Genomic DNA, 57671 nt, shown 5'->3' with positions numbered 1-57671 from the left:
TTGGCCAACAGGGCCGTGTCCAGCGGCAGCCGCTCGGCCGGCACATGACGCTCGACCGTCGTGATGCTGGTGTACATCGCGCCCTGGTCGAGCCCCGTGTCGTCCGAGGTGATGGCCGCGACCCTCAGCTCGGCCGTGCGGCCCCCGGTGAAAGCGACGGTCAGTGTGTCGCCGACCTTCACGCCCGCCTTCTCGGCGAACTCGGAGCCGACGGACATCGCGTTGTCGCCGTACGCGGCCGACAGGTCACCGGAGAGCGTCTCGCGGCGCAGGTCCTCGGCGTAGGTGGACTCGGCGGCGAGCATCTGACCCGACTGGGACGTGCCGTCCGGCGCGGTCACCTCGGCCGGTGTCTCCTTCAGACGGGTGACGTGGCCGAGGCCCGGGACTCCTTCCACCGCCTTGACCGTGGCGGGATTGATCGGCTTGCCGCCGTCGCCCGCCATGATGATGAAGTCGGCGCCGACCGACCTGTCCAGCTCGTCGGTGGCGGAGGTCACCATGGACGAGCCGACCACGGAGAGGCAGGCGACCAGGGCCAGGCCGATCATCAGGGCCGCTCCGGTGGCGCCCGTGCGGCGCGGGTTGCGCAGCGCGTTGCGCTCGGCCATGCGGCCGACCGGGCCGAAGGCCCGCAGCAGCACGGCGCTGAGCACGCGGACGACACCGCCCGCGAGGAGCGGGCCGATCACCACGAAGCCGATGAGGCTGAGGACGATGCCCGCGCCCAGAACCAGCGAGCCCTCGCTCGCCTTGTCCGCGGTGGCGGCCAGATAGAGCGCGAAGGCACCGGCGCCGGCGAGGACCAGGCCCACCAGGCCCCGTACGAGTCCGGCCCTGCCGTCCGCCGGAGTGCCGGCGTCGCGCAGTGCGGCCATCGGGGAGATCTTGCCGGCACGGCGGGCGGGCAGATAGGACGCGAGGACCGTGACGACGATGCCCAGCAGCAGGCCGATGGCCGGGGTCGTCCACCGCACCGTCAGGTCGCGGGTGGACAGTTCCATGCCCACGGCCGACATGAGTTTCATCAGTCCGACCGCGAGGCCGACGCCCGCGCCGACACCCACCGCCGAGCCCAGGACGCCGAGCAGGGTCGCCTCGACGAGCACCGACCGGTTGACCTGGCCGCGGGAGGAGCCGACGGCGCGCATCAGACCGATCTCGCGGGTGCGCTGGGCGACCAGCATCGAGAACGTGTTGATGATCAGGAAGACGCCGACGAGGAACGCGATCCCGGCGAAGCCGAGCATCCCGTACTTGATCACGTTCATGAACTCGTCGACGTCGCTGCGGTTGGCGTCCGCGGTCTCCGCTTGCGTCCGGACCTTGTACGACGCCTCCTGCGCCGCCAGAACCGAGCTGACGTTCCGCTTCAGCTGAGTGTCGCTGACGCCGGCCGCGGCGGCGACGTTGATCTGGGTGAACCGGCCGGTGGCGCCGAGGAGTTCGCGCTGCGCGGTGGCGGTGTCGTAGAAGACGACGGCTGCACCGGGATTGGTCACCTTGAAGGAGGCGACGCCGACGATCCGGGCGGTGATGTCACCACTGGCGGTGATGGTGCGCAGCTCGTCGCCGAGCTTCAGGCCGTGCTTGTCGGCGGTGTCGGCGTCGACCATCACCTCGGTCGGGCCGCGCGGGGCGTGGCCGGAGGTGATCTCCATCGAACGCAGGTCGTTCTTCGTCCAGTTGCCAGCGATGGTCGGGGCGCCGGTCGAGGACCCCATGTTCTCGTTCTCGCTGTTCACTACGGTCACGTCCATCGAACCGACCACGCCCTCGGCGGACTCGACGCCCTCCGCCGAGGCCACCCGCTTCACCAGAGAGGCGGGCAGCGACTCGGGCCTGCCGGTCCGCGAGACCTCGTCGTCCTTCTCACCGCTGTCCACGGAGACCGTGACGTCGGAGGCGGTGGCAGCGAACAGCTTGTCGAACGTCGTCCCCATCGTGTCGGTGAAGACGAGGGTGCCCGTCACGAACGCCACCGACAGCATGACCGCGATGGCCGACAGCGCCATCCGTCCCTTGTGCGCGAAGAAGTTGCGCATCGAGGTCTTCATGACGGTCATGACGTACGCCCCCGGGCGTCGAAGTCCTTCATACGGTCGAGGACGGCTTCGGCGGTCGGCTTGAACATCTCGTCGACGATCCGGCCGTCGGCCAGGTAGAGCACGCGGTCCGCGTACGAGGCGGCCACCGGGTCGTGGGTGACCATGACGATGGTCTGGCCCAGCTCGTCGACCGACCTGCGCAGGAAGCCGAGCACCTCGGCGCCGGCCCGCGAGTCCAGGTTGCCGGTCGGCTCGTCACCGAAGATGATCTCCGGCCGGGCGGCCAGCGCCCGGGCGACGGCGACACGCTGCTGCTGGCCGCCGGAGAGCTGGGTGGGCCGGTGCTTGAGCCGGTCGGAGAGCCCGACGGTGTCGACGACCCTCCCCAGCCACTCCTTGTCCGGCTTCCGCCCGGCGATGTCCATGGGCAGGGTGATGTTCTCTATCGCGTTCAGCGTCGGCAGCAGGTTGAACGCCTGGAAGATGAACCCGATCCGGTCCCGGCGGAGCTGGGTGAGCTTCTTGTCCTTCAGCCCGGTGATCTCGGTGTCGTCGAGGTGGATCTGACCGCTCGTCACGGTGTCGAGTCCGGCGAGGCAGTGCATGAGGGTGGACTTGCCGGATCCCGAGGGACCCATGATCGCGGTGAACTGGCCCCGCGCGATGTCCACGTCCACATGGTCGAGGGCGACGACACGGGTCTCACCGGACCCGTACGCCTTGATGACCTGCCGCGCCCGCGCGGCAACGGCCGTAGTCCCTCCAGTACCCCCGTGCCTGGTGATGGTTACAGCCGATGTCACGGTATGTCTCCTAAGTCGGTCAGCGAATGAGCCGTACGAAGCGACGTGCCAGATCGTGCGACGTGCCAGATCGTGCGAGGTGCCGAGTCGTACGAGGTGCTGTGTCGATGAGTCTGGTGCCCGCAGGGGGTCCGGCGCGCTGGTGCCCAGCGCAGTCTTCTGCTGGGGAAAACCCCACCCCCACCGCTCCGGTGCGCCGCCCCCCAGCGGCGTAAAGCCAGACTAAGGACGGGAGGCATCCCCTCTCGTCCTCCGGCGGTACCAGCCCTCCCCCAGCCGTAGTACGGAGGTACCCCTAGGGGATCTCGCCCGCCGGGAGGAGACGGCCTCGGGGTTCGCCTCCTCCCTCGTGCGACCAGACTGCACCCTGCCGTGGCGTGAGGGTCAATGGCATGGTGGTCGGCGGCAGATAGGTGCAAGGGGAAGGAATCCGGTGGGCGACACGCGACCCGCGATACGCGACTCTGCGGAGCACACCGGAACCGGCCGTCGAGGAGCCGTCACGGCCGCCCTCATGCTGGCCATGGGGCTGGCCGCGCTGGACTCCACGATCGTCTCGACCGCCGTACCGCAGATCGTCGCCGACCTCGGTGGCTTCTCCGTCTTCTCCTGGCTGTTCTCGGGCTATCTGCTGGCCGTCACCGTCACCCTCCCCGTCTACGGCAAGCTCTCGGACACCTTCGGCCGCAAACCGGTCCTGATCGTCGGGGCGGTCCTGTTCCTGCTGGGCTCGCTGCTGTGCGCGCTGGCCTGGAACATGGCATCCCTGATCGCCTTCCGGATCGTCCAGGGCCTCGGCGGAGGGGCGCTCCAGGGCACGGTGCAGACGCTGGCGGCGGATCTGTATCCGCTCGAAGAACGCCCGAAGATCCAGTCCAAGCTGTCGACGGTGTGGGCGGTGTCGGCGGTGGCGGGCCCCGGGGTGGGCGGGGTGATCGCCGCCTACGCGGACTGGCGCTGGATCTTCCTCATCAACCTCCCGCTCGGGGCGGTGGCGCTGTGGCTGCTGGTCCGTCATCTGCACGAGCCCCGGCGGGAGTCGGGCAGCCGGCCGCGTATCGACTGGGCCGGCGCACTGACGATCTTCGCCTGTGGGGGTGCCCTGCTGACCGCGCTGGTGCAGGGCGGGGTCGCGTGGGACTGGCTCTCCTGGCCCTCGACAACCCTGCTGGGCACGGGAGTCGCCCTCATCGCGGCGCTGATGCTGATCGAGCGCCGCGCCGCCGAACCGATCATCCCCGGCTGGGTGTGGCGCCGCCGCACGATCGCGGCGGTGAACCTGGCCCTCGGCGCGCTGGGCCTGCTGATGGTCGCGCCCACCGTCTTCCTCGCCACCTACGCCCAGTCGGTGCTGGGCCTGGCGCCGGTGGCCGCCGGTTTCGTCGTCTCGATCTGGACCCTGAGCTGGCCGGTGTCGGCGGCCCTGAGCCAGCACGTCTACCGCCGTATCGGCTTCCGCGACACGGCCTTGCTGGGCATGGCGGCGGCAGCGGCCCTCCTCTTCACGTTCCCCCTCCTCCCCTACCCCGGGGAGGCATGGCAACCGACCCTGCTCATGCTGCTCCTCGGAGCCGCGCTGGGCCTCTTCCAACTGCCCTTGATCATCGGCGTCCAGTCCACGGTGGAGTGGGAGGAGCGGGGCACCGCCACCGCCTCCATCCTCTTCTGCCGCCAGACGGGCCAGACCCTGGGCGCGGCGGCCTTCGGCGCGGTCGCCAACGGGGTGCTGGCGTCCCGGCTGGGGGGCGGCGCGGGCGACCTGGACGCCGTCACCCACTCCCTCGACGCCGGTGTCGCCGCCGAGCCGGTCCGCCGAGCCGTGGCGGACGCGGTCGACGCCGTGTACCTGGGCGCGGCGTGCGCGGCGACGGTGGCGTTCGCGGTACTGCTGGTGGTGGCGCCGCGACGGTTTCCGGTACTCAAGTGAGGCCCCTCTCACAGCCACTCACCGCTGACACACACTCACCACGCCACGTCGCTACTCCGGCGCGTGACCGGTCAACGCGGAGAGACTGCTGCGTACGTGGTCCATCTGCGCCCGCAGCTCGTCCCACCGCTCCCCGTGCTCCCGCAACACCCGTTCGGTCTCCCGTACCGCCCACTCCTCGCGCCGCCGGGCGTCCGCGAGTGCCTCGGCGGCACGGTCCTCGGCCTCGGCCTCCATCTGGGCCGCGACCTCCTCCGCCTCGGCGAGGGCCCGCTCCGCGTCGGCGAGCTCTGCCTCCGCGCGGGCGAGGCGTTCGGCGTGCACGGCGTCGAAGGCGGCCTCGCGCTCGGCGACGCCCCGCTCGATGTCGGCCACCCGGTCGTCGAACTCCTTGTCGAGTTCGGCGAGCATCCCGTCGGCCCGCTCCCGCATCTCCCGCAGGGCACCCAGGGCCTCGCCACGCCTCTCCTTCACAAAGCGCCGGGCCGCGATCCGCAGGTCGTCGGCCTCGGCCTGCGCGGCCAGCAACCGCTGCTGTGCCCGCTCCTCGGCCTCGCCGCGCACCTCGTCCGCGTACGCCTGCGCGGCACCCCGCAGCCGCTGCCCGGCCTCCTCCGCGTCGGCGACGATCCGCCGGGCGTCCTCGCGCCCGCCCTCACGGACGGCCTCGGCCACCTCCTCGCCGAGTTCGAACAGTTCCCGGGCCCGGCCACCGAGCGCCTCGTAGGTCTGCGGGACCAGACCGTCGACCGTCTCCCGCAGCCGGGCGAGTTCCGCGCCCATCTCCCGGGCCAGCACGGTCAACCGGGCGGCCCGCTCCCACGCCGCGTCCCGGTCCCGCCAGAGCGTCGCCGCGCAGGCGTCGACCTGGTCGATGCGGTAGCCACGCCGTACGACGTCGAACTCGAAGCCATGGGGTGCCGTCGGTGCGCTGCTCATGCTGGGCCCTCTCCGCCGGACGCACACGAAATGATGATTTCGCGCATATCTTGATGTATCGGGCAGAAGTGTTCATAACGCGACACTCCGCGCAGAGGGCACGGGACGAGAAGGCAGGGCGCACGAAAAAGGGCCCGGACCGGTCGTACGAGACCGGGCCGAGCCCTTGCGCCAAGCCGGCGGCGCGGCGGCCGTCAGCCGCGACGGATCACAGCAACCCGTCCCACATCTGCTCCAGCAGCACCGACCACCAGCTCTCCGGCGAGGCCAGCGCCGCCGGGTCGAGCGCCGCCAGCTGCGCCTGGAAGTCGACGGTCCAGCGACCTGCCTGCTCCTGGTTCAGACCGAAACGAAGCCGCCACATCCGGCCGAGCAGAGCGAGGCAGCGCGCGAACTCGGGCAGGCCCGTGTTCACGAACTGCGGCGGCACGGGCGCACCGCCCGGCCCCGCCTCCACCGGCACCGCCACGATGTTCGCCGTGCCGTACTGCACACACAGCGCCTTGCCGAAGTCGCTGCCCATCACCAGGTACGAGCCCGCGTCCGCCGCCGGCTGCACACCGCGCTCCTGCGCCAGCTCCGCCAGCGTCGGCACCGGGCGGCCCGGCTGCGCCTGCGCCCAGAAGAACGGGCCCATGTCGACGGGCAGTCCGGCCACAACGAGCGTGTGCGCCACGATCGGCGGCACACCCTGCCGCGACACCGCCTGCTGGTCGAACCGGAACACGCCCGGCCCGAACACCGCCGCCAGCTCCTGCCCGATCCCCTCCGGCGGGATCGGCGGCGCCGGCTGCACCGGCGGCAACGGCGCCCGCACCGGAGCGAGCCGCGCCGGACCGTCCGCTACCTGGTGCAACTCACCCTGGTGCGCGATGAGCTGGGCCATACCCTGCTGCCTGCTCGCATGGTCCTTGCCGTACGGGGCGATGGAGGTGATGCGCGCGTTCGGCCACTGCTCGCGGATCATCCGCGCGCAGTACGCCCCCGGCAGCTCACACGACTCCAGCTCCGTGTGCAGCTCCAGCACCGCCTCCGGCGGGATGTTCATCCCCCGCAGCTCGTGGAAGATCTGCCACTCCGGGTGCGGCGTCCCCGGCGCCGAACGCCGGATCACCTGCTGCTCGGAACCGTCCGGCGCCCGGAACCGCAGCACGGCCTGGTAGCCGGGGCCCACGGTCGGCTGCCCGGTCGGCTGCTGCGGGTAGCCGTACGCCGACGGGGCACCCACCGGCTGCCCCTGCGGGCCGGGGACCGGCCCCGGCTGACCCGGCTGACCGTGCATCCCCTGCGGGGCCCCCGGCGGCATCCCGGGCGGGCCGGGCGGCTGCGGGGCACCAGGGCCACCGGGACCACCGACCGCGGGCCCGGCCAGCATCGTCTCGGCGTGGTGCACGGGGCCGGGGGCACCCGGCGGCTGCCCCGGAGCCCCGGGCGCGCCAGGACCACCCACCGCAGGCCCGGCCAGCATCGTCGCCGCATGGTGCACTCCACCGGCGGGCGTTCCCCCGGGCGGCTGGGGCACACCAGGAGCACCGGGAGCACCGGGCCCACCCGGCTGACCGGGAGCAGGCATACCGGGAGCGCCGGGAGCGCCCGGCTGACCCGGAGCGCCGGGAGGCCCCGGCGGCTGCGGCGCGCCAGGACCGCCCACCGCGGGCCCGGCCAGCATCGTCGCCGCGTGATGCATGCCCCCCGGCGGCGTGCTCCCCGGCGCGTGCGGCACACCGGGGGCGCCGGGACCGCCCGGCTGACCGGGAGCACCGGCACCAGCGGGCCGGCCCGGAGCACCGAGGCCCTCCGGCCCGTCCGGGCCCAGGGAGGAGACCATCTGGGTCGGCACGTATCCACCCGCCGGAGTGCCCGGAGCGCCGGGCCCGGACTGCGGCGCGGGAGCGCCACCCGGACGGGCGCCCGGCGTCCCCGGAGTACCGGGCGGAGCCGGAGGCGGAGGCGTACCGGGCCCCGCACCCCGGCCGCCCCTACGCGGAGGCGGCGCCGCCTTGCTCGTGGCGGCGTCGGCGATGTCACCGGCGTGCGGCGCAAGCGGACGGCCAGGCGGCGGCGTACCGGGACCACCGGACCCCTGCGGATAGCCATAGGACGACGCACCCGGCGGCGGAGTGCCCGGGCCACCGGGGCCCTGCGGGTACCCGTACGACGGCGCACCCGGCGGCGGAGTCCCCGGACCCGTCGGCGGCTGCTGTCCCGGCTGCGAAGTGCCGCCCGGCACGCCCGAATCGGAACCCGGCACGCCCAGCGCCGGCGCCACCGTCGTACGCGGGAGCTGACTGCCCCCGGAGATCAACGCGGTCTTGGCGTCCGGCGCCGCACCGGACGGCGCCGGGGTGTCGTCCTCGTCGTTCACCTCGGACAACTGCGGCGCGAACACCGTCTCCGGCAACGGCACCGAACGGTCGTCCTCGGCCTCGGCGTTGGTGTCCGTCCCGGCCCACGGCGTCGCCCCGGCCGGCACCACGTCCTGCGGCTCGGCATCCCTCGGAGGCACCGCGTCCCGCACCTCGTCCTCCACCGACGCGGCGTCCGGCCACGGAGTGGCGTCGGCCGGTGCGACGGGCACTCCGCGGCCGGCCGAGGGCGACTGCCCCACCGGCCCCGGCAGCGTCTCGGGCATCGAACCACCCCGCCCGGACAGCCCCCCTGCACCCGAGGAACCACCCAAGGAACCACCCAAGGAGCCGGAACCGTCCGCACCCGCGGAGGCAGCCGCCGGACGGGACCCCGCACCATCGGCCCCACCCGCACCCGCACCCGCACCCGCACGGTGGTCCGGAATCCCCAGCTTGTCCGCCGCGTCCTGCAACCACTCCGGCGGAGTCAACAGGAACGACGTCTGATTCAGATCCACCCGCGCCGGAGGCACCGGCGCGGGAGCCGGAGCCGCCTCCGTACGGCCGTACTCCTCCTCGAACCGGCGAATCACCTCACCCACCGGCAACGACGGCCACAACGTGGCCTCCCCGCTGTCCCGGGCGATCACCAACCGCTGCCCGCCACCATCGGAACGCGGGCCGTCCGCCCGGTCCTCCGCCCACACCACGAACCCGAGGTCGAACTCCCGCACCCGCACCTCACGGTGCTGATAGCCCGGCACATCCCCGTTGATCCACTCCTCGGCGCGCTCCTGCGCCTGAGCGAACGTCACCATCGAAAACTCACTCCCCCACCGAAGACGCCGCAGCGCCCGCGGCGACCGGCACGGCACGTGCGAAGCCACCGTCCACCATCAGGTTCGCCACCGTCTCCAACTCCGGCGGATTACCCGCCAGCCGGGACAGGAACACGTCGAAATCCTCACCGGCCGGGAGCAGCAACCGCCCCACCCGCTCAGCCGGCGACCACGACGGATCGACATCACGGGCATCGTCGTACGCGCAGAACCAGACCGACCCCACCCGGTCACCCTTCACCTTCACCGCGAGCAACCCGCCCTGCGCGAACGCGACCGCCAAATAGTCCTTCGTCAGATGATCCCGCAGACACTTGTTCACATAGACCAGATCATTGACGGCGGCCTCGTCACGCACCGTGAAGAACGGCTGATCCACCAACAGCCCCAACTCCGCGTCCAACGCCGCCCCCACCGGAGCACAACCACCCGCCGCCTTCAAAAACGACCGGTACGCACCCGGCAACCGATACCCGAGATCCTCCTCGACCCCCTGCACCTGCGCCTCGGTCACCGCCACCGCCGACGACTTCGGCAACCCGAAATGCGCCGGCCGCGTCTCCTGCAACGGCCGCGTCCCCCGCTTGTGCTGGTCCACACGCGCCGTCGCGACCCCACCGTGATGCCGCAACAACGCCTTCACCTCGACCGGCACCAACTCCAGCCGACGGCCACCCGGCACGTGATGCCACGTCCAGCCGTGCGGCGTCGCCACCGACGGAATCGTGTCCCACAACTCATGCCCCGTCGCCGCCAGCGCCGCGTTCGCCGACACGTAATCCGTCAACCGAAGCTCATCGACCCCGAACCCCTCCGGAGGATCGGCGATCTCCGCCGCAGCACGCGCATAGGGCGAGAAATCCGGAAAACCGTGCGCGTCAACACGAACACCCCTCGGATGACGCGCAGCCCGGACCGGGTCCGGAAACTGCACGACCTGCCCGGCATAGGCCGCGTTCGGCGGCGCGGCTTGTCCCCCAGCCTGGCGGCCGGGAGGTGCCCCCAGCCCGAGCCGACCTGTCGTCATGGCGGTAGCCCCCTGCGGCGTTCTGTGTGACCTGTTCTGGCTGGCTGCGAAAAAGGCCCTCCACAGGCCCCCTCCGATCCCCCGACCCGTCCTACGCCCCCGCCCGATCGGCCCTCGACCAGCCCTCGATCCACTCGCGGCCAGCTCTCGATCCACCTTCGAACACGGGACCCGTACGGGTCGCGGTTGTCAACAGCCTATGCGGTACCACGACCCCGGTCACCGGGCCACCACTTCCGTGACCAGCCGTCACACCACCCTCACCCAGCGCCGAAGAACGGGCGTGTCGCACCGCCCCAGCTTCCGCACCCGCCACGCCGTTTGGCACTCTGTGTCCGCTGACGGGGGATGCAACAGGAGGGGACGACGACAATGAGCGCGACACAGGCAGGACCTTCGGGCGACCCCCGCATCGGCTGGAGCACCACCGAACAACCACACACCCCCACCCTCCTCCACCGCCGCGACGGCATCCTGCCCACCGTGGCCGCCGCCCTCTCCGTACGCGGCGAAACCCTCACCGGCACCGCCGCCCGCGGCGATCAAGCCCCACCCCTACACCCCCTGGTCCAGGAGTTCCTCGACTCCCTCGCCACCGACCGACGCGACCGCTTCACCGGCCGCTGCGCCGAGGCCATCCTCATCTCCCGCCACATCACCACCGCCGACGCCGCCCGCAGCAAGCGCGCCGCCCGCAGACCCATGACCAACGGTGAAGCCCGCAAAGCCCTCAAGCAGGCCAAACTCACCACCCGCCACATCCGCGAGGACGGCGACCCCCTCCACGGCGGCTTCGCCACCCCCTGCCGCTCCTGCGCCGCCCTCAGCGCCCACTTCGGCGTCCGCATCGTGGACCCGACACAGGGCAACTGAACCGAGCCCGAAAGCGTGAACCGAGCCCGGACCCCGCGAAGCCCCCGGCACAGGAACCCGCCTCCCGGAGATCGCGTCACAACACACGAAACGGCCCCGGGAACACAGGACCGCCTGATACGCCAATGTCCCGGCCACCGTCCAAACCACCGACGAACCCCGACGAACCCTCAACGAACCCCGACGAACCCCGACGAACAAAGGGCAGATGCACACCGACCGCACCTCCTCCACCCGCTTCTCCGTCCCCGTCGACGCCGCCCTGCGTACCGCCGGATGGCAGCCAGGCCGCTGGGACATAAAGCAGGCGGAAATCTGGGCCGACACCCTCCGCGAACACACCTCCCCCGCCGGCCACCGCCACGCCGTCTTCCCCGCCGCCGTCGAGGCCTGGGCCGAATTCGGCGGCCTCCACCTCACCGCCCAGGGACCCGGCCGCCGACTCGCCCCCGCCGACCTCCACCTCGACCCACTGCACGGCCTCCACATGGCCCGCACCCTCGGGGACCTCGGCCGCGCCCTCGACACCGAGGTCTGCCCCCTCGGCCACGAGACCGCCACCCGAGCCCTCATCGCCATCGACACCCAAGGCCGCACCTACGCGCTCGACCACACCGGCGACTGGTACCTCGGCCCCACCATCGACGCCGCCCTCACCACACTCCTCACAGGCACCGCCCCGGTACGCCTGACCATCGGCTGACGACACCCGCGGAGGCGTCGACCGAAAGGCTCACCGCACCATCCCACGCCGATGCACGAAACCCACCCCCGGCCACCCGCACCACCGGACACCCCACCAACAAAACGCGGCCCTACACCGCCGGAATCACCGCCGACACCCGAAACCCCCCAGCCTCCGTCGGCCCCGACACAAACACGCCCCCCAACTCGGCCACCCGCTCCTTCATCCCGAGCAACCCGTTCCCCCCACTCGGCAACCGCGCCGCCCCCGCCGCCCCCGGCTCCGGCGGCGGCCCGTTCTCCACCTGCATCGCGATCTCCGCCGACCGGTGCGCGAGCCGCACATGCGTCTTCGCCCCCGCCGCATGCTTGTGCACGTTCGTCAACGCCTCCTGCACCACCCGGTACGCCGTCTGCTCCACCTCCGCCGCATACACCCGCACCTCCCCCTCCACCGACAAATCGACCACCATCCCCGCAGCAGCCGACTGCCCCACCAACACCTCCAACTCCGCCAGACAAGGCCCCTCACCCACCTCGTCCTCCGCCCGCGAAGCCGCAGCCGCAGCCGCCACCCCCACCGCCGCCAAAGGCACCGAAACCGGCCCCGACACCGCGTCCACCCGCGCCATCGACGAAAAACCCTCCCCCGACCGCAACACCCCGAGCATCTCCCGCAACTCGGTCAACGCCTGCCGCCCCATATCCCCCACCAACGCCGCGTTCCTGACGGCCTTCTCCGGATCCTTCCGAGCCACCGCCTGCAACGCCGCCGCATGCACCACCATCAACGACACCCGATGCGCCACCACGTCATGCATCTCCCGCGCAATCCGCGTCCGCTCCTCACCCCGAGCCCACTCCGCACGCTCCTCCGCCCGCTCCGCGAGCAACTGCAACTCCCGCTCCAGCGAATCCGCACGCTCCCGCAGACTCTCCATCAACCGCCGCCGCGCCCCCACATACAACCCCAACAGCACCGGCGGCGCCGTCAACCCGATCGCCACCGTCGACGCCAGGAACGGCGCGAACGCGTCCCCGCCCCCAACCGCCCCGTCCCCCTGCAGATTGCTCCGCGCCGCCTGCACGAACCACACGATGAACACACCCGCGAACGCCATCCCCGACAACGCCCCGATGATCCGCCTCGGCGCCTCCGACGCCGCCAGCGTGTACAGCCCGACGAGCCCCATCAGATACCCCATCTGAGCAGGCGCGACCGCGATGAACACCAACACGACGACAACGGGCCACATCCGCCGCACCAACAACACGGAACCGGCCAACGCCCCGAACACGACCCCCACGGCCTCCGGCAGCCCGGCGTTGTCCGCGAAGGCAACCCCCTCCACCGAACACTCCACCGCCGACACCAACGCCAGCCCACCGTCGAGCAACGCCCCCCGCCGCCGCTCCCACCACCACGGCCCGGCCCTCTCCCCCGCCCCGGACCCGGCCCCGGTGTGCTCTTCCCCCGTCGTGGTCATGACCCAAGCCTACGTTCGAGCGCCCCCGCTTTTCCGGCGAGTTTCCCGTACTGGCCTACACCACGCCCCACATTCGAACAGAAGCGAAACCGCCCGGTATCCCTCGAACTGCCGAATCGCCCACCGTTCGACTCCGGAACCCCTCATTCCGCCCGGACGGTATGCCCATGGCACATCCACACAACAAGTACGCCGACTTCGAGGCCCTACGCGACCAGGCGATCACCCTGCGTCGAGCAGGCCTCAGCCGCCGTCAGATCCGCGACCGCCTCCACGTCGACAACAACGACATCCTCAACCGCCTCCTGGAGGGCGAGCCCCCACCGGAGTGGACCAAGCGCCCCAACGCCAAGGACGACCTGAAGGCACGGGCCCGAGACCTACGCCTCCAGGGCTGGACGTACGACCAGATCCAAGTCGAGCTGGGCTGCTCGAAGAGCTCGATCTCGCTCTGGGTACGAGACCTGCCGAAGCCGGAGCGCAAGCGTTCGACTGAGGATTCGGCGGCAATCGCCCGCCGGGGCTGGGAGGCGAAGCTCCGCATCCGTGACGAGGAACGGCAGCAGACCAAGGAGGTCGCCAAGCAGGCGATCGGCAACCTCTCACCCCGCGAACTGTCTTTGGTGGGCGTAGGCCTCTACTGGGCCGAGGGCAGCAAGGACAAGCCGTACGACCGTCGAGAGAACGTCACCTTCGTCAACAGCGACCCGGGCATGATCCAGGTCTTCCTCGCATGGCTCGCCCTCCTCGGGGTCGAACGCGAGCGCCTTCGCTTCAACGTGATGATCCACGAGAGCGCTGACGTGACAGGCGCGGAAAAGTACTGGGCCGAACTCGTCGACGCCGATCACTCCACGTTCAACAAGACGACCCTCAAGAAGCACAACCCCAAGACGGTTCGCAAGAACGTGGGCGACTCCTATCGAGGCTGCCTCGTGATCAAAGTCCTGCAGGGTGCCGACTTGTACCGTCGCATCGAAGGGTCTTGGTACGGCATAGTGGTGGGAGCCACTCGACAGCCTGACGAAATGTCCGGTTAGTCGGCTTTAGTCCCCCGTGGTGTAATTGGCAACACACGTCACTTTGGATGATGTATTTCAGGTTCGAGTCCTGGCGGGGGAGCCACGGCACACAAGACCTCAGTTCGGGTCCTGACCCCAAGAAAGACGGGTCAGGACCCGCTCACATTTCCCCCTCACAACGCCCCGGTATCCTGCGGATGTCCACACCCCACACATCCACAGCCGAAGGGCATCCCCGTGAGCGCAACCCGCCCGGCAGCCGTCGTCGTACTCGCAGCGGGTGAGGGCACCCGTATGAAGTCGGCCACACCCAAGGTTCTGCACAGCATCTGTGGCCGCTCCCTGGTGGGCCACGTCCTCGCCGCCGCACGCGAGTTGGACCCGGAGAACCTGGTCGTGGTCGTCGGGCACGCCCGCGAGAAGGTGACGGCGCATCTCGCCGAGGTCGACCCCGGCGTACGGACGGCCGTCCAGGCGGAGCAGAACGGCACGGGGCACGCCGTGCGGATGGGGCTCGAAGAGCTCGGCGGGGTCGTCGACGGGACCGTGGTCGTCGTCTGCGGTGACACGCCGCTGCTCACCGGCGCCACCCTGCAGGCCCTCGCCGCCACCCACTCCGCCGACGGCAACGCCGTCACCGTGCTGACCGCCGAGGTCCCGGATGCCACCGGTTACGGCCGGATCGTCCGCGACGGAGCCTCCGGTGCCGTGACCACGATCGTCGAGCACAAGGACGCCACCGAGTCGCAGCGCGCGATCCGTGAGATCAACTCCGGGGTGTTCGCGTTCGACGGTCAGCTGCTCGCGGACGCGCTCGGGAAGGTCAGGACGGACAACAGTCAGGGCGAGGAGTACCTCACCGACGTTCTGGGGATCCTGCGTGAGGCCGGGCACCGGGTCGGCGCCTCCGTGGCCGGCGACCATCGTGAGATCGCCGGTATCAACAACCGTGTGCAGCTCTCCGAGGCCCGTCGCATCCTGAACGACCGGCTGCTGACCGGGGCCATGCTGGCGGGGGTGACCGTCGTCGATCCGGCGACCACCTGGGTCGACGTCACCGTCACGTTCGAGCAGGACGCCCTGGTCCACCCGGGCACGCAGCTCCTCGGGGCGACGCACCTCGCGGAGGGCGCGGAGGTCGGGCCGAACTGCCGGCTGAAGGACACGAGGGTCGGGGCGGGGGCGCGGGTGGACAACACCGTGGCGGACGGTGCCGAGGTGGGCCCGCGGGCGACCGTGGGGCCGTACGCGTACTTGCGTCCCGGTACCCGTCTGGGTCTCAAGGCCAAGATCGGTACGTATGTCGAGACGAAGAACGCGAAGATCGGTGAGGGGACGAAGGTCCCGCATCTGTCGTATGTGGGTGACGCGACGATCGGTGAGTACACGAACATCGGGGCGGCGAGCGTGTTCGTGAACTACGACGGTGAGGAGAAGCATCACACCACCGTCGGCTCGCATTGCAAGACGGGTTCGGACAACATGTTTGTGGCGCCTGTCACGATCGGGGACGGTGCGTACACCGCTGCCGGGTCGGTGATCACGAAGGATGTGCCGCCCGGTTCGTTGGCCGTGGCCCGTGGCCAGCAGCGGAATATCGAGGGCTGGGTGGCCCGTAAGCGTCCGGGGAGTGCGGCGGCGAAGGCGGCCGAGACGGCTTCCCGGGAGGGCGAGAGCGAAGGCTGACCGGAAACAGGTGCGCCAAGGACGTCGTACCGTGATAAGTGCACACCCGCACCCCAGCTGAGTCTGCGATTTTCGCGTGCCCGGCTGAGACACCTCTGAGGAGACAGTGCTGTGACCGGGATCAAGACGACCGGCGAGAAGAAGATGATGTTCTTCTCCGGCCGCGCCCACCCCGAGCTTGCGGAGGAGATCGCCCAGCAGTTGGGTGTCGGGGTTGTCCCGACGAAGGCCTTCGACTTCGCCAACGGTGAGATCTATGTCCGTTACCAGGAGTCGGCGCGTGGTGCGGACTGCTTTTTGATCCAGAGCCACACGGCTCCGATCAACAAGTGGGTCATGGAGCAGTTGATCATGATCGACGCGTTGAAGCGTGCGTCGGCCCGGTCCATCACCGTGATCGTGCCGTTCTACGGTTACGCGCGGCAGGACAAGAAGCACCGTGGGCGTGAACCGATCTCGGCGCGTCTGATCGCGGATCTGATGAAGACGGCGGGTGCGGACCGGATTCTGGCGGTGGACCTGCACACGGACCAGATTCAGGGTTTCTTCGACGGGCCTGTGGATCACCTGTTCGCGTTGCCGTTGTTGGCGGATTATGTGGGCGCGAAGGTGGACCGGAGCAAGTTGACGGTGGTGTCTCCGGACGCGGGGCGTGTGCGGGTGGCGGACCGCTGGTGTGACCGTCTCGGTGCGCCGCTGGCGATCGTGCACAAGCGGCGTGACAAGGACGTGGCGAACCAGGTGACCGTCCACGAGGTGGTGGGTGAGGTCAAGGGTCGGGTGTGTGTCCTGGTGGACGACATGATCGACACGGGTGGCACGATCTGCGCGGCGGCGGACGCGTTGTTCGCGCATGGTGCGGAGGATGTCATTGTGACGGCGACGCACGGTGTGCTGTCGGGTCCGGCGGCCGATCGGTTGAAGAACTCGAAGGTGAGTGAGTTCGTGTTCACCAACTCGCTGCCGACGCCGAGTGAGTTGGAGCTGGACAAGATCACGGTGTTGTCGATCGCTCCGACGATCGCGAGTGCGGTGCGTGAGGTGTTCGAGGACGGTTCGGTGACGAGTCTGTTCGACGAGCAGTAGGGACGTTGTAGATCGTTTTGGGTACGGCCTTCCTCTCCGAGTAGACTGCTGCAGTTGCTCGGCGAGGGAGGCCGTACGTGTTTCCGTCTCAGGACGGTGGTGCGGCTGTCCGTTATCGACGCGCTCTTCGTAGCAGGCCGTTCGTGGCCGGGTGACCACGTCCGTTCCTGTTTCTACGAGGAGTGATCATGTCCGAGGTGAAGCTCGTCGCGTCGACGCGTACCGAGTTCGGCAAGGGTGCCGCCCGTCGTATCCGTCGTGACGCCAAGGTTCCCGGTGTTCTGTACGGTCACGGTTCCGACCCGATCCACCTGACGCTTCCGGGCCACGACCTGCTGCTGGCGCTGCGTACGCCGAACGTCCTGATCTCTTTGGACATCGACGGCAAGAGCAACGAGCTGGCGATTCCGAAGTCGGTGCAGCGTGACCCGATCAAGGGTTTCCTGGAGCACGTCGACCTGCAGCTGGTTCAGCGTGGCGAGAAGGTCACGGTGGAGATCCCGGTGCACACCGAGGGTGAGCTGGCGCCGGGTGGGAACCTGCTGGAGCACGTGCTGAACGCGCTGCCGGTGGAGGCCGAGGCCACACACATCCCGGAGTCCGTGACGGTCTCCGTCGAGGGTCTGGAGGCCGGTGCCTCCGTCCTGGCGAAGGACATCACGCTGCCGAAGGGTACGACGCTGGCCGTCGAGTCCGACGCCGTGGTGCTGCAGGTTCTGGCCGCGCAGGCGGAGGAGCCGTCGGAGGAGTCGACCGAGGGTGCCGAGGCCGCCGAGGCCTGATCCTCAGCTCTGTTTTCGGTTCGTCAGCCGCTGTTCCCTTGGGGGGCAGCGGCTGGCGCGTATCAAGGAGACATGCACGTGACGACCGATCCGAGTGCGCCCTGGCTCATCGCGGGCCTCGGTAACCCGGGGCCGGAGTACGCGGCGAACCGGCACAACGTGGGGTTCATGGTGGTCGATCTGCTGGCTGAGCGGATCGGGGGGAGGTTCAAGCGGGCGGGGAAGGCGCAGGCGCAGGTCGTGGAGGGTCGGATCGGGCCGCCGGGGCCGGGGAACCGTCGGGTGATTCTGGCGAAGCCGATGTCGTTCATGAATGTGTCGGGTGGTCCGGTGACGGCGCTGCGGGACTTCTACAAGGTGCCGGTGGCGAACATCGTGGCGATTCATGATGAGTTGGACATCGACTATGGGGCGTTGCGGCTGAAGTTGGGCGGTGGTGACAACGGTCACAACGGGCTGAAGTCGATGACGAAGGCGATGGGGTCGGACTATCACCGGGTGCGGTTCGGGATTGGTCGTCCGCCGGGTCGTATGCAGGTGGCGGATTTCGTGTTGAGGGACTTCTCCGGCGTCGAGCGCAAGGAGTTGGACTATTTCGTGGACCGGGCGGCGGACGCGGTGGAGTGTCTGGTGATCGAGGGGTTGGAGCGGGCGCAGGGGACGTACAACTCCTGAGCGGATAGGTATAAGTCATACTCTGGCCGTTTCTTGTTCTGGCCTGCGAGGGTTGACCGACCGCCGTTGCATGGCCAATGATCCCGGCCATGCCTGCCACGAAAGCCCCCGCTGCCCGCTCGCGGCGTCGTCCGCGTCAGGGCGGCGCCGGTGCGGCGGTCGCGCTGCGGTACGGACGGCTGGCGGCGATGAGTGTGGTCGTGCTGGTGATCCTGATCGCCGGGGTGTGGGGTTCATGGGGCTGTGCTCAGCACGTGATGCTGAGCAAGGGGCGCGAGCAGGGCACGATGACGGTGTCCCGGTGCCGGGGCGAGACCTGCTGGGGGCCCTACGAGCCGGTGTCGACGGGGTCACGGGCCCGGGAGCGGGTCGACATCGAGCGGTCGGTGGCGGTGGAGACGGGTGAGACGTACGCCGTCGTGGTGAAGCCGGGCAGCAGTGATGTCGTCCGGACAGGGCCTGCAGGTCTGCTGCATGCCTGGGTGCCGCTCGGCGGCGCGCTGCTGTTGGCGGCGGTGGTCGTGGCCGGTGGTTTGCGGATGGTGCGGTCGGCGTGGGTGCTGGGCGGGCTGGGTGTGGCGCTGGTGACGGCAGCGTGGGTGGCGCTCTGAGACCGGTTTTCGGCTGACGGCCCGGTGGGGGCTGGTGGCGTAGTTCACGGCGCCCCTGGAAGCAAGCCCTGCGGGCGTGGGATGCAGCGGGCGCAGCGCCTGCTTTTCAGGCTTTTCCAGGGGCGTGGGGTGCTGCGCGAGGAGCCCCCGGGCCGTCGGCCGCGAACGAAAACTCTGAGGTCAGCCAGTGTTGCGTAGCCCTGCCGCCACCCCGTTGACCGTGAGCAGCAACGCCCGCGCGAGCAGCGGGTCAGCCGTCTCCCCTGCGGCGGCTGCGTCGCGCTGGCGCTTGAGGAGGGCGACCTGGAGGTAGGAGATGGGGTCGAGGTAGGCGTCGCGGATGGAGAAGGTCTGTTGGAGGACGGGGTTGGCGTCGAGCAGTTTGTCCTCGCCGGTGATGCGGAGCACCTCGCGGACGGTCAGTTCGTGTTCGGTCCGGATGGTGTCGAAGACGTGCTTGAGGTGGTCGGGGACGAGGGTGTCGACGTAGTGCTGGGCGATCCTGAGGTCGGTCTTGGCGAGGGTCATCTCGACGTTGGAGAGGAAGTTGCGGAAGAAGTGCCATTGCTCGTGCATTTCGTCGAGCACGGTGTCGAGGCCGGCTTCGCGCAGGGCCTTCAGGCCGGAGCCGACGCCGAACCAGCCGGGCACGATCTGCCGTGACTGGGTCCAGCCGAAGACCCAGGGGATGGCTCGCAGTCCGTCGAGGGAGACGCCTGAGCCGGGGCGGCGGGAGGGCCGTGAGCCGAGGTGCAGGTCGGCGAGCTGGTCTACCGGCGTCGATGCGAGGAAGTACGTCGGTAGGTCCGGGTCCTCGACGAGCTGGCGGTAGGCGGCGTGCGCGGCGTCCGATACGACGTCCATCGCCGCGTCCCAGCGGGCCAGGGCTTCGACGGACTGGCGGGGGGCGGTGTGCAGGGCGGAGGCCTGGAGGGTGGCGGCGACCGTCAGTTCCAGGTTCTCCCTTGCCAGGGAGGGGACGAGGTACTTGTCGGAGATGACTTCGCCTTGCTCGGTGACCTTGATCTCGCCCTCCAGCGTGCCCCAGGGCTGGGCGAGGATGGCGTCGTGGGAGGGGCCGCCGCCGCGGCCGACGGTGCCGCCGCGGCCGTGGAAGAGGCGGAGGCGGACGCCGTAGCGGTGGGCGACGTCGCGTAGGCGGCGCTGGGCGCGGTGGATCTCCCACTGCGAGGTGGTGATGCCGCCGAACTTGGAGGAGTCGGAGTAGCCGAGCATGACCTCTTGGACGTCGCCGCGGAGGGCGACGAGTCGCCGGTAGGAGGGGTCGGCGAGCATGTCTTCGAGGATGGTGTCGGCGGCCTTGAGTTCGTCGGTGGTCTCCAGGAGGGGGACGATGCCGATCTTGGCCCAGCCGGCGTGGAGGTCGATGAGGCCGGCCTCGCGGGCGAGGATGGTGGCGGCGAAGACGTCGTCGGCGCCCTGGCACATGGAGATGATGTAGGACTCGATGACCTCGGGGCCGAAGACGGCGAGTGCCTTCTTGACGGTTTCGAACACGCCGAGGGTTTTGGCGCCGGCGGCGTCCAGTGGGGCGGGTGTGGGGGCGAGGGGCCTTCTGGACCTGAGTTCGCGGGCGAGGAGCTTGTGGCGGTACTCGCGGGGCATGTCCTCGTAGCGCCAGGATTCCTCACCGAGGCGGTCGAAGAGCTGGCCGAGGGCGTGGTGGTGGGCGTCGGCGTGTTCGCGGACGTCCATGGTGGCGAGTTGGAGGCCGAAGGCGGCGAGTGTGCGGATGGTGCGGTTCATGCGGCCCTCGGCGAAGAGTCCGCCGCGGTGTTCGCGCAGTGAGGTCTGGATGAGGGTCAGGTCGTGGAGCAGCTGGGAGGTGCCCAGGTAGTCGCGGCCGGGTTCGTGGGGGATGCCCTTGGCGAGGCGTTCCTTGGTGTTTTCGAGCTTCTGCCGGATGCAGGTGGCCTTGAGGCGGTAGGGCTCTTCGGCGTTGAGGCGCTTGTAGCGGGGGCTGATCTCGGGTAGTGCCTCCAGGTCGGCCTGGAGTGATGTCAGGAGCTCTTCGGTGGCGCCGGTGTAGCGGATGGAGTTGGAGAGGAAGCCGCGGAGTTCGTCGATGAGTTCGAGGGCGTCGTTGATGCCGTGTTCGTGTTGGAGGATGAGGACGTCCCAGGTCACTTGGGGGGTGACGTTGGGGTTGCCGTCGCGGTCGCCGCCGATCCAGGTGCCGAAGGTGAGGGGGCGGGTGGTGTCGGGGAGGGTGACGCCGACGCGTTCCAGTTCTGCGGTGAGGTCTTCGAGGACGTCGCCGACGGCGCCTGCATGGAGTTCGTCGAGGTAGTAGATGGCGTTGCGCGCTTCGTCGGTGGGTTCCGGTCGTACGACGCGGAGTTCGTCCGTCTGCCAGACGAGGTCGATGTTTTCGGCCAGTCGGGTGTCGTAGCGGCGGCGGTCGGAGGCGATGACGGGGGTTTCCAGGAGTGCGGCGATGCGCCGGAGCTTGTTGAGTACCGACCGGCGTGCGGCCTCGGTGGGGTGGGCGGTGAAGACGGGGCGGACGTTGAGGTTGCCGACGGTCTGGCGCAGGTGCTCGGGGTCGGCGTCCTTCAGGCGATCGGCGGTACGGGCGAGGAGTCCACCTTCGGCGGCACGGCGTGCCCTTAGTTCGCGGCCGCGGTGCACTTGTTCGGTGACGTTGGCGAGGTGGAAGTAGGTGGAGAAGGCGCGGACGAGCTTGGCGGCGGTTTCCAGTTCGGTGCCGCGTAGGAGGTCTGCGGCGGCTTCGCCGTCTTCGCGGGTCAGGCGGCGGACGCGCTCGACCAGGTCCAGGAGTTCGGGTCCCTCCTGTCGTACGAGGGTCTCGCCCAGCAGGTCGCCCAGGCGCCGGATGTCGGCGCGAAGTTCGGTGCTGACCGTGGTGTTCTGGTCGTCGGCACTGCTCACAGGTGCGGCTCCTTGCAGTGTTGAAGCTCGTCTGGAGGGGAACCCGGGTGGGGGTCCGGCGGTCCGGGCCCTGTGGTGGGCCTGGGGGTCCGGGCTGGATTCAGTGCGGACCGCGCTGTCCGACCGAGTCCAGGATAGAAGGCCGTCCGGGCGGGCCGGGCGACAGGTGCCACTTTGGCGGCACTGAGTGCCACATGTCCACCGTGGTCGCTCGTTGTAATTGGACGCGCAGAGCGGTGGGCTCTTGCCGCTCGGCACCGCGCTGCCATACTTACGATGCCGTAGGTTACGGAACCGTAGGGAATGCCGGCTGGTGACTCCCGCATGCTGTCGCCGCAGGCATCTCCCTCTCTCTCCATCCTCGACCCCACAGGGGACGCCCATGAGCACAAGGCCCGATGTGATCGAAGACGCCTCGGAGGCGACCGGTTCCCCAGGTTCGGACGTGACCGACTCCCCCACTCCGTCGGCGACGCTGGGCGGCGAGCAGAAGCGTTCGATCGAGCAGCTCACCCTGCTCCTGTTCATCACCGTGCCGTTCCTCGCGCTGCTCGCGGCGGTGCCGCTGGCCTGGGGCTGGGGGGTGAGCTGGCTGGATCTCGGTCTGCTGGTGTTCTTCTACTACCTCGGCTGTCACGGCATCACGATCGGCTTCCACCGGCACTTCACGCATGGTTCGTTCAAGGCCAAACGTCCGCTGAAGATCGCGTTGGCGATCGCGGGCTCGATGGCCGTGGAGGGGCCGCTGGTGCGTTGGGTGGCCGACCATCGCAAGCACCACAAGTTCTCCGACGCCGAGGGTGATCCGCACTCGCCGTGGCGGTTCGGGGAGACGGTCCCCGCGCTGATGAAGGGCCTGTGGTGGGCCCATATCGGCTGGATGTTCGACGAGGAGCAGACCCCGCAGGACAAGTACGCCCCGGACCTGATCAAGGATCCGGCGCTGCGGAGGATCTCCCGTCAGTTCATTCTGTGGACGGCCCTCTCGCTGGCCCTGCCGCCGCTGATCGGGGGTCTGGTGACGATGTCCTGGTGGGGCGCGTTCACGGCGTTCTTCTGGGGCTCGCTGGTCCGGGTGGCGCTGCTGCACCATGTCACCTGGTCGATCAACTCGATCTGTCACGCGGTCGGCAAGCGTCCCTTCAAGTCCCGTGACCGCTCGGGCAATGTGTGGTGGCTGGCGGTCCTGTCGTGCGGGGAGTCGTGGCACAACCTCCACCACGCCGACCCCACCTCCGCCCGGCACGGGGTGGAGCGCGGTCAGCTGGACTCCTCGGCGCGGCTGATCCGCTGGTTCGAGTGGTTCGGCTGGGCGTACGACGTCCGCTGGCCGTCACGCTCGCGTATCGATTCCAGGCGCATCTCGGGTGAGGACGGCTCCCGGCAGGGGAAGGCGCCCGCCGAGGCGGCATGATTGATGCCGTGGCGACCGACTCCAGCAGCACCCCGAGCAATGACAAGCCGCGGCGTGTGCGCCGTACCCGGATGACGGGCGCCGAGCGCCGAGCGCAGTTGCTGGAGGTCGGCCGCGCCCTCTTCGCCTCGAAGGGGTTCGAGGCGACGTCGGTGGAGGAGATCGCGGCGAAGGCCGGGGTGTCCAAGCCGGTGGTGTACGAGCACTTCGGTGGCAAGGAGGGGCTGTACGCGGTGGTGGTGGACCGTGAGATGAGCCGGCTGCTGGACATGGTGACGAGTTCGCTGACGGCGGGCCACCCCCGTGAGCTGCTGGAGCAGGCCGCGTTCGCGCTCCTGGACTTCATCGAGGAGTACACGGACGGCTTCCGCATCCTGGTCCGCGACTCCCCGATTCCTCAGTCGACGGGGTCGTTCGCGTCGCTGATCTCGGATATCGCCACCCAGGTGGAGGACATCCTGGGTCGCGAGTTCAAGAGCCGGGGCTTCGACCCCAAGCTCGCCCCGCTGTACGCGCAGGCCCTGGTCGGCATGGTCGCCCTGACCGGCCAGTGGTGGCTGGACGTCCGCCGCCCGAAGAAGGCGGAGGTGGCGGCTCACCTGGTGAACCTGGCGTGGCACGGCCTGGACGGCCTGAACCAGAAGCCGCGGTTGATCGGGCACCGGAAGAGTTAGTGGGCGGTGCGGTTTCGTTGCGGGGTGCGGGTGGGTCGGGCTTCTCGCGCGGTTCCCCGCGCCCCTGAACAGCGGGGGCTGCGCCCCGTGCTTTCCGCCCCCGCAGCCCCGTCGTCTTTCAGGCCCGCGGGGCCCGGGCTCTCAGGGGCGCGCGGTACTGTGCGAGAAGTGCCACCGGGTCCGCATCCGCCGACACACCCGGGCCCCCGAGCTACTGGGCGCTTTCGTCCACGTCCTTCGCGCTGAGCGCCAGGTCGTTGTTCACGGTGAAGTACGGCTTCACTCTGGTCCGCCCGCGCTCGAAGTGCTCGAACATCTGTCCGGGCATCAGATCGGTCTTCCGCCGCTCCACCACGTCGCCCCCGATCCGTCCCACCGGCACGTCCCCCAGCCGCAGGTCCCACAGATCGTGCTCGACACTCCGCCGGGCCATGAGCTCGCCGTAAGGGACGGTGAACCGGAACCCCCGCTCCCCCACGGCCCACGCGGGCACAGTGAAGTCGTACGCGGTGTCGGTCCGGGAGACGACGTGCGCGACGGCGCCCTCACCCAGCGGGGCGGCGCTTCCGTGCAGCGTCCCGGTCACGGTCACCGAACCCTCGCCCACCTCGACGGCGTCGGTCTCCGCGTGCGCGGGCCTCAGCCAGGTCCGCAGGGCGAGGAACCCGTCGACGGTCGGGTACGGGATCCACGCCGCCACCCCTCGCTGATCGACACCGGGTGCCCGTCCGACCAGCGCGGCCTGCTCCACCAGCCGTACGGTCAGCCGTACCCGCTTGTTCGTGCCGCGTTTGGCGACGTAGCAGTCCCAGCGCCCCTCGGCGAGGCTGTGCTCGGCGCGGCTGAGGGTCGCCCGGACGACCGTGTCGGGCGCGTCGGCGCTCGGCAGGACCGGTACGCGGATCTGCCGCTTTCCGGGGTCGCGCCGCAGCCGGGCGATGAAGTCGAGGGGCCCGGAGGGCAGCTCGGCCGGGTCGAGGAGGACGGTGACGCCGCCGTCGGCGGTCGCGCGGGCGTGCGCGGCGGGTGTGGGAGCGCTCCCTTCGAGTGCGGGAGCGGCGGCCTTCGCGGGGCGTGGGCGAAGGGCGCGGGCGGCGAGCTGTTTCAGCCGGGTGGCGCCCTCCCATTTGCGGCGCCGGGACGTAGACAGCTCTTCGAAGAGGGTTTCGTAGCGGCGGGCGATGACGGAGGGCGCGTAGGTCTGGGCCTTCCTGAGGGCGCCCTTGCCGAGCCGTTCGCGCAAGGCCTCGTCGACGACGACGCGTTTCAGCGCGTCGGCGTAGGCGTCGACGTCTCCGTCGAGGGGGACGAGGAGGCCGTCCTCGCCCTGGGTGATGATCTCGCCGGGGCCGTGCGGGCAGTCGGTGGCGACGACCGGGACCCCGCAGTGCATGGCCTCGACGATGGTCATGCCGAAGGACTCCATGTCGGAGGAGACGGCGGCGACGGCGCCCTTGGCCCACTCGGTCTCGATCGGGGAGACCGCGCCCATGAGGAACACGCGGTCGTGCAGTCCGAGCCGGTCGATCTGCTCCCTGAGGTTCTGCTTCTGCGGGCCGCGGCCGTAGATCCGCAGGGTCCAGCCGGGGTGTTCGGCGGCGACCTTGGCGAAGGCGTTCACCAGCCGGTCGTAGCGCTTGATGGGGATGAGGCGGCCGGCGGCGACGATGACCTGGGAGTCCAGGGTGGAGCGTGCGACGGCGGGGGCCTGGACCCCGTTGGGGACGCAGACGATGGTGGTGGTGACGTCGGGCAGGGCGGCGCGGTACTGGGCGGCGTCGGCCTCGGAGACGGTGACGTAGGCGTCGAGGCCGGCGATCGCGTCGTTCTGGTTGGTGCGCAGCGGTTCCCGGTACTGGTCGAGGCTCAGGTGCTCCTGGCCGATGCGCAGATAGCGGCGGCGGCCGTCGCGGGCGAGGTAGCCGTTGAGGTCGGGGCGGGTGGCGATGACCACGTCGGCGTCGGTGCGGGCGAGGAAGCCGCCGATGCGTTCGTCCTGGAGGGCGGTGTAGGGCAGGGTGCCGGTGGCGCCGGTGTAGTGGAACATCGTGCCCGGCAGCTTGGTGAGCGGGTGCTCGCCCTCGTAGCCGGGGGCGCTCTCCCGCAGGTCGATCAGCGGGGTCATGCGCACGCGCGGGTCGAACGGAAGCTGTGGTTCGTCGCGGGAGCGGTGGACGGTGACGACCTCGACGTCGTGCCGTTCGGCGAAGGCGGCCGAGAGGTTCGCGGTGGAGCGAATGGTTCCGCCGATCCCATAGGCATTGTTGATCAGGAAAGCGATCTTCATATGTGGTTCCCCCAGGAGACCGTCCGGCGCGGGCGGCATCACCCGCACCCCCGGCTGGTCAGGTCGGGGGTGTGCGCGGGCATGGCCTATGCGCGGTCGGCAATCAAGAATTGAATGGGCGCAGCGGAAATCGGCCGACCGGGAAGCTGGAAAGGGATACGCGCGGCAGCGCATCGCGCAGGTGATCCCGACCGGACAGCCGAAAGTTTATGTGGCGCGCGTCACAAACCCAATCAAGCGCGCCGGTCACCTCAACAGATACTCACTGACCCAGATCCCCCCTGGTCACAGCCCCAGCCCCCGGCTTCCCCGCCATCACGTGGAAGGCAACAAAAAGTGAATCGAGAATATAGCCCTCACAAAGGAAAGCCAAAGAACAATATCAGCCACTTCTGCACCACCAGACCGCCAAAGCCGGAATATAAAAATCCGCTTGGCTACGGCCTTTCGGGTGGGCAGGGCCGCAGTGGCGTGGTCTCCAGCATCTCCGCCGCCATCGTTTCGGCGGGTCCGGCGGTCCGTTCGGCGATGCGCCGGAATGTTTCCTGGGCCGGCCGGGCGGGCCATTCGTCAGGCAGATGGCGTACGGGCAGCCTGGGGTCGGTGCGGATGACACGCAGCCATTCGGCGACCAGCCGCAGCCGGGTGGCGACCGGGTCGGCGGCGGTGAGGTCGGCGGAGGTCCAGCGCTCGTCGAAGGCGACGTACCGGGCGGCGACGACCTCGAGGTCCCAGCTCTCGCGGATCATGGCCCCGATGTCGGTGAACTCGTCGGCCCGCGCGTGGAACACCTTCACATGGGCGTCCAGTCCCAGTTCGGAGACGATCTCCCGTACGTCCACCCGTCCCGGCGCGATCCACAGCCCGCTGTAGAGGGCGCCGAATCCGGACCAGGTGAGCCGGGAGCGCAGATCGTGCCGCTGCCGCTGCCAGGACTCGGGGAGGGAGAAGCCGAGGAGGGTCCATGTGCCGTCCCAGTCCTCGTTCACCGCGCCGTCGCGCCAGATGCGCTGTCCACCGTCGCGCAGGATGTCCCGCGCGTGCGGGGTGAGCCCGAAGAACATCCTCCGGCCCTCCCGCTGGCGCCGCAGCAGCCCTCTGTTCACCATCCGGGTCAGCGTCGACCGCACGGCCTGCTCTCCCGTGCCGACCCGGCCGAGCACATCGATGATGCTCCCCGAATACACCCCGAGGTCGTCTCCTCCCCGGTCCAGCACGTGGTTGCCGAAGAAGGAGAGCACCAGCGACTGCGGCCGCGGCTGCGGCGCGTCGACGCCCTCACCGTCCACCGTTCCCGAGCGGTCCAGGATCTCGTCCTCCACAGCGGTAAGGGTACGGGGGGCCTTTCGGCTGGTCAGGGGTGCGCTGCGAAGAGGCGCGGGGACCTTCGGGAGAAGCCCCACGCGGCCGCGGCCGGGCGGGCGCGAGAGCCCCCACCCGGCCCCGGTGGGGCGACGACCCGCGGTCCCCCGCATCACACCCCCGACCGGTCAAGGGCCGCCCCGCACCTCTCATCTCCCGCCTACGAAGTCACGCCCTCCTTCACTGCCCCCTCCCGAGGCACCCCGTCACCCAGCGTCTGCTGATGCGTCTCGCGTACGAACCACACGGTCACGGCGGTGATCGCCGCACCCCCGCACACCAGCAGCGAGATCGGCGTACTGGAACCGCCGTTGGCCGCCACCAGGCTCCCGGCGATCATCGGCGAGAACCCCGCACCGATCAGCGTGGCCATCTGGTACCCGAGCGACGCCCCGGTGTAGCGGACCTTCGTCCCGAACATCTCGGTGAGCAGCGCCCCCAGCGGCCCGTACATCACGGACTGGGCGAACCCGTGGCCCAGGACGACCGCGAGGATCAGCAGCCCCGGCGACCCGGAGTCCACCAGCGCGAGCACGGGGAAGGCGAGCGCGGCGGAGGCGAGGGCGCCGGCGAGGACCACCGGGCGGCGCCCGACGCGGTCGGAGAGCGCCGACGCGCACGGCAGGACGACGAGCGCGACGGACGCCGACACGGTGAGCGCGGTCAGCACCTGCGGCCGGGGGTAGCCGATTCCGGTGGCGTACGCGATGAGGTAGCTGGTCAGCAGCGACTGCGCGGTGAAGGCGCCGATCCCGACACACGCGGCCAGCACCAGCGCGCGCGGCCGGCGCAACACGTCGACCAGCGGCAGCCGGGCCTCGGCACGGTCCTTCTTGACCTTGGCGAAGAGCGGGCTCTCGACCACCTTCAGCCGCACGAACAGCCCCACGCCCAGCAGGACGACGCTGAGCAGGAACGGCACCCGCCAGCCCCATGCCGCGAACTGGTCCCTGGGCATGGCGACGACGAGGGTGACGACGAGCGAGGACAGCAGGGAGCCGAGCGGTGCCCCCATCTGCGTGAAGCTGGACCACAGGCCGCGCCGCTTCTCCCCCGCGTGCTCGACGACCATGAGGGTGGCGCCGCCCCACTCGCCGCCGATGGCGATGCCCTGCAGCACCCGCAGGGTGATCAGCAGCACGGGCGCCCAGACGCCGATGGTGTCGTAGGTCGGCAGCAGGCCGATGAGGAAGCTGGCGCCGCCCATCAGACCCATGGTCAGCAGCAGCATGGACTTGCGGCCGAGCCGGTCACCGAAGTGCCCGAAGACGATCCCGCCGAGCGGGCGGGCCACGTACCCGGCGGCGAAGGTGCCGAACGCGGCGATCGTGCCGACGGCCGGGTCCGCTCCCGGGAAGAAGAGTTCGCCGAAGACGAGGGCGGCGACCGTTCCGTAGACGAGGAAGTCGTAGAACTCGACGGCCGTGCCGAGCAGGCCGGAGAACGCGACGCGACGCAACTGTCGTGCGCGCATGGCCTGTTCGGCTTGCTCGGCGGGGGTGGGGAGGGGGGACGGGGACATGCGGGTCTCCCTGGGCTGAGGGGAACGAGGGAGGAACACCGCGAAGGTAGGCGTCTACCTATCGGCCGTCAATATTCTGCACAACATCCACATCGCCGGTCGCCTCCACGCCGCCTCAAACCGGCTGCAGGAACTCCAGCCGGTTCCCCACCGGGTCCACGGAGTAGAACCGCCGGTACCCCGGCAGGCCGTCGTCCCAGGTGACCGTCGCCTCGCGCGCCGCCAGGCGGTCCGCGTACGCGTCGATGTCACGGACCCTCAGGCCGGGGTGCGCCTCCCTCGGCGCCTGGAACCCCACCTCGGTCCCGAGGTGCAGGATCACCTGCCCCGACGCGAACCAGCACCCTCCCCGGAGCGCGAGCGCGGGCGGCTTGGGGATCTCCGTCATTCCGAGGACGCCGACGTAGTACGCCCGCAACCGATCCTCCGAGCCTGGCGGGGCGGCGAGCAGGACGTGGTCGATCGCGGTGATCACCGGCCGGCCTCCGGCGTGCGGGCGACGACGAAGATGCGGCGGAACGGGAACGGCGTGCCGTGGGCGGTGGGCGGATAGGCCTCGCGCAGGGCCGCCCGGTACTCGGCGACGAACGGCTCGGCGTCCGCGCCGAGTTCGGTGAGGACCGGCCGCAGCCCCGTCCCCTTCACCCAGTCGAGCACCGGGTCCTCGCCCTGGAGGAGATGGACGTACGTCGTCTCCCACGCGTCGACCTCGCAGCCGAGGTCGGCGAGGGCGTCGAGGTAGCGGGCGGGGAGGTGGACCGCGTCGTCGTGGCGCAGGGTCGCGCCGAGCCGGTCCTTCCAGCGGGCGGAGTGCGCGAGCTCGCGCATCAGGCGGTGGCTGGGCGAGTCGAAGTTGCCGGGGACCTGGAAGGCGAAGGTGCCGCCGGGGGCGAGGGCGTCGATCCAGGCGGGGAAGCGGCCGAGGTGGCCGGGGACCCACTGGAGGGTGGCGTTGCTGACGATCAGGTCGTACGGCTCGGGGGGCGTCCAGGTGCGCAGGTCCGCCGTGGTGAAGTCGATGCGGCCGCCGCCCGGGGTGGGCCCCTCGTGGTCGACGTGGGCCTTGTCGAGCATCTCGGGCGAGTTGTCGTAGCCGGTGATGCGCGCGGTGGGCCAGCGGTCGGCGAGGAGACGGGTGACGTTGCCGGGGCCGCAGCCGAGGTCGGCGATGCGCGGGTGGGGCGCGGGCGGGTCGGGGATGTGGGCGAGCAGGTCGACGAAGGCGCGGGCGCGGTGGCCGGCGTGGCGCAGGTACTGCCGGGGGTCCCAGGTGGGGGTGGTGGCGGGCATGGGGGCTACCTCCTCGTGATTCTCCGGACGGCGGCGGTCCGGGACCGTCGCCGGCCTCGCGAAGTCCGGCGGTCCGGGACCGTCGCCGGCCTCGCGGAGTCAGGACTCCGAAGTCCGGGCTCCGGACTCCTTCCACCCTCACCCTCCGAGTTTCTCTACGTCAAGAGACTTGGCCCTAATAATCTCGATCTCAAGAGACTTCACGTCGACACAACCACTACACTGATCGCATGGAGGACGAGGTCGATCGGCTGGTCGCAGCGTGGCGCCGGGAGCGCCCCGACCTCGACGTGGAGCCGCTGGAGGTACTGAGCCGGGTGAGCAGACTGGCCCGGCACCTGGATCGCGCGCGCCGACTGGCGTTTGCCGAGCACCAGCTCGAGCCGTGGGAGTTCGATGTGCTGACCGCGCTCAGGCGCGCCGGGAACCCGTACCAGCTCTCCCCCGGTCAACTGCTCACCCAGACGCTGGTGACCTCGGGCACGATGACGAACCGTATCGACCGGCTGACGAAGAAGGGCCTGGTCGAACGGCTGCCCGACCCGAGTGACCGTCGGGGCGTGCTCGTCCGGCTGACCGAAGAGGGCCGGGACCGCGCGGACCAGGCGCTCGCCGGGCTCCTCGACCAGGAACGGGCGATCCTGGCCGAGCTCTCCCGTGCCCAGCGAGGTGAACTGGCGGGCCTGCTACGCCAGTTGACCGCCCCGTTCGACAACATCCCCGGCTAGGTCGACGGGCCCCACGCCCGCGCGACGGGCAAGGGCGACCGCGGCGAGGGTGGAGTGGACGCCCAGCTTGCCGAGGACGTTCTGCATATGGGTGCGGACGGTGTGCGGGGAGAGGAACAGGCGCTCGGCGACGGCCTTGCGTCCCAGTCCGGCCACCATGCACCGGAGCACTTCCCGCTCACGCGGGGTGAGGGACTCGACGAGCCGCTCACTCTCCGTGCGGTGCTTGCGCGCGGCGGTCAGCTCCCGCAGCACGCCGGTGAGCAGCGCGGGCGGCAGATGGGTCTCCTCGCGCAGCACTCCCCGGATGACGGTGAGCAGCCGGGACAGCGAGCAGTCCTTGGCGACCCACCCGGACGCCCCCGCCTGGAGGGCGAGCGCGGCCCGGCGCGGATCGTCCTTCTCGGCGAGTACGACGGTCCGTACGCTCGGCTGTCCCGAGCGCACCCCCGCGACGAGCGATATGCCGTCCACCAGCCCGTCCTCGCCGCCGTCCGGCACGGGTACGGCGGCCGGACGCGCGCCGGGGACATGGGCGTGCCCCCCGAGGTCGGCGTCGACCAGAAGCACGTCGAACTTCCGTCCCTCCGCCGCCGCGCGGTCCAGACAGCGCAGCGCGGCGGGTCCGCTGCCGGCCGCGGACACGTCCACGTCCGGCTCGGCGGCCAGGGCCGCGGCGAGCGACTCGGCGAAGATGCGGTGGTCGTCGACGACCAGGACTCGGATGCGAACCACTGAAAACCCCCACTGGTCGGGGGACGGCCGGCGCGAGTACGGCGCCCGGAGCGTGCCCCGGTTTACACCTGGGACGGGGCGTCGTAGCCGCACGGCCGCCGCCGTGCTGAACCGCTACCCCCACTCCGGGCGTCGTACCCGACTGTCTCGCCCCCTGATCAGCACCGGCCCCCACCGGTGCTGTTCATCAGGGTACGGCCGGGGGGCGGGAGCGGAAGGTTATTTGCAGAACTGGTTGTCCGGCACGTTTATGGTGTGCCGCATGTTTCGCATCGAGACAGAAGTCGACAAGGAACGAAGCCAATTGCTGCGTTCCCGACTGCGCGCCAGCAACACGGCGGCTTCACCGGTCCTTCGGGCGCTGCGGGGAACCCCTGGTGAACGGGGACTGCCGCTCCACGTGTGGGCGCTGGACGAGGCGGGCGGTCTCGCCGGGGGTCTGGTCGGCCACACCTGGGCGACCTGGCTCCATGTGACGTACCTGTGGGTCGACGAGCGCCGGCGGGGGGCGGGCCTGGGCTCGCATCTGCTCTCGCGAGCCGAACGCGTGGCCGCCCGCGAACGCGGTTGCCGCTCGGCCCGCCTGGAGACCTGGGACTTCCAGGCCCCGGATTTCTACCGGCGGCTCGGCTACGAGGTGGTGTGCGTGATCCCCGACTATCCGCCGGGGATCACGGAGTACACGTTGACGAAGCGACTGGGGTGAGCCGTGGACGGCAAGCCCCCGGCCGACGCCACTGCTACGGGGTTCGTCAACGGGCGCCCCATGGGCGGGTGATGATACGAGAGCCAGGTGATCAGGTCGGTGGCCGCGCGAGTACGGTGGAGTGGCCTGCCCGGATGGACTTGGGGGAATTCGTGACGTTCGAGCAAGAATGGGCCGGACTGCGCGCGGCGGCGGCCGAGCGAACTGCCATGCAGCTCAACAGGGTTCCGGCCGAGGGTGGCGGAGGCGGTGGCGGGCCCGACCTGGTGGTCAATCGGGACGACCTCGGCGCCATCGGCAACGAGGCGTACGACCTGCTGGGTCGGCTGGCGAAGGACGGTGACCTCGCCCGTCCCGCCACGTTCGACGCGGCGATAGCGCTGACCAACGGGAACTTCGTGAGCGGTTCGGCCGTGCTGAAAGTGCATGACTATTGGCAGACCCACCTGAGGACGCTGCTGGATGCCTGCGCGCAGATCTCAAATCATCTCGATTACAGCAAGGCCCAGCACGACAAGGACGAGGTGAAGATCAAGGGAGATCTGACCCGGATATCCGCGCTCACGAAATACATGAAATAGGGCTCGGGGGAGCGCGCGACATGCTGAAGTACGAGGACATCATCGACGCCCCGGTGGCGACGCTGAAGGCCGCCGTCGACGACTGGTCGGAGATGGCGAAGAAGTTGGACACGCTCGCCACGGACGCCTCCGACGGGATGAAGGCGAAGGCGGACAAAGCATCCTGGGAGGGCGTCAACGCCGGGGTCACCAAGGCGTTCATCGGTAAGACGGCCAAGGAGTTCACGGATGCCGCCGCCGAGGCCAAGGGCGTGAAGCAGATCCTGGAAGAGGGTCACGCGGCCATCAAGAGGGCCAAGGACGACCTGATCGCCATCCGGGACCACGAGGGGCCCGCGGCCGGTATCCACGTGGACAGCAAGGGCAAGGTGACTGCGCGGAACCCGTTGTCCGGGATTCCCGCGGCGCGGCACGACCCCGATTACAGCGACCTTCTGCGCGAGGAGAAGCAGAACATCGAGTCGTGGCAGAAGAGGATCGACCTGATCGTCGACAACTGCAACGACACCGACCTCACCCTCAAGAACACGCTTGAGGCCAACGTCACCGACCGCAAGGACTTCAGCGCTCCGACGTACACGAAGCTGGACCAGGAGGAGGCCGCGCGCGCCGCCGCTCTGGCGGGCAAGGGCCAGGACCTCACGCACGCCGAACTGCAGGAGCTCAACGAGCTGCTGAAGGACAACAGCAAGTCGGTGGAGTTCGCCAAGGGGTTCTACGAGAAGCTCGGCCCCGAGAAGTCCCTCGCGTTCTTCGGCCAGCTCTCCACGGACACGTACGATCTCGGCAAGGTCGACCCGCAGCGCCTCAAGGACGTCCAGCAGCTCCAGGAGAACCTCGGCCTCAACCTGGCCACCGCCTCCCACGACAAGGAATTCACCGACAAGTGGGGCCCAGAGCTCCGCAAGTTGGGTACGGAACGCATTCCGCTGTCCAAGCACGACTACAGCGGGACGTTCGGTTACCAGCTGCTCGGCGGGATCATGCGGTACGGGAACTACGACGCGAAGTTCCTCAACCCGATCGCCGAACACGTGGCGCAACTGCACGCGAAGGACCCGGACATGTTCGCCGACACCAAGGCGGTGAACAGTGTGTTCAAGAACCCGTACAACCCCTCCGGCGTGAACGGGCCCGGCTACGACCCGGCCACCGCCATGCTGGAAGCGCTCGGCAACAGTCCGGAAGCGGCGAAAAAGTTCTTCACCGACCCGCCCACCGCGTACAACGAGGACGGCACGGTCAACCACGGCGCCACGGCCGAGCTCGGGAAGGACAAGGACGGCCAGCCGTTCGACAACTACTTGGACTTCTTCAGCGACGAGAAGTGGGAGTCCTTCCCCGACGTCAACTCGGTCGACGAGCACGAGGCGGCGCTCGACCAGATGCCCGACGCCCTCGGCCACGCCCTGGAGGCAGCGACGCTCGGCTACCCGGCCGGGCACCCGGACCCCGGCGTGGTGCGGGACGCGGACAACGCCGCGGTCATGCAGAAGGTCATGGAGAAGTACGCAGCAGACCCGGCTCTCCTCAAGGAGCACCACGAGGCGATGTCCGACAGCCTGGGCGTCATGGGCGGCGGCTACATCGACGACATCAACTGGGCGCTGGACAAGAACCATCCGGAGAGCGTGTTCGCGCCGGGCAAAAACCCGGAAGGACATGTCAACTTCGCGGACACCGTGGACGGGAACGGGCGGAGTATCGTCCGGGGCTTCCTCACCACCCTCGGTCAGCACCCGGACGCCTACGCGACGCTCTCGACCGCGGAGCAGGTCTACACCCGCAGCGCGTTGGAAGGGACAGTGGGCCCGGACGGAAAGATCAGCGAGGGCGCTGCCAGGGCGACCGTGTTTGTGGGCGCCGAGGTGCAGGGCATGCTCGACCAGTCCCGGGCCGACCAGGTGGAGGCGACGAACCTCAAAACCCACGAGGACTACGAGAAGGCGGTCGCCAAGCGGGCGGGCTGGGTCCAGTTCGGGGCCGCGGCGGGCATCGCGGCGGGCGTCGCCTTCCTGCCCGCGACCGCGGCCGTGGGCACGGCCGCGGTGCTCATCCCGCTGGCGACGGATACCGCCGCTGGCGCCGCCTCACAGTTCATCGGCCAGATGGTCGGCGACATCTCTGGCAACTCGGTGGATGAGCACAAGGAGAAGGTGGACGACCTTGTCGACGAGGAGAAGATCAAGATCTACTCCTCCGGTGAGAGCATGGCCGAGGCCCCGATGGAGGGTTTCCTGGAGCACCACGGTGTGGCCCCCGGCAAGGATCCGTTCGCGCGGGACCTATACGAATCGATGGTGCTCGGTTATGGGCGCGGTAACGACCGGGCGAAGCAGCAGGGCAACGGTCCGGAGACCGGCTGAGGCCGATGACGGCCGAGGACACGTAAGGTGGCGGACAGTGATCAGCCGCAGTCAGTACGCGGGGACCCCTCTCCGTGGCCATGGCCGGCTCGTTGCTTCTCGGAGCCACGGGTTGTGGAGGGGGACGAGGAAGGCGACGGATTTCCGGACGACTACAAGGTCGTTGCAGGGACACAACTCTGCGGCGGATACGGCTGGACCTGAAGAAGCGCGAGGTGCGCATCCTGGAGGAGCGGTGGGAGCAGTCGTCTGAACACTCCGGAAGCAGGTATGGCCGAGGGTAGTCGACCATGGTGTATCCGCAGTGGGAGTACAAGCAGGGGCCCGACGGCCGTCGGCAAGAGGTCGAAATCGTATTGCGGCGTTACGGCAGCAAGAGGTTGCGCTGCCCTCGCTCTATGCCTCCCGTGAAAGCGCGGTAGTCATCCTCGGATATGACGAGCACCTTGGCGTCAGAGTCTCCGACGTCGTTGGAGTCGCGCAGTGCGACAACGCCGTCTATGAAAGCGACCTCTAGGCAGTTGTCGCCGCCGTTGCTCAGGTCGCTTTTGACCCAGACGGCGGTGGAGAGGTCGACCTTCTTGTTCATGTGTAGCGGTCCTTGATCAGATCGTTGATATAGCGTTGGGATGCCTCCGCGTCCAGAGCTTCTGTGCGGAGGTGGTTGAACGCCGTCTCATAGCGTCCGACATCGCTATCTTCCTCCAAGTACAACGAGGTTGTCATGGGCTCCACCACGACGACGGGCGGTCCGGCGGGGAAGTGCAGCAGGTGGAACGGACCATCGAGGCCCGCGTGGGCTCCATGAGCGAAGGCCAGCACCTGGATCACCACGTTCCTGTGATCAGCGGCGACTTCGAGCAGGTGCTCAAGCTGCGCTCTCATGACGTGTTTCCCGCCGACTTCTCGCTGCAGTGCTGACTCGTCGAGTACACACCACAGTTGAAGCGGGTTGTCCCGTGTCAGGGTCTCCTGTCTGGCCATGCGCAGCGCAACGAAATTGCCGATCTCCCGGTCTGTCTGCCACTTGCGGCTGCGTTCCACGACCGCCCTCGCATAGCCCTCGGTCTGGAGCAGGCCGGGAATCAACCACGTGAAGGCCTCGCTCTTGTCGGCCAGTTCCTCCAGGTGCAGGTACTCCGCGAACGGGTCCCTGATGGACTGCCGGTACTGATCGAAGAGGTTGCTGCGTTTCCCGGTGGTCGCCAAGGAGGCGAGCCTGCGGAGGCTGTCGATCCGTGTCTGGTCTTGAAGGCCATATGTCTCGAAGAAGCCGGCGAGTGCGATCGGCGGTACGCGCTGCTTACCGTTCTCGATCTTGCTGAGAGCTGGGGCGCCTGACAGTGAAAGCCTCTCGGCAGCCTCGGCAAGACTCATGCCCGCAGCCTTACGCAGTGACCGGAGTTCAAGCCCGAGTCGCCTCCGGTGCAGGTTGGGCTGGGCGTCCGTCATGTTCTACCTCCCTGTGGCGCAGGGTACTCCGCATCATCGCCCTCTGCTTCAAGCTTTCTTGACCGCACCCTTTCGAGTGAGACAGGTTGCGAGAAATATTTCTCATGAGGAATGTTGTGGCGTCAGGTCTCGTCAAACGATCGGTGAATCAAACGAGTTGGCGGAGCCGACGTGAGCTCGATGTCCATACGTGACGAAGGAGTGGCCATGCGACGACTGTTCGGGCAAATCGCCAGTTGGCTAAGGGTGTTCACCGTCCGGGCGGGGCGTCATCGAGCGGGGTTCCGGCCTGGACCGCATCCGTCTCAAGAACAGCAGCCTGGCCCACTCCGCGCGTTTATTGCCCCCACCGTCCAGGCCTGGTACGAGCCCATCGACGGCGCCTCCACCCTCCTCGTCCGCCCCTACCTCACCGCCCACGAGCGTGAGGAGAAGGCCCGGATCCAGCGGCTGCGCCGTGACACCCTGTGGTGTGCGACATACGGGGTGGACCTGAATAGCCGGGACATCCACGCGTGGTTGGGGGCGGTGTGATGGGCGACAGGGATCGGACCCAGCTACGGCTTTTGCCCTGGACCGGGGCGCATGGAGGGCCTTGCATTCTTGTCACGGATGGTGATGGGCCCGTTTCCCGGATCGCCCCCCATGTCGAGGGTGGAGGGGTTGGGCTCGGGGACGGGCTGTTGAGCCGTGCGCGAGGTTTTCTCGCTGGGGAGGAGGGCCAGTGGCGAGGGGCTGAACTCATGGCTGCAGAGGTCCAGTTGGTGGACGCTCTCTTAGGTGCGTTGCTCATGGGCTCGCCCGATGACGCTTGTCCCGGCGCATCAGGGCTCGTGGCTCCCCACAGCGTCGAGTCCGCTTCGTCTTCGGTGAGGGTGGAGCGGGAAAGCCTTGTACCTAGCGAGGAGGGGACGGGGGCCGAGTTCCGGGCGTTCGGGATGCTGTCGTTGCCCGGCACGGATCTCGCCTCCGCAGGTGCCGCTCGCCGTTACGCGAGCGACATGGCTCGGTCGTGGAGGCTCCCGTCGAATGCCGTGGACGATCTGGAGAACATCGTCGGCGAGTTGGCAGCCAATGCCCTGGAGCACGGCGGCAGTGACCGCATTGCGGTCGCACTCGTACTCACCACGGCGACGGTCACCATCGCCGTCACCGACGCGGGCCCGAGTCGGGGGATCATGGCGTCGCTGCCGCCGACACGGGTGCTGCCGGGAACTGAACGGGAGCGGGGGCGTGGACTGCTGATCATCGAGGCCCTGGCCAGTCGCTGGGGGCGACGGGGGACGCGGGACAGCCTGACGGTCTGGGCCGACATCGCCGTCGAGTCCGCGTGGGCCGACCCGATTTCGGGTGCGGTCCCGCCAAGTGCGTCGGCGCGGCGGCCGTAGGTTGATCCGGTGGGATTCTTCGACGGGCTGACCGGCCCAAGCATTCAAAGCGGCGGTGTCGCGCCGCTGCCGGCAGCGGAGGTCCGGTCAGCTCTGCTCGCACTCAACAGGGAAAGAAATTGGCCAGACCTCACATGATCCGCCGGATGATGCCCAGCCCGCTGGGATCACAGGCGCAGCCGCCGTCGCCCTCCTACGTCTCTCTGTTCAACCAGATTCGGAGTAGTCGGCGTACACTCGCGCCTACGCATCGATCAGGACTCAGGGCGTCTGCCAGTAGGTCCCCGGATGCGTGGGCTTCAGGGACGGGTGTTCCTGCGGTAGGGGGTCCAGGCTCATCAGATCAGGCAGCGGACCGTGATGATGGTGCTGGCCAGGGCAAGGAAGAACTCGATGGCCGTTCTCCGGCGTTCGGTACAGCGCCGGAGCATGCCGAAGTTGTTGACTGCGAACATTTCGACCGACCGCGCGTCTGGCTAAAGTTGGGCTGCATGGGCATCGGTAGGACTCTCCTGGGCATAGCCGTGATCGCTCTCGTCACCGCGGGCTGCGGCGGGTCAGGGTCGAATGACAACACCTCCCGCGCTGCGGACACCGCGCCGCCGAAGAGCGGCAAGGAACTCCCCGTCGCGATCACCTCGGCCGAGCCTGGGCTCCTGACAGTCAAGACGCTGCTCGGTGCTCTGCCGCCTGAACCCACCGACGAGGCGCCATTCACCGAACGGGTGCTGTGGACGATGCGTAAACAAACGGTGGCCATGGCCGGGATACCGGGGAAGACCAGCGCTGCGTGCGAGGGCGGCAAGGTGAGCGAAAAGCCGGGCGTGACCACACGGTGCACCGTCGTCTACAACGGCGTGAAGGTCCCCTGGTCCATCCGTTTCGACGAGCCGACCGGTGACTTGAAACCATACGAAATCACCAACGCGGGCCAGGCCGTGCTGACGGCAAAGTCTGTCTACGGCGAGTTCTGGAGGGAGTACAACCGGGTCAGCAAGCACCTCCGCTGCGGAGAGATGCCGGACCTCGAACTCGTCGCATACGGCCAAGACACCGGCCACCGCTGCCAGTACGCCTCGTTCGTCGACGGAAAGGCCCGGTGGGTCAATGTCCCGGTGAGCGTGGGCGAGCGCGGGGTCGTCTTCGACAACGGCCGCTCGCCGGAATCCTCTTGATGTTGTGGACATGGGCCAGGAGCAGGACGGAAGCAAGAGACGGCGCGACGGCGTCGCAACCGGGTGGAGCGTCAGCCGCCTGGGCAGCAAGACCGCGAATCGGTCCCAGAGCGGTTCCCCTCAGCCATGATGAAAGCGCGGGCATCCGTCGATGAGGTAGCTGCGGTACTGGATCTTGCGGAGACCGTGCGAGAGCGCACTCATGAGGTAGGGCGCGGTCGGTGAAGGCAGTGTCGGCCTGGTTGCTGCGTCGCAGCAGTGACCAGATGCCTTCGACGGTGTTGAGGTCGGTGCGTAGGTCGGCAGGAAGTAGCAGGTGATCCAGTCGTGAGTGTCGATGCACTCCCGCAGCCGGCGGTCTCTGTGGACGTTGAGGTTGTCCCACACCAACTCGATGGGTGCGCCGAGTAACTGGTGGGCGGCGATGAGCAGGTCGCGGTACTCGGTCCAGGTGAACTGCGTTTGTCCCCTCGACGAGTAGCCTCCGCTGGCCTTCCGGTAGCTCAGCCAGAGCCTGGCTGTTGACCGGGAGTGATGTTGCCGTTTGGAGCGCTGGGTGGAGCAGCGTAGGGAAAAGGCGGGTATTGGGGGGCCGGGTACTGGGGTTGTCCTGGCGGGGGTGCGTATGGGGCTGTCGGGTGCGGTGGGGTGGGGTGTGTGGGGCGGCGGTTGCGGACGATGGCGAAGACCGCCGCGGCGATGCCGAGTAGTGCGACGACTGCGGCCGCAGCCAGGACAATGGACAGCATGTTGTTCTCCTTGGAGGAATCTGAGACTGCCGCCTCCTCGGTGGTCTTGTCCTCCGCCGGGGCGTTGTCGGCGTCGGTGGCCGAGGGGTGGGGAGAGGGCGATGCGGAAGCTGCGGCCGCGAGGTCCGGGAGCGGGTATTCGTCGGCCGGGCCCGGGTCGCCGGGGTTCTGCAGGGCGATGCGGGGGCGGACGATGCCGTAGCCGATGGAGTCGTTGCGCTTGGATCCGTCTGTGGGGGCGCCGATGGTGTTCAGCATGACTCTGAGGACCTGGTTGTTGGTCCAGGTGGGGTGCTTGGACCAGATCAGGGCGGCGCTGGCGGAGGCGAGGGCCGTGGCGGCGCTGGTGCCATGCCCTTCGCACAGGCCGCTCTTGGTTCCACAGGCGTGCACCATCTCCTCGCCCGGGGCAGCCATGTCTACTTGAGGGCCCTGCTGGGACTCAGCCGTCCTGCGGAGGTTCTTGCCGACTGCGGCCACCCCGACCACTCCGGGCGTGGCCGCCGGGTACATGAGTCGATTGGTCGTGTCTCCGTCATTACCCACGCCGGCGAAGACCAACGAACCCTTGTCCAAGGCATACTTCACGGCGTTGGTCAGCCCTGCTGAGCCATCCGAAACTGCAAGAGAGATGTTGATGACGTGGGCGCCCTTGTCGGCGGCGTAGCGAATCGCCTCCGGTGCGGCCTCGTTGAACTGTCGGATGGCATCAGCCTGGTTGGCTGCCGACATAGACTTGGGCATACGAATTGGAAGGATCTTCGCCCCGGGAGCGAGCCCGAAGGCACCTTGGCCACCTCCGTAAGCACCTGTTCCGGCGATGAGCCCGGACATACCCATAGCGTGGCCCTCATAGTCGGTGTGCTCATCACCGGGCTGCCCCTCGGCATAGTCCTTACCTTGTAGGACGCGGCCCTCCAGATCTGGGTTGGTCGGGTCGACTCCAGTATCAATCACCGCAACCGTGACACCCTTGCCCGTGCTGGTCTGCCACATCTGCTCGGCCTTCATGGCATCGAGGAACCACTGTTCCTCGCGAATTGACTCTGCATGGGCCGACGCCTCCACAGCACCCACGAACAGCAGGCCAAGTAGCACCGATGCCACAACACGGGAGCGCGTGTATCGAGGGCCGTTGGTGCGCATGAGCTTCGCTGTCTCCGTTCATAGATACGCGTCAGTCGATGACCGGGGGTACTGGACGTCCGTTGCGCTGTCGTGGGGTGTCGTCTTGCTCACCTGCGCGACGTGGCCGCGCTTTCGCACCATCAGCACCTGGCGAAGAGGCCGACCGACGTACGTGGGGGGGGCGTTGCCTCCCACGTTCACGAACCGGACCTCCACTCGCAGTTGCGGCCCCCATGGGCCGGGGGCCGTGGACGCCACGCGATTACATGAGTCGCGGGCGGCGCCTTCTGTGGTGAAGGCGCCGCCCGCGTAAGATCACCGCTCGAGGGGTGGTGGCATGGCCATGAGGAATTACCGGTGGTGCGTGGCAAGTGCGGCGGCATTGCTGCTGGCCGGCTGTGGTGGCGGCGCGGAGGGCGACAGCGGGAACAGTAAGGCGGTGGCGCTCACGAAGGAACAAGTACGGGAGACATTGCCGGACGGCGAGGCCATGCCGGGTTGGTACGGGTCCTCCGCTCAACTCACTGTCGTTGAGATAGGCAAGCTCTACCGTTCGGCGGCCTGCCCCACCAAGGGCAACGCGGGCTGCGAGAACTCTCGCTTCTACGGCGCCTCGACCTTACAGAACTACGACAACGCCGCCATCGTCACCTTTCAGATCATCGCCTACGACAGCGAACAGGCCGCCCGGGAGGCGTACGACGTGCTCTGGAACGGCTATTACGGCAGGAAGGCGGGACCGAAAGCCAAGCCGTTCACGATCAGCCCGATCGGTGACGAGCGCGACGCTCGATTCGGTTCCAACAGATTCGGCGAGGCCGGCGCCGTGACCCAGACTCGGGTCGGCACGGCGCTGCTGTGGACCGAGGCGGCTTCCACGGGTAAGGGCGGCGTCGACAAAGACGGAGTCCGGGACCTGGCCAGGGTGCTCGCCAAGCGCGCCCAGCAGGCCCAGAACGGGGACGCACCTTCCGCCTCGCTCGCCAGCTGACCGGGCGGCCCCGCCCGGCCGAGGGCGCCACCTTCGACTACGCGCCCGCCGGACCGCAGATGATCGAGCGCGCCCATCGCATGGCCGATGTCTGCGAGGCACACGCTGTGACGCGCCCTGAGTGGCGGGGGCCTTTCCGCTCCGCCACCCAGCGGTCTCGGGCATCGTGGTCGGTATGCGTACTGGCTTCGACAGTGTGAGTTGGGGTCTGGGTCTGGCTCTGCCCCTCGTCACCGCCCGCCCGTACCCGACAGCCTCACGAAACCCGCCGTGCCCCCGCCGAGGGCACCGCCACGAAGACCCGGGGTGCCGTGAAGCCCGCCTCGGCGAAGGCCACCTCCACCGCCTTGGTGACCGCGTCCGCGTCGGTGGCGTCGACTAGGACGATCGCGGAGCCGCCGAAGCCGCCGCCGGTCATCCGGGCACCCAGGGCGCCCGCGCCGATCGCGGTGTCGACGACGAGGTCCAGTTCGGGGCAGGAGATGCGGAAGTCGTCGCGGAGGGAGGCGTGGCCCTCGACCAGGACGGGCCCGATCGCACGGGTCTCGCCCGACTCCAGGAGGGAGACCACACGTTCCACACGCTGGTCCTCCGTGACCACGTGGCGGACCAGGCGGCGGACCTCCTCCTCGTCGCCGAGGCGGTCCAGGGCCACGTCCAGCTCGTCGTAGACGATGTCCCGCAGCGCGTCGACGCCGAGCAGGGCGGCGCCCTTCTCGCAGCCGGCGCGGCGCTTGCCGTACTCGCCCTCGCTGTGGGAGTGCTTGACCTGGGTGTCGACGACGAGGAGCTGCATGCCCTCGGCGGCCAGGTCGAAGGGGATCTGCCGCTGGGAGAGGTCCCGTGTGTCGAGGAACAGGGCGTGGCCGGCCTCGCAGCACGCGGAGGCCGTCTGGTCCATGATCCCGGTCGGGGCGCCGACGTAGACGTTCTCCGCGCGCTGGCAGAGGCGGGCCAGCTGCCAGCCCTTGAGGTTCAGGTCGAAGAGGTCGTTGAGGGCGAGGGCCACGACCACTTCCAGGGCCGCCGAGGAGGACAGCCCGGCGCCTGTCGGCACGGAGGAGGCGAGGTGGATGTCGGCGCCGGTGACGGCCGTGTGGCCGGCCTCGCGCAGGGCCCAGACGACGCCGGAGGGGTACGCGGTCCAGCCGCGGTCGGCCTCGGGGGTGAGGTCGTCCAGGGCCAGCTCGACCACACCGCCCTCGATGTCGTCGGAGTGCAGGCGCAGACGGCCGTCCGTGCGCCGGGACACCGCCGCGATCGTGGTGTGCGGGAGGGCGAAGGGCATGACGAAGCCGTCGTTGTAGTCGGTGTGCTCGCCGATGAGGTTCACCCGGCCCGGCGCGGCCCACACTCCCTCCGGCTCCGCCCCGTACAGCTCCTCGAACCGCTCGGCGACGACGACAGCCTCGCTCATCCCCTGACCCTGACCTTTCGTACTTGCCTGATCAACTGGCGAAGCCAGCACACTACGTGGGGCGCGCGGATGCGCACCCGCGCTACTCGGCGCGCGCCTGCGCGAACCTCCACGCGTCCGCGACGATCTCGTCGAGGTCCGCGCGGGAGGGGTTCCAGCCGAGGCGTTCGCGGGCCGTTGCGGCGGAGGCGACCAGGGTCGCCGGGTCGCCCGCGCGGCGCGGGGCGACGACCTCGGGGATCGGGTGGCCGGTGACCCGGCGGACCGTCTCGACGACCTCGCGGACGGAGAAGCCGTTGCCGTTGCCGAGGTTGCAGATGAGGTGCTCGCCGGGTTGCGCGGCGGCGACCGCCAGCAGGTGGGCCTCGGCCAGGTCGGCGACGTGGATGTAGTCGCGGATACAGGTGCCGTCCGGGGTCGGGTAGTCGTCGCCGTAGACGGAGATCGCGTCCCGCCTGCCCTGCGCGACCTGCAGCACCAGCGGGATCAGGTGGGATTCGGGGTCGTGGCGCTCGCCGCAGGAGCCGTAGGCGCCGGCGACGTTGAAGTAGCGCAGCGACACCGCGCCCAGCCCGTGGGCGGCCGCCTCACCGGTGATCATGTGGTCGACGGCCAGCTTGGAGGCGCCGTAGGGGTTGGTCGGCTTCGTCGGCGCGGACTCCACGATCGGGGTGGTCTCCGGCTCGCCGTAGGTGGCGGCCGTGGAGGAGAAGACCAGCTTGCGGACGCCCGCCTCGCGCATCGCGGCGAGCAGCGCCATGGTGCCGCCGACGTTGTTGTCCCAGTACTTCTCGGGCTTCACCACGGACTCGCCGACCTGGGAGAACGCGGCGAAGTGGAGGACGGCGTCGAAGGAGTCGTCGAGCCACTTGGCGGCGTCGCGGATGTCGCCCTCGATGAAGGCCGCGCCGGCGGGCACGCCCTCGCGGAAGCCCGTGGAGAGGTTGTCGAGGACGACGACCTCGTGGCCCGCCTCCAGCAGATGCTGGGCGACCACGCTGCCGACATAGCCCGCGCCACCGGTGACCAGGTACTTCCCGCTCATGAACTCGCTACCTCTCGCAGTCGCTCGGCCGCGCGCTCCGGCGGCACGTCGTTGATGAACACGTTCATGCCGGATTCGGAACCCGCGAGAAACTTCAGCTTGCCGGTGGTGCGGCGAATGGTGAAGAGCTCAAGGTGCAGCCCGAAGTCCTCGCGCTGGACACCCTCGAACTCCTCCAGCGTGCCGAACGGGGCCTGGTGCCAGGCCGAGATGTACGGCGTCGGAGGCTCGCCCTCACCGAAGATCCGGTCGAAGCGCCTCAGGAGTTCCAGATAGACCTCGGGGAATTCCGAGCGGGCGTCCTCGTCGAGCGCGAGCAGGTCCGGCACCCGGCGCCTGGGGTAGAGGTGCACCTCGTACGGCCAGTGCGCCGCGTACGGCACGAAGGCGACCCAGTGCTCGGTCTGGAGCACCACCCGCTCGTCGGCCAGCTCCCGCTCCAGGACGGCGTCGAAGAGGTTCTCGCCGCCGGTGGCGTCCTTGTGGGCCGCCAGCGAGCGCAGCATCAGGGCGGTGCGGGGGGTGGTGAAGGGGTAGGCGTAGATCTGCCCGTGGGGGTGGCCGAGGGTCACACCGATCTCGGCGCCCCGGTTCTCGAAGCAGAAGACCTGCTCGACGGAGGGGAGATGCGACAGCTCCGCGGTGCGGTCGGTCCAGGCCTCCAGGACGAGGCGGGCCTGCTCCTCGGTCAGGTCGGCGAAGGACGCGTTGTGGTCCGAGGTGAAGCAGACGACCTCGCAGCGGCCGGAGTCGCCGGCCAGTGACGGGAAGCGGTTCTCGAACACCACCGCGTCGTAGGAGGAGTCGGGGATCTCGCTCAGCCTGTCACCCTCGGAGGGGCAGAGCGGACATTCGTTCGCCGGGGGGTGGTAGGTGCGGCCCTGGCGGTGCGAGGCGATCGCCACGGAGTCGCCGAGCAGCGGGTCACGCCGCACCTCCGAGGTGGTGACGGTGCGCTCCAGGGGCCGCTTGTCCACCGCGTCGCGCACGGTGTCGTCGCGCAGGTCGTAGTAGATCAGCTCACGACCGTCGGCCAGCCGGGTCGAGGTCTTCTTCACTCCGCACTCCCCATCCCACCCATCAAACAGAACCAAACACATCAAAGCACAAGTTCCGACGTTTGTCACCATCAGAAATAAACAAACAACACCAGATGCCAACTGAGGCGACTGAGACGCGGATCTGCTCAGCCGCGGACTCAGATGGTGTCGTCCGAGGCTGTCCCGGGCCCGGTGTGGAGGATCGCGCGCGCCTGGTCCGCGGCCCGGGCGGTGCTCTCGGAGACGAAGTCGAGGAAGCGGGCGATGTTCTCCATGCGGACGGCGGCCGGTGTGCCGGGGCCGAGGACGCCCACGCCCTGCCGTGCGGTCTCGACGATCCGGGCGATGGCCCGGGCGCTGGCGATCATCGACTGGTACCAGACGTCGGCGTCGATGACATAGCGCTCACGGCGGCGATCGTCGCGCTCCCTGCGGACGAGGCCCTGGGTCTCCAGGAACGCGACCGCCTTGGAGATGGACGCCGGGCTGACCTGGAGGCGCTGGACGAGTTCGGACGCGGTGAGACTGCCCGCGTCGCTGACGCAGAGACAGGCCATCACCCGGGCCATCATCTTGGGCGTACCCGACTGTATGAAGACGGTGGTCAGCGCCTCCTCGTACTCGCGCACGGCCCCGGCGTCGCGACCGTGGGCCTGCGGGGGCGACTCCGCACCCCGTGACGCGGTGGGCCTGCGGCGGTGGGCGCGGCGCTCCGTGGCGCGATGGGCGAGGTCGGCGCGGTAGGCGGTGGGGCCGCCGTTGCGCATCACCTCACGCGTGATCGTCGAGGTCGGACGGTCCAGCCCTCTGGCGATCTCCGCGTAGGCGAGGCCGTCGGCCAGGCCCGACGCGATCTGCTGGCGTTCCTGCTGGGTGAGCCTGCCTCCCGGCACAGCGGTCTCCTTCATGGTCCCGAACGACCCCCGTCGCGCCCAGCATAGCGTTCACCATCAATTCATTGCAACGCTCAACGGGAGGCGCGTTGCGTTGATCCTGAGCTCATTGCAATGAAATCACTGCCTTCACCTGCAGATACGGCCACATTGCGCAACGATTATGTTGCCGATTCCATGAATGCAACGTAGCGTTTCCATCATCAGAAACACCGCAGCGAAGGAGCGCACCATGCAGACGTTCGACACCCCCGCCCCGGTCTCCGCCGTCCTCGACATCCCCGCGGGACACATCCGGTTCATCGCCGCCGACCGGGCCGACACCACGGTGGAGATCCTGCCCGCCGACGCCTCCAAGAGCCGTGACGTGAAGGCGGCGGAACAGATCGAGGTCGCCTACGACGACGGCGTCCTCCGCGTCGGGGCCCCGGCACCGAAGAACCGGATCCTCGGCAACTCCGGAGCCGTCGAGGTGACCGTCCAACTGCCCGCGGGCTCCCGCGTCGAGGCGAAGGCGGCCAGCGCCGAGGTCCGGGGCGTCGGACGGCTCGGCGACGTCGCCTTCGAGGGTGCGCACGGCACGGTCAAGCTCGACGAGACCGCGAGCGCCCGCCTCGCCCTCCTCGCCGGCGACGTCTCGGTCGGCCGCCTGGGCGGCCCGGCGGAGATCAGCACCCAGAAGGGCGACCTTCGTATCACCGAGGCCGTGCGCGGCACCGTCACGCTGCGCACCGAGCACGGCGACATCTCGGTGGGGGCCACCCACGGTGCCTCCGCCTCCCTGGACGCCGGCACCGCCTACGGCCGGATCCACAACACGCTCAGGAACACCGCGGGCACCCCCGACCTGCGCATCCACGCCACCACCGCCTACGGCGACATCACCGCCCGCGGCCTCTGAGGAGCACCCACCATGACGAACCTGGCCATCGCGGCGAACGGGCTGCGCAAGTCCTACGGCGACAAGACCGTCCTCGACGGCGTCGACCTGGCCGTGCCCGAAGGAACGATCTTCTCCCTGCTCGGTCCGAACGGCGCCGGCAAGACCACCGCCGTCAAGATCCTCTCCACCCTCATCTCCGCCGACGGCGGACAGGCCCGGATCGCGGGCCACGACATCGCCACCGCCCCACAGGCCGTCCGCTCCTCGATCGGTGTCACCGGCCAGTTCTCCGCCGTCGACGGCCTCATCACCGGCGAGGAGAACATGCTCCTCATGGCCGACCTGCACCACCTACCCAAGCGGGAAGGGCAGCGGGTCACCACCGGACTCCTGGAACGCTTCGACCTCACCGAGGCGGCCAAGAAGCCCGCCTCCACCTACTCCGGCGGCATGAAACGCCGCCTGGACATCGCCATGACCCTCGTCGGCGACCCCCGCATCATCTTCCTCGACGAACCCACCACCGGCCTCGACCCCCGCTCCCGCCACAGCATGTGGCAGATCATCCGCGAACTCGTCTCCGACGGCGTCACCGTCTTCCTCACCACCCAGTACCTCGAAGAAGCCGACGAACTCGCCGACCGCATCGCGGTCCTGAACAACGGCAGGATCGCCGCCGAGGGCACCGCCGACGAACTCAAGCGCCTCATCCCCGGCGGCCACGTCCGGCTTCGCTTCACCGACCCCACCGCCTACCGGTCGGCCGCCACCGCACTGGGCGACGTCACCCGGGACGACGAGGCGCTCGCCCTGCAGGTCCCCAGCGACGGCAGCCAGCGCGCACTGCGCTCCCTCCTCGACCGCCTGGACGTCACCGGCATCGAGGCCGACGAGCTGACCGTGCACACACCCGACCTCGACGACGTCTTCTTCGCCCTCACCGGCCCGGCCGACGTCCCCCACCAGACCAACCGGACCGACCGGACCGACCAGCCCCACCAGGCCAAGCAGGCCGACCAGACCAAGGAGAACGTCCGATGAGCGCCCTCTCCCTCGCCGTCCGCGACTCGTCCACCATGCTGCGCCGCAACCTCCTGCACGCCCGGCGCTATCCCTCCCTCACACTGAACCTGCTGCTCACCCCGATCATGCTGCTGCTGCTCTTCGTCTACATCTTCGGCGACACGATGAGCGCGGGCATCAGCGGTGGCGCTCCGGACCGCTCCGCGTACATCGCCTACCTCGTCCCGGGCCTGCTGCTGATGACCGTCGGCTCCACCGTGATCGGGACCGCGGTCTCCGTCTCCAACGACATGAACGAGGGCATCATCGCCCGCTTCCGCACGATGGCCATCCACCGCCCCTCGGTGCTCGTCGGACACGTCGTCGGCAGCCTGCTGCAGTCGGTCATGAGCGTGGTCCTCGTGGGCGCCGTCGGCGTGGCCATCGGCTTCCGGTCCACGGACGCGAACGCCCTGGAGTGGCTGGCGGCGTTGGGGCTGCTCGTGCTCTTCACCCTGGCGCTCACCTGGATCGCGGTCGGCATGGGCCTGTCCAGCCCCAACGCCGAGGCGGCCAGCAACAACGCGACGCCGCTGATCCTGCTGCCGCTGCTGTCCAGCGCCTTCACCCCGGTCGACTCCATGCCGGGCTGGTTCCAGCCGATCGCCGAGTACCAGCCCTTCACCCCCGCCATCGAAACCCTGCGCGGGCTGCTGCTCGGCACCGAGATCGGCCACAACGGGTGGCTCGCGGTCGTCTGGTGCCTCGGCCTGACCGCGCTCGGTTACCGCTGGTCCACGGCGAAGTTCAACCGCGACCCGAAGTAACCGCCGTGACAGCGCGGGCCACCCCCGCACCTCGATCCGCCCCAGGGCGGCGCACTCCGACACCACGTCGGCGTACGCCGCCCCTCGGCGTTCCGCGGCTGCCGCTCGCGGCTCCGCCAGGCCGAAGCCGCCCTACGCCTCCGCTCCCGGCGGGGAGTGCGGCACCGGGCCCGCGCGGTCCAGCAGTCCCGTGCGGGCCGCCAACGCCGCCGCCTCCAGCCGGGAGCCGACGCCCAGCTTCATCAGGACCCGCTGGACATGGGTGCGGGCCGTGGACGGGGCGATGCCCATGCCGGCCGCGATCAGCCTGGTGTCCTCTCCGTCCGCGACCCGGACCAGCACCTCGACCTCACGAGGGGTCAGCATCTGCAGCAGCCGCTGGCCCTCGTCGTCCGGCTGGGCTGCCGGGTTCAACAGCTCGCTGAACGCGCTCTGGAGCAACTGCGGCGCCACCGCCGCCTCCCCCGCGCGGGCCTTCATGATGGCCCGCTCGACCCCCTCGATGCGCTCGTCGTGCCGCACGTAGCCCGAGGCGCCCGCGGCGAACGCGGCCGCGATACCACGAGGGTTGGGCACCGGCCCGAGGACCAGGACCGCCACCTGCGGACGTTCACGCTTGATCTTCACCACCGGGTCGAAGATCCCCGGCTCGGCGGGTGCCGCCGTGCCAAGCAGGCACACCTCGGGTGCCCTGGTGATCACCAGCTCCGCCGCACCCGCGGCGGGCGCGGCTGCGGCGAGCACCCGGTGCCCCCGCAGCTTCAACGCCGAGGCCAGCGCCTCGGCGAGCAGTCGGTGGTCGTCGACCACCATGAGCCGGACTCCCATCGAGCCACCCCACCCCCAGTCCCCCCAGATGGTTGCCAACTATGGCTGGCCACTGGTCCGCACGGACAGAAGCCCCCCGACTTCCCCGTCTGCTCCCCCGCTCTCATGCCCCCGGAAGCTACACGCTTGTTCGACGTTGCGCTCCCCCTATCGGAGAGAAGTGCCCCGGATTACCGAAATTCCCTCCCATTCGAGCGTGATGAGGGAAACGTGCACGGCCCCGCCCCTGAGCTGGGGCGGGGCCGTGTCACGAGGCCGAGGGGGCGCGTTAGGTCACTTCACCCCGAAACCGAGCGCCGTGTACTCCTTCTCGTCGTCCGAGTACGGCTTGCTGACGAGTTCCGAGCCGATGAACCACCGCCCGTCGGTGTAGAGCATCTCGCTCATCGTCGGCGTCATCGCGCTGATCGCACGCAGCACCGACTCCGAGGAGGGGGTCTCCAGGAGCGTGGTCTGCTTGAGCGACTTGCCGTCGACGGAGACGATCTGGGCGCCCTTGTCGTACGGGCCGTCCTTGAAGGCGATGATGTTCGGCCCGTCCATGCGGATCGGGAACAGTTCGTAGTCGTCGCCCGCGTCGACCCGGTCGCCGGTGGGCTTACCGGTGGCCAGCGAGAAGGAGACGATCTCGTTCGTGGAGCTGTAGGACCCGGTGCCGTCGTGGTCCTTCGTCGGCATGTACACCTTGTCGTTGCCGACGGTGATGCCCCTGCACGCCCAGACGCCCCGGACCGGGCACTCGTAGTCGTACTTGTCGTCCGGGATGGAGATCTTGGCGCGCAGCTTGCCCTTCTCGTCGAGCGAGAAGATGTCGGTCGTACCGGTCAGCGGGACGTCGCTGCCCGTCACCACGCCGAAGACCACCGGCTGGGTGGAGATGACCTTGGCGCGCTGGATGCCGGAGGGCACCTTGTAGGTCCACTTCACACTGCCGGACCTGGGGTCGAGCAGCTGGATCTCGAAGGTCTCGCTCCCGTAGTCACCGCACTTGCGGACCGCGACCAGCTGGGCGCCGCCCGCGTAGCCCTCGTCGGTGCACTCGCCGGCCTTCGGCGACCACAGCAGCTTGCCGGAGTTGACGTCGAAGGCGGCACCGCCGGAGTAGCCGCCGCCCACGGCGACGGTGGTGCCGGAGATGGTGACCTCGCCGAACGGCACCTTGCTGCCGCTGAGGTCGGCGCTCTTGGTCCACACCTCCTTGCCGGTCTCCACGTCGAAGGCGGTGACCTCGGTGCAGGGCTGGCGGTCGTCGTTGTTCTTGCGCTTGGCGGACTCGGTCACCACGACGGCGATGCCATCGGCGGTGATCTCACGGGAACCCGCGCAGGTCTGACCGGCCAGGTCCAGCGTCCACCTGGACTTCCCGCTGTCCGGGTCGTAGCCGACGATCTTGTTCAGCGCGGACTTGGCGTACGTGGTCTTCGTCAGCCAGGAGCCCTTGACGCTGTCGATCTGCAGCTTCTCCTTGACCTCGTGCGCCGGCACCTGGAAGAGGATCTTCGCGCTGGTGCTGGAGGGCGCCTTCTCCTGCGCCTCGGTCGGGATCTCGACACCACCGGAGGAGGAACCGCCGGACGACGAGGAGCCGCCGTCGTCGTTCTTGGGCTCGTCCTTGCCGCCGGAGGTGCCCTCCGAACTGGCGGTGTCGTTCTTGCCGTTGTCGTCGTCGCCGCTGGAGGTGGCGACATAGACGCCGCCGCCGACGATGAGCGCGATGGCCGCGACCGCGGCGGTGATGATGATCGCCGTGGAGTTGGGCTTCTTCTTGCCGCCCGGACCGCCCGGAGCCTGTCCCACCTGGGGGTGCATCGGCATGGTCTGCGGCTGATAGCCGTAGGGCTGCTGCCCGTAGGGGCCGGGCTGGGGCTGGCCGTACGGTCCGGGCTGCGGCTGGCCGTAGGGGCCCGGCTGGCCGGGCTGCTGGGCCGGGTAGCCGTAACCGGGCTGCGGCGGCGGGGTCTGCTGCGGGTAGCCGTAACCGGGGCCCTGCGCGGGCGGGGGCGCCTGCGGGGGCTGGGCCGGAGGCGGGGTCTGCTGCGCGGGCGGCTGCTGGGGGTAGCCGTAGCCGGGCGCCTGTGCGGGCGGGCCCTGCGGCGGGGGTGTCGGGGCGCCGAAGCCGCCGTCCGGCGGGGGCGTGGGCGCGCCGAAGCCGCCCTGCGGCGGGGCGTCCTGCGGAGGCTGCGCCGGAGGCTGGCCCTGGGCCGAGGGCTGGGCGGGCGGCTGGTTGGGGGGCGGGCCCGGCGGCTGGTTCGGCGGGGGCGGCGGCTGCGTCATGACGTGGATACCTCGGAGCGGATCTGGGCGGACGGGTGTCGGACGAAGGGTGAAGACGACCGGGTCACGGCGGGGCCGGGCGACGGCGGTCCGGGGCGGGGCGACGGCCGTTCGGGACGGCCGGGCGACGGCGGTCCGGGACGGCCGGGCGACGGCGGTCCGGGACGGCCGGGCGACGGCGGTCCGGGACGGCCGGGCGGCAGCCCGCGGCTGTCGCGCACCTTGTCGGCCGTGGGCCGGTCGCGCGCCTTGATCGCCGTAGGTCGGTCGCGCGCTCTGCTCGCCGTGGGTCGGTCGCGCGCGTCATTTGCCGTAGGCCAGCATCAACTTCTCCTTCGCGTCGTCGACACCGCTCAGCAGGGTCGAGGAGATGTAGAAGCGCCCGTCCACGTAGTCGATGGCCTTCGAGTAGAAGGAGCTCTCGATCTCCGCGGCGCTCGCCGGCATCCGCAGCAGCTCGGTCGTCTTGTGGCCGCTGCCGCTGGTCGGGACGGACACGATCCGGCCGCCCGAGCTGTACGTCGACTCCACGTACGCGATCAGCTTCGAGCCGTCGGTCTTCACCGGCGTCATCACCGCGTCGGCGGAGGGCGACTTGACGCGCCACTTCTCCTTGCCGGTGGCGAGGTTCAGCGCGACGACCTCGTTCGTGCCGTCCTTCTCCTCCGTCGGCAGATAGAGCGTGTTCGCGTCGACCGCGAGGCCCGTGCAGCCCTGGAGCTCTCCGATGAGGATCCCGCCGCCGCACTCGGGCGCGAACGAGCCCTCGACGTCGAGCTGCGAGCGGGTCGAGCCGTCGGCCTTCAGGGTGGAGACGTTCCAGGTGTTCTCCTCCTCGTTGGTGAGGTAGAGGACGACCGGGTCCACGGAGTAGGCGTGTTCGACCTTCCAGCCCTTGGGGATCTTCCGCGTCCACGTGGCCTTGCCGGTCTTCGGGTCCAGCTCCTGGACCTCGTCGTGCTCCTTGTCGGTGGTCACCGCGCAGGAGGAGACGACGATCAGGCGGGCGCCGCCCGCAAAACCGGAGGGGTAGCAGGACTGGCCGTAGGTCTTCTTGTCGAACAGCTTCTTGCCGGTGTTGATGTCGTACGCCGTCCCGGACTGCGAACGGGCCACCAGGAGCGTGTCCCCGACGACGGACAGTGCTTCGGTGCCGGCGCTGTCGAACAGGTCGCCCTTCTCCAGCTCCGCCGACCAGCCCTTCTCACCGGTGTTCAGGTCGATCTGCTGGAGCTGGTCGCAGTCGGCGTTCTTCGCGGTGCTCTTCTGGTACGCGATCACGGCCCGGTCGCCGGAGGTGGCCTTCGGGGTGACCGCGCAGATCTTTCCGGGGAACTCGATGGGGTCCCAGGCGGGGTCGCCGCTCTGGACGTCGTAGGCGAACAGCTGCTTGTACGCCGGCTTCACCGCGACCTTGTCGGTGACCCACAGGCCGGGGGCGGACGCGCCGGAGCCCGGGACGTCGGGTGCGCTCTTGTACCAGAGCACCTTCGCCTCGCCGGCCTTGCGGTCCGCGTTGAGGTCGGAGATGTCGAGATCCTCGCCGCCGTCACCGCTGCCGTCGCCCTCGTTGACGGGCTGGGTGGGCGAGGGGGAGGGCTTGCCGTCCTCCGTGGGGCTCGTGCTCTCCTTGGCGACGGGCTTCTTCGCGCCGTCGTCCCCGAGCGACGTCACCGCGAAGACCGTGCCGCCGATCACGAGCAGGGCGGCCACCGCGGCGCCGACGGCCAGCGCCGGCTTGCCCTTGAAGGGGTTCCTGGAACCACCGCCGCCACCGCCCGGCGGCGGGGTGGGCGCGCCCGGGTACTGCGACTGCGGGTAGCCGTAACCGGCCTGCGACGCCGGGTTGTACGGGCCGGGCTGCGTGTACGGGCCGGGCTGCTGCGGTGGGGCGTACGGCCCCTGGTGCGCGGAGGGCTGCTGGGGGTAGCCGTAGCCGGGGCTCGGCGCGGGCGGACCCTGCGGCGGGGGCGTCTGCGGGTAGCCGTACGGCTGTTGCGGTGGTTGCGGCTGTGACGGCGGTGGCGGGTTCTGCGGTGCTCCGTAGCCGCCCTGTGGTGGCTGATCGGGTGGCTGAGTCATCAGCGCTCTCCCCCTGTTCGCTGCTTTCGAGCCACCCGTGGTCACGCGTGGTGTCGCTTCTCAGACTGTTCTCAGACGGCTCTTTCTATCACTGCGACGCTCCCACGCACGGGGCCGGTCGCTCCCCTGTTCCCAAGGGAGGACCGGCCCGTGATGCCCTCGTTACGCTCCTTCACGCCCCCTTCACGGGACGTGCGCGCCCTGCGCGATACGCCCTCTGCGGGCGAGAGTTACTGGACAGCGTCGTGCGGGGGCAGCGCCCCGAGGGGGCGCGGGGAACCGCGCGATCAGCGCCGAACCGCTACGCGTCATCCGCGAGTTCCAGCCACCTCATCTCCAGCTCTTCCTTCTCCCCGAGCAGCGCCCGCAACTCGGCGTCCAACTCCCCCACCTTCGCGAAATCGGTGGCGTTCTCGGCGATCCGCGCGTGCAACTTCGCCTCCTTCTCGGAGACCTTGTCCAACTGCCGCTCGATCTTCTGGAGTTCCTTCTTCGCGGCACGGGAGTCGGCGGCGCTCTTCTGCGCGGCCTCCGCGGCGGGCTTCGCGGCGACCCCGGCCGCACTGGCCGCGGCCTCCTCCATCCTGTGGCGCCGTTCGATGTACTCGTCGATCCCGCGCGGCAGCATCCGCAGTGTCGCGTCGCCGAGGAGCGCGAACACCTTGTCGGTCGTGCGCTCGATGAAGAACCGGTCGTGGGAGATCACGATCATCGACCCGGGCCACCCGTCGAGCAGGTCCTCCAGTTGGGTGAGGGTCTCGATGTCGAGGTCGTTCGTCGGCTCGTCGAGGAAGAGGACGTTGGGCTCGTCCATCAGCAGGCGCAGCAGTTGGAGCCGTCGCCGCTCACCACCGCTGAGGTCCCCCACCGGCGTCCACTGCTTCTCCTTGTTGAACCCGAAGGTCTCGCAGAGCTGCCCCGCCGTCATCTCGCGTCCCTTGCCGAGGTCGACGCGGTCACGGATCTGCTGTACGGCCTGGAGCACCCGCAGGTTCGGGTCGAGTTCGGCGACCTCCTGGGAGAGGTAGGCCAGCTTGACCGTCTTGCCGGTGACGACCCGCCCGGCGGCCGGCTGCTTCTCGCCCTCGCTGCGCGCGGCGTCCGCCATGGCCCGCAGCAGGGAGGTCTTGCCGGCGCCGTTGACCCCGACGAGGCCGATCCGGTCGCCCGGCCCGAGCTGCCACGTCAGATGCTTCAGCAGCACCTTCGGGCCGGCCTGCACGGTGACGTTCTCCAGGTCGAACACGGACTTTCCCAGCCGGGACGACGCGAACTTCATCAGCTCGCTGGTGTCGCGCGGCGGCGGCACGTCCGCGATCAGCTCGTTGGCCGCCTCCACCCGGAACCTCGGCTTCGACGTGCGGGCCGGGGCACCTCGCCGCAGCCACGCCAGCTCCTTGCGGACCAGGTTCTGCCGCTTGGTCTCCTCGGTGGCGGCGATGCGTTCCCGCTCGGCGCGGGCGAAGACATAGTCCGAGTAGCCGCCCTCGTACTCGAAGACCGTGCCCTTCTGCACGTCCCACATCCGGGTGCAGACCTGGTCCAGGAACCACCGGTCGTGGGTGACGCAGACGAGTGCGGAGCGCCGCTCGCGCAGATGGTTCGCGAGCCAGGAGATTCCTTCCACGTCGAGGTGGTTGGTGGGCTCGTCGAGGACGATCAGGTCCTGCTCCTCGATGAGCAGCTTGGCGAGCGCGATGCGCCGCCGCTCACCGCCGGAGAGGGGACCGATGACGGTGTCCAGACCCTGCGGGAACCCCGGCAGGTCCAAGCCCCCGAACAGCCCGGTGAGCACGTCCCGGATCTTGGCGTTGCCCGCCCACTCGTGGTCCGCCATGTCCCGGATGACCTCGTGCCGGACGGTGGCCGTGGGGTCCAGGGAGTCGTGCTGGGTGAGCACGCCGAGGTGGATGCCGCCGGAGTGGGTGACCCGCCCCGTGTCGGCCTCCTCCAGCTTGGCGAGCATCCGGATGAGGGTGGTCTTGCCGTCCCCGTTCCGCCCCACGACACCGATCCGGTCCCCTTCGGAGACGCCGAGCGAGACCCCGTCGAGCAGGGCACGGGTGCCGTACACCTTGCTGACGTTCTCGACATTGACCAGGTTGACGGCCATTACTCTCCTGCCACGGGGACGATCGACCCTCCAGGGTAGTCGTCGGGGGACGGGGGTGTGACGGGCGGCGGGGGCGGCCCCCGAGCCGGGCCGCCGCCGAGGACGACTACCGGGCGCGCGCTGGCTCGGCGTGCCCCTGGGCGTGGCCGGGCGGCCGCCGCCCAGGGACAGAGCGGAGGGCCGGCCCCCAGGGCAAGGCCCAAGGTCACCCACCCAGGGCGAGGACCGCGGCGGCCCCCAGGAAGGACGCCAAGGGCGGTGGCCGAAGCGGAGCCAGGAACACGCCGCAGAGACCGGTGTCGGGAACGGCTGCGGACCAGAGAAGCGGGGACGATTGCCCAGGCAGGGGCCCGGAACGGCCGCCGGGAACGGAACGAGGGACAGCCGCCAAGACGCATGTCAGGAACGGCGCCCGGAGCCAGAAGACCAGGGAACGGTTGCCCAGGCAGGGGCCTGCCCAAGGAAAGGCTGCTGGGTCAGACGAACGGAACGGTTGCCCGGGCCAGGGGCCGGAAACGGCTGCCGGGCCAGACGAACAGGAACGATTGCCCGGGCCAGCGGCCGGGAACGGCTGCCCGGGGCAGGGCACGCGCTCCGGCGCCATGCCCGGCCCCGGTGGCCTCCGCCTCCGCCCCGACCGGCGTCGGAACGGGCAGCCGACCGCCTGCTGCAGGGCCCCCGAGCGGTGACGGTGACGACGGCGGCGCCACCGGACCCGCTTCCGGTCGGTCGACCACCGACGCGTCCGCCGCCGACGCCGGCTCCGCCGTCTCCTCGCCCGTCGCCGTCAGCGCTCCCGTGGCCTGTCCGTGTACGCACATCCGCCTGATACGCGCACCACAGTGCCGTGGGGCCCCGGGGCCCCCCCCCCCCCGGCCCCCCCCGGGGGGGGGGGCCCCCCCGCCCCCCCCCCGCCCCGGCCCCCCCCCCCCCCCGGGGGCGGGGGGGGGCGCGGCGGTAGAACCTGAG

At 69.5% G+C, this 57671-nt stretch carries 46 protein-coding genes, 1 tRNA gene and 1 pseudogene (1 of these 48 cut by a window edge); 23 read left to right on the top strand and 25 right to left on the bottom strand.

From position 1 onward, the window contains the following. Positions 1-2066: the 5' portion of an FtsX-like permease family protein gene (locus ACFY9I_RS12060; RefSeq protein WP_391000108.1), read on the bottom strand. The gene continues 520 nt to the left of window position 1, outside the view; the window shows 2066 of its 2586 coding nt (coding positions 1-2066); its start codon is at positions 2064-2066; its stop codon lies off the left edge, out of view. Further along, positions 2063-2851: an ATP-binding cassette domain-containing protein gene (locus ACFY9I_RS12055; RefSeq protein WP_391000106.1), complete on the bottom strand. Its 789-nt coding sequence runs from the start codon at positions 2849-2851 to the stop codon at positions 2063-2065. The genes ACFY9I_RS12060 and ACFY9I_RS12055 overlap by 4 nt, the downstream gene beginning before the upstream one ends. A 433-nt stretch (positions 2852-3284) precedes the next feature. On the opposite strand from ACFY9I_RS12055, the gene ACFY9I_RS12050 reads away from it, so the two are divergent. After that, complete coding sequence (locus tag ACFY9I_RS12050) at positions 3285-4778, top strand: MFS transporter (RefSeq protein ID WP_391000104.1); 1494 nt, start codon at positions 3285-3287, stop codon at positions 4776-4778. A gap of 51 nt (positions 4779-4829) precedes the next feature. Here the strand turns inward: ACFY9I_RS12050 and ACFY9I_RS12045 are convergent, their stop codons facing one another. From ACFY9I_RS12045 to ACFY9I_RS12035, 3 genes are all read right to left on the bottom strand, one after another. Continuing rightward, positions 4830-5717: a cellulose-binding protein gene (locus ACFY9I_RS12045; protein ID WP_391000102.1), complete on the bottom strand. Its 888-nt coding sequence runs from the start codon at positions 5715-5717 to the stop codon at positions 4830-4832. 208 nt (positions 5718-5925) lie between these two features. Continuing rightward, a complete protein-coding gene (locus ACFY9I_RS12040; RefSeq protein ID WP_391000099.1) occupies positions 5926-8883 on the bottom strand; it encodes an SUKH-4 family immunity protein in 2958 nt (985 codons plus the stop codon). A gap of 7 nt (positions 8884-8890) precedes the next feature. Further along, positions 8891-9931 carry an HNH endonuclease gene (locus tag ACFY9I_RS12035; protein ID WP_391000097.1) on the bottom strand — a complete coding sequence of 347 codons (1041 nt, stop codon included), beginning with the start codon at positions 9929-9931 and terminating at the stop codon, positions 8891-8893. A gap of 372 nt (positions 9932-10303) precedes the next feature. On the opposite strand from ACFY9I_RS12035, the gene ACFY9I_RS12030 reads away from it, so the two are divergent. Then, positions 10304-10804 carry a YwqJ-related putative deaminase gene (locus tag ACFY9I_RS12030; protein ID WP_391000094.1) on the top strand — a complete coding sequence of 167 codons (501 nt, stop codon included), beginning with the start codon at positions 10304-10306 and terminating at the stop codon, positions 10802-10804. A 208-nt stretch (positions 10805-11012) separates the two neighbouring features. After that, positions 11013-11507, top strand: coding sequence for an SUKH-3 domain-containing protein (locus ACFY9I_RS12025; RefSeq protein ID WP_391000091.1), 495 nt, complete (start codon positions 11013-11015; stop codon positions 11505-11507). Positions 11508-11619: 112 nt separating this feature from the next. Here the strand turns inward: ACFY9I_RS12025 and ACFY9I_RS12020 are convergent, their stop codons facing one another. Beyond that, the gene (locus tag ACFY9I_RS12020; protein ID WP_391000089.1) at positions 11620-12975 is read right to left on the bottom strand and encodes a histidine kinase; all 1356 of its coding nucleotides are present in this window, start codon (positions 12973-12975) and stop codon (positions 11620-11622) included. A gap of 167 nt (positions 12976-13142) precedes the next feature. On the opposite strand from ACFY9I_RS12020, the gene ACFY9I_RS12015 reads away from it, so the two are divergent. The 7 genes from ACFY9I_RS12015 (at position 13143) to ACFY9I_RS11985 (ending at position 18837) form a co-directional block, all read left to right on the top strand. Then, positions 13143-14015 (top strand): hypothetical protein, encoded by an 873-nt coding sequence (locus ACFY9I_RS12015; RefSeq protein WP_391000086.1) that lies wholly within the window; start codon positions 13143-13145, stop codon positions 14013-14015. 10 nt (positions 14016-14025) lie between these two features. After that, positions 14026-14100, top strand: a tRNA-Gln gene (locus tag ACFY9I_RS12010). A gap of 134 nt (positions 14101-14234) precedes the next feature. Continuing rightward, the gene (glmU, locus tag ACFY9I_RS12005; protein WP_391000084.1) at positions 14235-15683 is read left to right on the top strand and encodes a bifunctional UDP-N-acetylglucosamine diphosphorylase/glucosamine-1-phosphate N-acetyltransferase GlmU; all 1449 of its coding nucleotides are present in this window, start codon (positions 14235-14237) and stop codon (positions 15681-15683) included. 111 nt (positions 15684-15794) lie between these two features. After that, on the top strand, positions 15795-16769 hold the full coding sequence (locus ACFY9I_RS12000; protein ID WP_391000081.1) for a ribose-phosphate diphosphokinase: 975 nt from the start codon (positions 15795-15797) through the stop codon (positions 16767-16769). Between the two features lie 188 nt (positions 16770-16957). Beyond that, positions 16958-17551, top strand: a complete 594-nt coding sequence (locus tag ACFY9I_RS11995) for a 50S ribosomal protein L25/general stress protein Ctc (RefSeq protein WP_391000079.1) — start codon at positions 16958-16960, stop codon at positions 17549-17551. A 72-nt stretch (positions 17552-17623) separates the two neighbouring features. Continuing rightward, on the top strand, positions 17624-18226 hold the full coding sequence (pth, locus tag ACFY9I_RS11990) for an aminoacyl-tRNA hydrolase (protein ID WP_391000076.1): 603 nt from the start codon (positions 17624-17626) through the stop codon (positions 18224-18226). Positions 18227-18315: 89 nt separating this feature from the next. After that, positions 18316-18837, top strand: a complete 522-nt coding sequence (locus ACFY9I_RS11985; protein ID WP_391000073.1) for a hypothetical protein — start codon at positions 18316-18318, stop codon at positions 18835-18837. 180 nt (positions 18838-19017) lie between these two features. On the opposite strand, the gene ppc is transcribed toward ACFY9I_RS11985, so the two are convergent. Then, on the bottom strand, positions 19018-21750 hold the full coding sequence (gene ppc, locus ACFY9I_RS11980) for a phosphoenolpyruvate carboxylase (RefSeq protein ID WP_391000070.1): 2733 nt from the start codon (positions 21748-21750) through the stop codon (positions 19018-19020). Positions 21751-22132: 382 nt separating this feature from the next. On the opposite strand from ppc, the gene ACFY9I_RS11975 reads away from it, so the two are divergent. Both ACFY9I_RS11975 and ACFY9I_RS11970 read left to right on the top strand, forming a co-directional pair. Further along, complete coding sequence (locus ACFY9I_RS11975; RefSeq protein ID WP_391000067.1) at positions 22133-23164, top strand: fatty acid desaturase; 1032 nt, start codon at positions 22133-22135, stop codon at positions 23162-23164. Then, a complete protein-coding gene (locus tag ACFY9I_RS11970) occupies positions 23161-23838 on the top strand; it encodes a TetR family transcriptional regulator (protein ID WP_391000064.1) in 678 nt (225 codons plus the stop codon). Before ACFY9I_RS11975 ends, ACFY9I_RS11970 begins: the two co-directional genes overlap by 4 nt. 211 nt (positions 23839-24049) lie before the next feature. Here ACFY9I_RS11970 and ACFY9I_RS11965 read toward each other — a convergent pair whose 3' ends face one another. From ACFY9I_RS11965 to ACFY9I_RS11945, 5 genes are all read right to left on the bottom strand, one after another. Beyond that, positions 24050-26125: a glycosyltransferase gene (locus ACFY9I_RS11965; protein WP_391000061.1), complete on the bottom strand. Its 2076-nt coding sequence runs from the start codon at positions 26123-26125 to the stop codon at positions 24050-24052. 437 nt (positions 26126-26562) lie between these two features. Further along, complete coding sequence (locus ACFY9I_RS11960; protein WP_391000059.1) at positions 26563-27447, bottom strand: PaaX family transcriptional regulator C-terminal domain-containing protein; 885 nt, start codon at positions 27445-27447, stop codon at positions 26563-26565. A 200-nt stretch (positions 27448-27647) separates the two neighbouring features. Continuing rightward, complete coding sequence (locus ACFY9I_RS11955; RefSeq protein WP_391000056.1) at positions 27648-29009, bottom strand: MFS transporter; 1362 nt, start codon at positions 29007-29009, stop codon at positions 27648-27650. A 115-nt stretch (positions 29010-29124) separates the two neighbouring features. Beyond that, complete coding sequence (locus ACFY9I_RS11950) at positions 29125-29484, bottom strand: glyoxalase (protein ID WP_391000054.1); 360 nt, start codon at positions 29482-29484, stop codon at positions 29125-29127. Next, entirely contained in the window at positions 29481-30299 is an 819-nt protein-coding gene (locus ACFY9I_RS11945; RefSeq protein WP_391000051.1) for a trans-aconitate 2-methyltransferase, read from the bottom strand. Before ACFY9I_RS11945 ends, ACFY9I_RS11950 begins: the two co-directional genes overlap by 4 nt. Before the next feature lie 230 nt (positions 30300-30529). On the opposite strand from ACFY9I_RS11945, the gene ACFY9I_RS11940 reads away from it, so the two are divergent. Beyond that, a complete protein-coding gene (locus tag ACFY9I_RS11940) occupies positions 30530-31027 on the top strand; it encodes a MarR family transcriptional regulator (RefSeq protein ID WP_391000049.1) in 498 nt (165 codons plus the stop codon). On the opposite strand, the gene ACFY9I_RS11935 is transcribed toward ACFY9I_RS11940, so the two are convergent. Further along, entirely contained in the window at positions 30986-31762 is a 777-nt protein-coding gene (locus ACFY9I_RS11935; RefSeq protein ID WP_391000046.1) for a LuxR C-terminal-related transcriptional regulator, read from the bottom strand. The genes ACFY9I_RS11940 and ACFY9I_RS11935 overlap by 42 nt on opposite strands. A gap of 262 nt (positions 31763-32024) precedes the next feature. Between ACFY9I_RS11935 and ACFY9I_RS11930 the strand changes: the two genes are divergently transcribed. The 3 genes from ACFY9I_RS11930 (at position 32025) to ACFY9I_RS11920 (ending at position 35415) form a co-directional block, all read left to right on the top strand. Next, a complete protein-coding gene (locus ACFY9I_RS11930; RefSeq protein ID WP_391000043.1) occupies positions 32025-32468 on the top strand; it encodes a GNAT family N-acetyltransferase in 444 nt (147 codons plus the stop codon). Between the two features lie 152 nt (positions 32469-32620). After that, the gene (locus ACFY9I_RS11925) at positions 32621-33049 is read left to right on the top strand and encodes a hypothetical protein (protein WP_391000394.1); all 429 of its coding nucleotides are present in this window, start codon (positions 32621-32623) and stop codon (positions 33047-33049) included. A gap of 20 nt (positions 33050-33069) precedes the next feature. Next, positions 33070-35415, top strand: a complete 2346-nt coding sequence (locus tag ACFY9I_RS11920) for a hypothetical protein (protein ID WP_391000040.1) — start codon at positions 33070-33072, stop codon at positions 35413-35415. A 364-nt stretch (positions 35416-35779) separates the two neighbouring features. Here the strand turns inward: ACFY9I_RS11920 and ACFY9I_RS11915 are convergent, their stop codons facing one another. After that, entirely contained in the window at positions 35780-36004 is a 225-nt protein-coding gene (locus ACFY9I_RS11915) for a DUF397 domain-containing protein (protein ID WP_391000037.1), read from the bottom strand. Then, positions 36001-36867, bottom strand: coding sequence for a Scr1 family TA system antitoxin-like transcriptional regulator (locus ACFY9I_RS11910; RefSeq protein WP_391000035.1), 867 nt, complete (start codon positions 36865-36867; stop codon positions 36001-36003). Before ACFY9I_RS11910 ends, ACFY9I_RS11915 begins: the two co-directional genes overlap by 4 nt. Before the next feature lie 207 nt (positions 36868-37074). Here ACFY9I_RS11910 and ACFY9I_RS11905 point away from each other — a divergent pair, with 207 nt between their 5' ends. Both ACFY9I_RS11905 and ACFY9I_RS11900 read left to right on the top strand, forming a co-directional pair. Further along, complete coding sequence (locus ACFY9I_RS11905; RefSeq protein ID WP_391000032.1) at positions 37075-37401, top strand: hypothetical protein; 327 nt, start codon at positions 37075-37077, stop codon at positions 37399-37401. Beyond that, positions 37401-38255: an ATP-binding protein gene (locus ACFY9I_RS11900; RefSeq protein WP_391000029.1), complete on the top strand. Its 855-nt coding sequence runs from the start codon at positions 37401-37403 to the stop codon at positions 38253-38255. Before ACFY9I_RS11905 ends, ACFY9I_RS11900 begins: the two co-directional genes overlap by 1 nt. A gap of 338 nt (positions 38256-38593) precedes the next feature. Here the strand turns inward: ACFY9I_RS11900 and ACFY9I_RS11895 are convergent. After that, a pseudogene (locus ACFY9I_RS11895) lies at positions 38594-38701 on the bottom strand (IS5/IS1182 family transposase); the annotation flags it as partial. Positions 38702-38779: 78 nt separating this feature from the next. On the opposite strand from ACFY9I_RS11895, the gene ACFY9I_RS11890 reads away from it, so the two are divergent. After that, a complete protein-coding gene (locus ACFY9I_RS11890) occupies positions 38780-39430 on the top strand; it encodes a hypothetical protein (RefSeq protein WP_391000026.1) in 651 nt (216 codons plus the stop codon). 503 nt (positions 39431-39933) lie between these two features. On the opposite strand, the gene mycP is transcribed toward ACFY9I_RS11890, so the two are convergent. After that, complete coding sequence (gene mycP, locus ACFY9I_RS11885) at positions 39934-41325, bottom strand: type VII secretion-associated serine protease mycosin (protein ID WP_391000023.1); 1392 nt, start codon at positions 41323-41325, stop codon at positions 39934-39936. A gap of 346 nt (positions 41326-41671) precedes the next feature. Here mycP and ACFY9I_RS11880 point away from each other — a divergent pair, with 346 nt between their 5' ends. Further along, complete coding sequence (locus ACFY9I_RS11880) at positions 41672-42298, top strand: hypothetical protein (RefSeq protein ID WP_391000020.1); 627 nt, start codon at positions 41672-41674, stop codon at positions 42296-42298. Between the two features lie 256 nt (positions 42299-42554). Here ACFY9I_RS11880 and galK read toward each other — a convergent pair whose 3' ends face one another. The 4 genes from galK to ACFY9I_RS11860 all read right to left on the bottom strand — a co-directional run bounded on the left by galK (position 42555) and on the right by ACFY9I_RS11860 (position 46693). Continuing rightward, on the bottom strand, positions 42555-43715 hold the full coding sequence (gene galK, locus ACFY9I_RS11875) for a galactokinase (RefSeq protein WP_391000017.1): 1161 nt from the start codon (positions 43713-43715) through the stop codon (positions 42555-42557). An 82-nt stretch (positions 43716-43797) separates the two neighbouring features. After that, positions 43798-44760, bottom strand: coding sequence for a UDP-glucose 4-epimerase GalE (gene galE / locus ACFY9I_RS11870; RefSeq protein WP_391000014.1), 963 nt, complete (start codon positions 44758-44760; stop codon positions 43798-43800). Then, positions 44757-45818, bottom strand: a complete 1062-nt coding sequence (galT, locus tag ACFY9I_RS11865) for a galactose-1-phosphate uridylyltransferase (RefSeq protein ID WP_391000012.1) — start codon at positions 45816-45818, stop codon at positions 44757-44759. Before galT ends, galE begins: the two co-directional genes overlap by 4 nt. 140 nt (positions 45819-45958) lie before the next feature. After that, positions 45959-46693, bottom strand: coding sequence for a helix-turn-helix domain-containing protein (locus ACFY9I_RS11860; RefSeq protein WP_391000009.1), 735 nt, complete (start codon positions 46691-46693; stop codon positions 45959-45961). A 232-nt stretch (positions 46694-46925) separates the two neighbouring features. Between ACFY9I_RS11860 and ACFY9I_RS11855 the strand changes: the two genes are divergently transcribed. Genes ACFY9I_RS11855 through ACFY9I_RS11845 form a run of 3 tightly spaced genes read left to right on the top strand, consistent with a single transcriptional unit; the run spans position 46926 to position 49405 of the window. After that, a complete protein-coding gene (locus tag ACFY9I_RS11855) occupies positions 46926-47594 on the top strand; it encodes a DUF4097 family beta strand repeat-containing protein (protein ID WP_391000006.1) in 669 nt (222 codons plus the stop codon). Between the two features lie 12 nt (positions 47595-47606). Continuing rightward, on the top strand, positions 47607-48617 hold the full coding sequence (locus ACFY9I_RS11850) for an ATP-binding cassette domain-containing protein (RefSeq protein WP_391000004.1): 1011 nt from the start codon (positions 47607-47609) through the stop codon (positions 48615-48617). Beyond that, positions 48614-49405 (top strand): ABC transporter permease, encoded by a 792-nt coding sequence (locus ACFY9I_RS11845; RefSeq protein ID WP_391000001.1) that lies wholly within the window; start codon positions 48614-48616, stop codon positions 49403-49405. Before ACFY9I_RS11850 ends, ACFY9I_RS11845 begins: the two co-directional genes overlap by 4 nt. Positions 49406-49537: 132 nt before the next feature. Here ACFY9I_RS11845 and ACFY9I_RS11840 read toward each other — a convergent pair whose 3' ends face one another. From ACFY9I_RS11840 to ACFY9I_RS11825, 4 genes are all read right to left on the bottom strand, one after another. Beyond that, positions 49538-50233, bottom strand: a complete 696-nt coding sequence (locus tag ACFY9I_RS11840; protein WP_390999998.1) for a LuxR C-terminal-related transcriptional regulator — start codon at positions 50231-50233, stop codon at positions 49538-49540. A 273-nt stretch (positions 50234-50506) separates the two neighbouring features. After that, positions 50507-52507 carry a PQQ-binding-like beta-propeller repeat protein gene (locus tag ACFY9I_RS11835; protein WP_390999995.1) on the bottom strand — a complete coding sequence of 667 codons (2001 nt, stop codon included), beginning with the start codon at positions 52505-52507 and terminating at the stop codon, positions 50507-50509. A 303-nt stretch (positions 52508-52810) separates the two neighbouring features. Next, complete coding sequence (locus tag ACFY9I_RS11830; protein ID WP_390999992.1) at positions 52811-54589, bottom strand: PQQ-binding-like beta-propeller repeat protein; 1779 nt, start codon at positions 54587-54589, stop codon at positions 52811-52813. 301 nt (positions 54590-54890) lie between these two features. After that, positions 54891-56702: an ATP-binding cassette domain-containing protein gene (locus tag ACFY9I_RS11825; protein ID WP_390999989.1), complete on the bottom strand. Its 1812-nt coding sequence runs from the start codon at positions 56700-56702 to the stop codon at positions 54891-54893. Positions 56703-57671 lie beyond the last annotated feature (969 nt).

Source organism: Streptomyces sp. NPDC012510 (assembly GCF_042955065.1).
In the GTDB taxonomy this organism is placed as follows: domain Bacteria; phylum Actinomycetota; class Actinomycetes; order Streptomycetales; family Streptomycetaceae; genus Streptomyces.
This window is presented reverse-complemented; position numbering and strand designations above follow the sequence as displayed.

Excerpts from the sequence above, each read along its gene's own strand:
- ACFY9I_RS12045 (WP_391000102.1), bottom strand. The coding sequence starts at position 5,717 with ATGAGCAGCGCACCGACGGCACCCCATGGCTTCGAGTTCGACGTCGTA.
- ACFY9I_RS12040 (WP_391000099.1), bottom strand. The coding sequence starts at position 8,883 with ATGGTGACGTTCGCTCAGGCGCAGGAGCGCGCCGAGGAGTGGATCAAC.
- ACFY9I_RS12035 (WP_391000097.1), bottom strand. The coding sequence starts at position 9,931 with ATGACGACAGGTCGGCTCGGGCTGGGGGCACCTCCCGGCCGCCAGGCT.
- ACFY9I_RS12030 (WP_391000094.1), top strand. The coding sequence starts at position 10,304 with ATGAGCGCGACACAGGCAGGACCTTCGGGCGACCCCCGCATCGGCTGG.
- ACFY9I_RS12025 (WP_391000091.1), top strand. The coding sequence starts at position 11,013 with ATGCACACCGACCGCACCTCCTCCACCCGCTTCTCCGTCCCCGTCGAC.
- ACFY9I_RS12020 (WP_391000089.1), bottom strand. The coding sequence starts at position 12,975 with ATGACCACGACGGGGGAAGAGCACACCGGGGCCGGGTCCGGGGCGGGG.
- ACFY9I_RS12015 (WP_391000086.1), top strand. The coding sequence starts at position 13,143 with ATGGCACATCCACACAACAAGTACGCCGACTTCGAGGCCCTACGCGAC.
- ACFY9I_RS11995 (WP_391000079.1), top strand. The coding sequence starts at position 16,958 with ATGTCCGAGGTGAAGCTCGTCGCGTCGACGCGTACCGAGTTCGGCAAG.
- pth (WP_391000076.1), top strand. The coding sequence starts at position 17,624 with ATGCACGTGACGACCGATCCGAGTGCGCCCTGGCTCATCGCGGGCCTC.
- ACFY9I_RS11985 (WP_391000073.1), top strand. The coding sequence starts at position 18,316 with ATGCCTGCCACGAAAGCCCCCGCTGCCCGCTCGCGGCGTCGTCCGCGT.
- ACFY9I_RS11975 (WP_391000067.1), top strand. The coding sequence starts at position 22,133 with ATGAGCACAAGGCCCGATGTGATCGAAGACGCCTCGGAGGCGACCGGT.
- ACFY9I_RS11970 (WP_391000064.1), top strand. The coding sequence starts at position 23,161 with ATGATTGATGCCGTGGCGACCGACTCCAGCAGCACCCCGAGCAATGAC.
- ACFY9I_RS11965 (WP_391000061.1), bottom strand. The coding sequence starts at position 26,125 with ATGAAGATCGCTTTCCTGATCAACAATGCCTATGGGATCGGCGGAACC.
- ACFY9I_RS11955 (WP_391000056.1), bottom strand. The coding sequence starts at position 29,009 with ATGTCCCCGTCCCCCCTCCCCACCCCCGCCGAGCAAGCCGAACAGGCC.
- ACFY9I_RS11945 (WP_391000051.1), bottom strand. The coding sequence starts at position 30,299 with ATGCCCGCCACCACCCCCACCTGGGACCCCCGGCAGTACCTGCGCCAC.
- ACFY9I_RS11940 (WP_391000049.1), top strand. The coding sequence starts at position 30,530 with ATGGAGGACGAGGTCGATCGGCTGGTCGCAGCGTGGCGCCGGGAGCGC.
- ACFY9I_RS11930 (WP_391000043.1), top strand. The coding sequence starts at position 32,025 with ATGTTTCGCATCGAGACAGAAGTCGACAAGGAACGAAGCCAATTGCTG.
- ACFY9I_RS11920 (WP_391000040.1), top strand. The coding sequence starts at position 33,070 with ATGCTGAAGTACGAGGACATCATCGACGCCCCGGTGGCGACGCTGAAG.
- ACFY9I_RS11915 (WP_391000037.1), bottom strand. The coding sequence starts at position 36,004 with ATGAACAAGAAGGTCGACCTCTCCACCGCCGTCTGGGTCAAAAGCGAC.
- ACFY9I_RS11910 (WP_391000035.1), bottom strand. The coding sequence starts at position 36,867 with ATGACGGACGCCCAGCCCAACCTGCACCGGAGGCGACTCGGGCTTGAA.
- ACFY9I_RS11905 (WP_391000032.1), top strand. The coding sequence starts at position 37,075 with ATGCGACGACTGTTCGGGCAAATCGCCAGTTGGCTAAGGGTGTTCACC.
- ACFY9I_RS11900 (WP_391000029.1), top strand. The coding sequence starts at position 37,401 with ATGGGCGACAGGGATCGGACCCAGCTACGGCTTTTGCCCTGGACCGGG.
- mycP (WP_391000023.1), bottom strand. The coding sequence starts at position 41,325 with ATGCGCACCAACGGCCCTCGATACACGCGCTCCCGTGTTGTGGCATCG.
- galK (WP_391000017.1), bottom strand. The coding sequence starts at position 43,715 with ATGAGCGAGGCTGTCGTCGTCGCCGAGCGGTTCGAGGAGCTGTACGGG.
- galE (WP_391000014.1), bottom strand. The coding sequence starts at position 44,760 with ATGAGCGGGAAGTACCTGGTCACCGGTGGCGCGGGCTATGTCGGCAGC.
- ACFY9I_RS11855 (WP_391000006.1), top strand. The coding sequence starts at position 46,926 with ATGCAGACGTTCGACACCCCCGCCCCGGTCTCCGCCGTCCTCGACATC.
- ACFY9I_RS11850 (WP_391000004.1), top strand. The coding sequence starts at position 47,607 with ATGACGAACCTGGCCATCGCGGCGAACGGGCTGCGCAAGTCCTACGGC.
- ACFY9I_RS11845 (WP_391000001.1), top strand. The coding sequence starts at position 48,614 with ATGAGCGCCCTCTCCCTCGCCGTCCGCGACTCGTCCACCATGCTGCGC.
- ACFY9I_RS11840 (WP_390999998.1), bottom strand. The coding sequence starts at position 50,233 with ATGGGAGTCCGGCTCATGGTGGTCGACGACCACCGACTGCTCGCCGAG.
- ACFY9I_RS11835 (WP_390999995.1), bottom strand. The coding sequence starts at position 52,507 with ATGACGCAGCCGCCGCCCCCGCCGAACCAGCCGCCGGGCCCGCCCCCC.
- ACFY9I_RS11830 (WP_390999992.1), bottom strand. The coding sequence starts at position 54,589 with ATGACTCAGCCACCCGATCAGCCACCACAGGGCGGCTACGGAGCACCG.
- ACFY9I_RS11825 (WP_390999989.1), bottom strand. The coding sequence starts at position 56,702 with ATGGCCGTCAACCTGGTCAATGTCGAGAACGTCAGCAAGGTGTACGGC.